The following is a 54,180-nucleotide window of genomic DNA, read 5'->3' on the forward strand; positions in this document are numbered from 1 at the left end:
GGGCCGTGCTGTGCACGAGCCCGAGCGGCCGGACGGGGATCAGTGCTCGACGGCCTTCTCGGCGCCGAACCCGGTCAGCGAGCGCACCTCCATCTCGGCGGCCAGGGCACGCGACTCCGCGGTCTTCGCGGTGACGGTGCCGAGCCATCCGAGGATGAAGCCCACCGGGATCGAGATGATGCCCGGGTTGCTCAACGGGAAGATCGCGATGTCGATCCCCGGGATCATCGAGGTCTCGCTGCCGGAGAAGACCGGCGAGATGACGATGAGGCCCACGGCCGCGATCAGACCGCCGTACATGCTCCACACCGCGCCGCGGGTGTTGAACTTCTTCCAGAACAGCGAGTACAGGATCGTGGGCAGGTTCGCGGATGCCGCGATGGCGAACGCCAGCGCCACGAGGAACGCGATGTTCTGCCCCTGCGCGCCGATGCCTCCGATGATCGCCAGGATGCCGATCACGATGACGGTGCGACGGGCGACCTTGACCTCGCCCGCGGCGTCGGAGGTGCCGGTGCCGTCCTTGCCGCGCTTGATGACGTTGGAGTAGATGTCATGCGCGAACGAGGCGGCTGCGGTGATGGTCAGGCCTGCGACCACCGCGAGGATCGTGGCGAACGCGACGGCCGAGATGAAGCCCATCAGCAGCGGACCGCCGAGTGCCTGTGCCAGCAGCGGAGCAGCGGAGTTGACGCCTCCCGGCGCGGCCTTGATGACCTCGGCGCCGACGAGCGCGCTGGCGCCGTAGCCCAGCACCAGGGTCAGAAGGTAGAACAGGCCGATCAGCCAGATGGCCCAGACGACGGACTTGCGGGCCTCCTTGGCGGTCGGGACCGTGTAGAAGCGCATCAGCACGTGCGGCAGACCCGCGGTGCCCAGGACGAGGGCCATGCCCAGCGACAGGAAGTCCAGCGGGTTGGCGCCGTACTTCAGCCCGGGGCCGAGGATCTTCGCGCCCTCGGGCGCGTTGGCCACGGCATCCTCGAGCAGGCCGTTGAAGCTGAAGCCGTGCAGCGCCAGCACCCACACGGTCATGGCGATCGCTCCGAGGATCAGCAGCACGGCCTTGACGATCTGCACCCAGGTGGTGCCCTTCATGCCGCCGATGAGCACGTAGATGATCATCAGCACGCCGACGATCGCGATGACCAGCGACTGCCCGACCTTGCTGTCGATGCCCAGGAGCAGCGAGACCAGCGCGCCGGCGCCGGACATCTGCGCCAGCAGGTAGAAGAAGCACACTGCGAGGGTGGAGATGGCGGCGGCCATGCGCACGGGGCGCTGCTTGAGGCGGAACGCCAGAACGTCGGCCATCGTGAACTTGCCGGTGTTGCGCATCAGCTCGGCCACCAGCAGCAGCGCCACCAGCCAGGCCACCAGGAATCCGATGGAGTAGAGGAATCCGTCGTAGCCGTTCACGGCGATGGCGCCGCAGATGCCGAGGAACGATGCCGCGGAGAGGTAGTCGCCCGAGATGGCGAAACCGTTCTGCGTACCGCTGAACGAGCGGCCGGCGGCGTAGTAGTCGGCGGCCGTCTTGTTGTTGCGGCTGGCGCGGATGACGATGAACAGCGTCACGGCGACGAAGGCTGCGAAGATGGCGATGTTCAGGACGGGGTCGTTCTTGACGGCCACCGCCGCCATATGCGTCGCATTCATGCACGCACCTCCGCCTTCTCGAGGTCTTCACGGATCTCGGCGGCCACCGGGTCGAGCTTTCGGTTGGCGAATGAGACGTATGCCATGGTGATGGCGAATGTGGTGACGAACTGCCCGAGTCCGAAGAGCAGGCCGACCGTGATGTCGCCCCACACCCTCTGGCTCATGAAATCCGTTGCGAATGCTGCGAGCAGCACATATGCGAAGTACCAGAGCAGGAAGAAGATCGCCAGCGGGAAGACGAACGAGCGCTGCATGCGCTTTAGTCCCTGGAATCTCTCCGATTCCTCGACTTCGATGTAGTCGATTCCTCCGCCGGATTCTTCATCGATCCGTTCTGTCATGAGGCCTCCTTGCCGCATGTAGGAAGCCGCGTGACGGCGTCACGCGGGTGGTATCCTCGACGCTACGAAACGGGCGGGCAGCGCCGTCACCCCCGAAAGTTGGTATCTGCTGAGAATGAGCGTCCAGGCCGGAACCGCAGAGGAACTCGTCGCCGACGGCGTGCGCGAGCTCGCCAGGCGCACGCGATTCCCGGTGGCGTTCGGCGGCCTCATCGAGGACGGCGAGGTGGCGGTGACCACCATCGTCGGCAATCGCACCCATCATCTGGACGGCCTGCAGGTGCGCCCGGAGCGGGGCCTGGGAGGGCGGGCGATGATCGAGCTGCGCCCGCGCATGACCAACAACTACCGCAACTCGCAGCAGATCACGCACGACTACGACCTGTTCGTGCTGGGCGAGGGACTGCGGACGCTGCTGGCGCTGCCCATCATCGTGGCGGGGCGTCCGAGAGGCGTGCTGTACGCCGGAGCCTGGGAGGAATCCCAGGTCGGAGGCGTGACCACGGCCCCGGCCATGAGCGTCGCGCAGCGCATGGCGACCGAGCTGCACATCCGCGACGAGGTCGAACGGCGGCTGCGCGAGGCCTCACCCGCGCCGGCGCTGGCCACCCCGCAGCGCGAGGATCTGCGCGAGAGCTTCGCCGAACTGCGCTCCATCGCCGCCGGTCTCGACGACGATGCCCTGCGCGCACGGATCATGGCCGTCGAGAAGCGTCTCCTGGGGTTCGTGGAGCCGGTTCCGGTGACCACCAGCTCGATTCCCGCCGTGCACCTGTCCCCCCGCGAGCTCGATGTGCTGGCCTGCGCGGCCGTGGGCTCCACGAACGGCGAGATCGCCTCCCAGCTGGGCCTGCGCGAGGGCACGGTGAAGGCATATCTGGGGGCGGCGATGTCGAAGCTGGATGCCTCCACACGGCATGCCGCAGTGGCACGCGCGCGTCGGGCGGGCCTTCTCCCCTGAGGCGCAGCCCAGAGCGAAACAGATTCATTTCACACGGTCGCGCGCGCTTTCTTGCATTTCTGGAATATTGCATTTACTGTTATCGGCATGGCCCGACGAATTGTGCATCAACTTGTTGACGATATCGATGGCGCACTGCTGGAGGTCGGCGAGGGCGAGACGGTTCATTTCTCCCTCAATGGCGCCGCATACGAGATCGATCTCACGAATTCCCACGCAGACGAACTTCGTGCGGCCCTGGCGCCGTACATAAATGCCGGTCGCCGCGCATCTGCGGGCAGTTCTCGTTCCGCCGCCGCTCCGCGGCGTCGGGCGGCCCGCAATTCCGAGGTCGGAGAGATTCGCGAATGGGCCAAGTCCCAGGGGCTGAAGGTATCCGAGCGCGGACGCATCGCGGCAGATGTCATGGAGGCATATCGCGCGGCGCACTGATATCCGCTTCCCTCTGCGGCCGGTGTCCTTCGGGAGGCCGGCCGCTCTGTGTGCCCTCGCTTCCCCGCCGGCCGGGCCCCTCTGTCGAGGGTGTGAGACGACGAAGGACGCCGCCCTCCGGGCGGCGTCCTTCGTCGTCGTGCCCTCGACAGGATTCGAACCTGCGACCTGCCCTTTAGGAGAGGGCCGCTCTATCCGACTGAGCTACGAAGGCGCTCCTCAAGTCTAACGGAGCCGGATCACCGCTACGCCGCCAGCGCGAGGTACGGCTCCCAGCGCGGGTCGCCGCGCTCGGCGCCGCGGACGGTCCAGGCTGTGCCGTGCGGCGGACGGGGTGTCATCCGCAGCTCCCAGCCCATCTCCTGCGGCGTGCGGTCGCTCTTGACGTTGTTGCACTTCAGGCAGCACGCGACCAGGTTCTCCCAGCTGTCCGCTCCCCCGCGCGAGCGGGGCAGAACGTGGTCGATGGTCGACGCACTGCGGCCGCAGTAGCCGCAGCGATGGTCGTCGCGGCGCAGCACTCCACGACGGGTGACCGGCACGCGACGGGACGCCGGCAGACGCACGTACCTGGTGAGGAGGATCACGACCGGGCGCTCATAGGCATTGCGACCCGACCAGACCGGGTCTCCCTCCACGTGCTCGATCACGCTGGCCTTGTCGTTCATCACGAGAACCATGGCTCTCTTGAACGACACCACCGTGATGGGTTCGTATCCTGCGTTCAGCACCAGTGTGCGCATCGTCGGCATCCTCTCGATTCGGCCGGGATGGCTTCCCGGCTCTCTCGACTCACACGACGCCGTGCGGACAGCAGCGATCGCAGGGATGACAAAAGGCGCCGTCTAACGACAGCGCCTTGCGTGCTCGGCGAGGCCGAGCAGTCCCTGCGGACGATGCTGAAGGACGAGACGGCCGAGCGCATCCATGGTTCGGATGCCCGGTATCTGTCCCATCAGCTTCTCCCGCCCGTACGACGACGGGTACAGGCTAGCCCATCCGTCTGGACGACGCGGGAGCACCGCCCGTCGAACGGGGAACGTGTCGGCCGATCAGCCCGCGTTGACCTTCAGCCAGGAGATCGGCTCGATGAGCGCGCCGTTGATGTGCACCTCGAAGTGCAGGTGGGAGCCGAACGAGTGTCCGGTGTTGCCGACCTTGCCGATGAACTGGCCGGGCTGCACCGTCTGGCCGACGCTGACGGCGCGGGTGCCGAGCGTCATGTGGCCGTACTTCGTGGAGACCCGCTGGCCGCCGATGACCGAGTCGATGATGATGCAGACGCCGTAGCCGCCCACGCTGTCCGCGGAGGTGCGCACGACGCCGCCTGCCGCGGCGAAGATCGGAGTTCCGGAGGGTGCGACCATGTCTGCGCCGTCGTGCCCGCTGCCCACGGTGCGGCTCACGTAGTAGGAGCCCTGCGGCAGCGGATAGCGGACCTCGCCCGATCCCGGGGAAGTGAGCTGCAGGTCGGCCGCGCTGAGCCGCGACACGGGCTTCGCCGAGGCGAGCTTCGCGGCCGCTGCGGCGCGCGCCTTGGCGGCCTCCTCGGCCTTCTTCGTCGCGATCTCGTCGGGCGTGGTGGCGGAGTATGTGCCGCGCTCCAGCGGTGCGGCGGTGGCCTCGGAAGCCACGACCAGCGACTGCGCATCATTGGCGGCCATCTGCTGCAGGGTCGTGGCCTCGGTCTTGTGGGTGCCGTTCGTCGCAGCGTAGGCCGGAAGGGCGACGGCGGCGACGAGTGCGCCGACTGCTGCGAAGATCGCGATCGTGCGCATGGGCTTCACGCTCGTGCGGCTGTTGCGGGGGGCGCGTCCTCGCGCCGGCTTCTTCGGGTCTTCAGCGTTGTCGATCGGGGTGATGTCTGCGGCCAAAAGGGAATCCTCCTGCGCCTCCGCGCTCAGTTCGGGCAAGCGCAGGCTCGTCGGCAATAGTCGTTTCTCGGGCACGTATGTCACACGGCACGTTGTGCGAACTTCTCGCGGAGAGGACGAGCCTAGGAGGCGATCCCCGCGATCATCACCGGCGGGCTTCTTCGCCGGCGACCCCAACGACGTTACCGGAAGATAACGATTCTGTCACCCTCCGAACCTGGCAATCCGCTAAGGCAACCCGAAAAAGCATGCTGATCAGGTATTGTCTTGGACGAGGAAGATGTGGGATGCCAGTTCCACCGGCAGCTCGAGGTCGTCGTCGCGCCCCTCCATGCTGATCAGGACGTACCCCTCGTTGTAGCGGTACTCCCCGCGAGCGCCGGGGACCACGCCCGCATCGCGCAGCTGCTCGAGCAGCTCCGGATCCACCTGCGCGGGCTCGGCGAGACGGCGCACAGTGCCCTCGATGGGCCCGCCCGCGGCATCCAGCTGCTTGACCAGGCCGATCACGCCCTCCTCGAAGGAGCGGGTGGGAACGTCGCCGAGCTGATCCAGACCCGGGATCGGGTTGCCGTAGGGCGACTCGGTGGGGTGGCCCAGCAGCTCGACGAGGCGGCGCTCCACCTGCTCGCTCATCACGTGCTCCCAGCGGCAGGCCTCCTCGTGCACGAACGCCCAGTCCAGCCCGATCACGTCGGAGAGCAGGCGCTCGGCCAGCCGGTGCTTGCGCATCACGTCGACGGCCTTGCGACGCCCGGCATCCGTCAGCTCCAGACGACGGTCCTCGGAGACGACGACCAGGCCGTCGCGCTCCATGCGGCCGACCGTCTGCGAGACGGTCGGGCCGGAGTGCCCGAGCCGCTCCGAGATCCGCGCGCGCAACGGAACGATGTGCTCCTCCTCCAGCTCGAGGATGGTGCGAAGGTACATCTCGGTGGTGTCGATCAGGTCGGTCATGCGGGCCCTCCGAATGGTCTTAGGCAAGCCTACCTTTCCGCCGCCTGGTCATCGCCCGTCACGCGGACAGGAGCGCCGCTCGCGGCGACCTAGAATCAACCCATGGCGATCGAGATCCCCCGCGAACTCCTACCCGTTGACGGACGCTTCGGCTGCGGTCCGTCCAGAGTGCGCCCCGCGCAGATCGAGGCGCTGGCCGCGGTCGGCGCGAGTCTGCTCGGCACCTCGCACCGCAAGACCCCGGTGAAGAACCTGGTGGCCAGCGTGCGCGAGCGCCTTTCCACCCTCTTCGACCTGCCCGAGGGCTACGAGATCATCCTCGGCAACGGCGGCTCGACGGCGTTCTGGGATGCCGCGGCCTTCGGCCTCATCGAGCACCGTGCGCAGAACCTCGTCTTCGGCGAGTTCGGCGGCAAGTTCGCCAAAGCAGCCGCAGCCCCGTGGCTGGAGGCGCCCGACGTGCGCACGTCCGAGCCCGGCACTGTCGCCTTCGCCGAGGTCGTCGAGGGAGTCGACGTGTACGCCTGGCCGCACAACGAGACCTCCACGGGCGCTGCGGCTCCCGTCCGGCGCGTCGCAGCCGATGGCGCGTTGACCGTCGTCGATGCGACCAGCGCCGCCGGCGGCATAGACGTCGACATCAGCCAGGTGGATGTCTACTACTTCGCCCCGCAGAAGAACCTCGGCTCGGACGGCGGCCTGTGGCTCGCGGCGGTCTCCCCCGCCGCCATCGAGCGCATCGAGCGCATCTCGGCGTCCGGACGGTACATCCCCGAGTTCCTCAGCCTTCACAACGCCCTGACCAACTCGCGCCTGAGCCAGACTCTGAACACCCCGGCGCTCACCACCCTGCATCTGCTGGACAGCCAGCTGGACTGGATCCTCGCGAACGGCGGATTGAAGTGGGCGGCCGCCCGCACAGCCGAATCGTCAGGCCTGCTCTACGACTGGGCGGAGAGCACATCCGTCACCACCCCGTTCGTCGAGGCCGCGTACCGCTCCCCCGTGGTCGCGACCATCGACTTCGACGGCGTGGACGCCGCGGAGATCGCCAAGGCCCTGCGCGCCAACGGCATCGTCGACACCGAGCCGTACCGCAAGCTCGGCCGCAACCAGCTGCGCATCGCGACGTTCGTCTCCATCGAGCCCGACGACGTGCGCCAGCTGATCCGCTCGATCGACTACGTGCTGGGCCACCTGGCCTGACTCGGGTCCCGGCGGAGTTCGAGACCTCTCAGCAGCGTCGAAGCCCCTCCTGGTCCACGTGGATCAGGAGGGGCTTCGGCAGTCAGGAGGGGTTCCGGCGAAAGAGATCACTCCTCTTCGGCTGCGTCCTCCGGAGCGTCGTCAGCGTCGTCAGCGTCGTCAGCGTCGTCATCGTCGTCGCCGTCATCGTCGTCATCGTCGTCGCCGTCAGCGTCGTCGCCGTCTGCTTCTTCGTCGGATGCGGCGGACTCGTCCAGCTCGTCGATGTCGACGCCGTCCAGGTCACCGGCGTGCAGCCGTGCGGTCACGTCGTGCTCGTCGACGTCGTCATCGTCGGAGTAGTCGTCCTCGGAGTCATCCTCGTCAGAGCCGTCGAGATCGGCATCCGAGTCGTCGGACTCGGCATCCGCATCCGCATCCGCATCGTCCGGCTCCGCGCCCGCGGCTGCGGCCGCGGCGGCCAGCTCGGCCTGGTGCGCGCGGTACTCGGCGAGACGCTCGGTCCACGGCACCCAGTCGGGTGCGAGCAGCGCGCTGTCACCGGGCATGAGCTCGGTCTCGAGCACTGTCGGCTCGGCGTCGTCCAGCTGTGCGACCGACACCGTCCAGTACCAGCCCGGGTACCCGGGGAGCCGGTTCTCGAACCGCAGCGACAGCGCGCCGGACGGCTCGACCGTGTAGCCCGCGGCGGGTCCGACCGTGGAGGCGGGGGTGATCTCGTGCAGGGCGGCCAGCGCGATCTCGCGCGTGGCGGCGGCCAGCTCGTCAGGCGTCGAGGTCATCAGCGACCTTGCGCAGCACCGCGGGAAGCGTGCGGCTGGTGGGGCGGCCCTTGCGCAGGGCGGAGCTGGCGTCGTCGAGCATCTTCATGAGGTCCTCGATGATCACGGCCATCTCGTCCGCGTTGGCGCGCGGCGCCTTGGCGCGTGCCGGCGGCGCGTCCAGCACGCGCACCGAGAGCGCCTGCGGGCCGCGGCGGCCGTCGGCAAGGCCGAACTCCACGCGGGTGTTCTTCTTCACGGAGACACCTGCGGGAAGGGCAGAGGCGTGCAGGAAGACATCCTGGCCGTCATCGGATGCGATGAAGCCGAACCCCTTCTCGTCGTCGTAGAACCTGACCTTGCCGGTGGGCATGGGAGAACCTCGCTGAGTCTGTGTGGTGGAACGTCGCGCGGCGACGCGACTCCTCCAGCCTACCCGCCGGGCACCCGACGATGCCCCGTGCGCGCCCAGGAGATACGCTGAGGGGGATGAGCAAGCAAGACGACGCCGCGGAGGCGCCCACGAGTCTGATCGACCGCATCCTGGCCTACACGGCGCTCGTGCTGGCGGCCGCGTCGATCATCTGCTTCTTCGCCATCATCATCGGCACCGCGACGGGCATGAAGCAGTCCTCGTTCGGCACCGGGGTGTGGCCTTTCGTCGCGGCGCTGCCGCTGTACGGGCTTCCGCTCGCCTTCGTGATGATCATCGCCCTGCTGATCACCACCTTCGTCCGCAGGGGACGCGCGAGCAAGCGATCCTGAGCGGTCCTGAACATGAGCACCCACGCACGCCCGCTGGCCGATCGGCTGGCCGCAGCGAGCGATGAGCAGTTCGGCGAACTGCTGCGCATCCGCAACGTGCACGCGGATGTCGACTGGGATGATTTCTTCGACGCCGCCGAGGCGCTGCTGGAACCGGCCTCCATCGAGCGCGGTCTGGCTGCGCTCACCCGTGCCGACGCGCGGCTGTTGGCCGACGCCGTACGACCGGATGCCGGGATCGACGCAGCCACGGCCGACGTGCTCGCCTCCCTCGGATTCCTGGACGCCCAGGGCCGCGTGCCCGCACCGGTGATCACCGCGGTCGCCGCCCGCTCCCCTGTCGCCGGCACGGCGCAGGCAGCCGAGACCCCGGCATCCGATTCCGCCGAGGCGGGCGCGGCCGAGCGCGCCTGGGCGACGGTCGGCGCCCTCGCCGATCTGCTGCTGGCCGCCCGGACCGCGCCGCTGGCGCTGGTCGCCACCGGCGCGCTGAGTGTGACCGAGAAGCGCAGGCTGATGCTCGACGACGACGCCGACCGCCTGCGCGAGATCGCGGAGCTGTCCGGTCTCGCCCGCCCTGTCGATCGGGAGTGGCGGCTGACGCCCACGGCGGAGACCTGGCTGGCCGCTTCGTTCGCCGAGCGCTGGGCGCGGCTGGCTACGGCCTTCCGAGAAGCTCTGCCGGCAGGCATCCGGTCCGGCGCCGGCTGGGAGCCGATCGAGAGCTGGCCCGATGCGCATCCGTGGGATCCCGCCTGGCCCGCGCACGCGGACCGCCTGACGCAGCTCGCCGTGCTGCTGGGAGTGCGCACGAAGGACCGCACCGAGCCCGCCTGGGCGCAGGCGCTGCGCACCGGAGGCGAGGCCGACGCCTCCACCCTGCAGGCGCTGCTGCCGACCGAGGTGGATCGGCTGTTCCTGCAGAACGACCTCTCCGCGATCGCCCCGGGTCCGCTGCGCCCCGCGCTGGACAATCGCCTGCGCGGCATGACCGAGCATTCCTCCGCCGCGCAGGTGTCGTCCTACCGCTTCACCGCGGATTCCGTCGCCGGCGCCCTTGTGGACGGCGAGACCGAGCAGAGCATGATGACCTTTCTGCGCGAGATCTCGCTGTCCGGAGTGCCGCAGCCGCTGGAGTACCTCATCGCACAGACGGCCGCCCGCCACGGCCTCGTGCGGGTGGGTCCGGATTCGACCGGCGGCACGCAGGTGCGCAGCGCCGACGAGCACCTGCTGGAGGCCATCGCCGTCGACCGCAACCTGCGTCCGCTGGGGCTGGTGTCCGAAGGCGACCGGCTGCACTCCCGCGTGAGCGCGGAGACCGTCGCCTGGGCGCTGTCGGATGCCCGCTACCCGGCGACTCTCGTCGACCGAGACGACGTGGCCATCGCCGTGCAGCGGCGCCGCCTCGCACCGCCCGCGGCTGCTCCCGGAGTCGAGTACGCGAGCCTGATCGCGCGGCTGCGCTCGCACCGCGGACCGGACGCGGATGCCGCTTGGCTGGGCCGCGAGCTGGAGGCCGCCGTCCGGGCCCGCGCGCTCGTGCAGGTGCAGGTCGCCATGCCCGACGGCACCAGCCGCGAGCTGACACTGGAAGCGTCGGGCATCGGCGGCGGCCGGCTCCGCGGCCGGGATCGTGCGGCCGATGTGGAGCGCACGCTGCCGGTGCGCAGCATCCGCTCCGTGCAGGTGCTGGAGGCCTGAGCGCTGCGGCCTCGGTAGACTGGTCTGCTATGTCTGATGGCCCACTGATCGTCCAGAGCGACCGCACCGTGCTGCTGGAGGTCGCGCATGCCGATGCGGATGCCGCCCGCCATGAACTGGCGATCTTCGCCGAGCTGGAGCGCGCCCCTGAGCACATGCACACCTACCGCATCACGCGGCTGGGTCTGTGGAACGCCCGCGCAGCCGGCCACACGGCCGACGAGATGCTGGCGACGCTCGACCGGTGGTCGCGCTTCCCCGTGCCGCCGTCCGTGGCGCTGGACCTGCGCGAGACCGTGGATCGCTACGGTCGTCTGATCATCGAGCGCGATGACGAGGGCGCGCTGATCCTGCACGCAACGGACCTCGCCGTGCTCACCCAGGTCGCCGCGAACAAGCGCATCCAGCCGCTGCTGATCGACCATCCCGCTCCCGAGACATACGTCGTGGACGCGTGGGCGCGCGGCCAGATCAAGCAGGAGCTGCTGAAGATCGGCTGGCCGGCCGAGGACCTCGCCGGCTACACGCCGGGCACGCCGCACGAGATCGAGCTGGACGAGGACGGCTGGGAGATGCGGCCGTACCAGCACGAGGCCGTGGACGCCTTCGCGAAGGAGGGCTCCGGCGTGGTGGTGCTGCCGTGCGGTGCCGGGAAGACGATCGTCGGCGCGGGTGCGATGGCAGCGAACGGGACCACCACGCTGATCCTCGTGACCAACACGGTCTCTGCCCGGCAGTGGCGCGATGAGCTGCTCAAGCGCACCTCGCTGACCCCCGAGGAGATCGGCGAGTACTCCGGCCAGGCCAAGGAGATCAAGCCGGTCACCATCGCCACCTACCAGATCCTCACCGCCAAGAGGTCGGGCCAGTACGCGCACCTGGCGCTGCTGGACGCCCTGGACTGGGGCCTGATCGTCTACGACGAGGTGCACCTGCTGCCGGCACCCGTGTTCAAGCTCACCGCCGATCTGCAGGCCCGCCGCAGGATCGGCCTGACCGCCACGCTCGTGCGCGAGGACGGCCGCGAGGGCGACGTGTTCAGCCTGATCGGGCCCAAGCGGTTCGACGCGCCCTGGAAGCAGATCGAGGCCCAGGGCTTCATCTCCCCGGCCGCCTGCTACGAGGTGCGCGTGGATCTGCCGCCGAGCACACGTCTCGAGTACGCCGCAGCCACCGACGACGAGCGATACCGGCTGGCGGCATCCGCTCCGGCCAAGATCACCGCGGTGCGGGAGCTGATCGCGATGCATCCCGACGAACGGATCCTCGTGATCGGTCAGTACCTGGATCAGCTCGACGAGCTGTCGGAGGCGCTGAACGCTCCGCAGATCACCGGGGCGACGCCCGTGGACGAGCGCGAGCTGCTGTACCAGCAGTTCCGCGACGGCGTGATCTCGCTGCTGGTGGTCTCGAAGGTCGCGAACTTCTCGGTGGATCTGCCGGAGGCATCCGTCGCCATCCAGGTGTCGGGATCCTTCGGTTCCCGGCAGGAGGAGGCGCAGCGGCTGGGGCGCCTGCTGCGGCCCAAGCAGTCCGGCCACACCGCCAGCTTCTACACGCTCATCGCCCGTGACACGGTCGACCAGGACTACGCGCAGAATCGGCAGCGGTTCCTCGCCGAGCAGGGGTACAGCTACACCATCATGGATGCCGTGGATCTGGCCGCCTGACCCCTACCGGGCGCCTGAGCCCGTCGAAGCGTCGTCGCCGGGCTTCACCCCGCACCGCCAGCAGGGCGCGGCGCGGTCGTCGAGCAGAGCGCCGCACTCCGGGCACACCTGTGACAGCCAGCACGCGCTGTCGCCGCCCTCGTACTCGTCCATGCTCCGGATGCTACCCCTGCGGCAACGGCACGGGGGTCGGCCGCAGCACGGTGCGAGTGCGCACCAGGCCGGTGCGCCGCTGCATCCACTCGATGATCCCGGCGTACACGACCATGGTGATCGCCGTCGTGACCACATCGATGGGCAGGCCCGTCGTGGCGTTCGCATCAGCCAGTCCGAAGGCCCCCAGCAGGAAGGCGGAGACGTTGTTCACCGCGTGCAGCGCGATGGCGGACTCCAGCCCGCCGGTGCGCCACACCAGCCACGCCGCGGCCACGGCGAACACCGCGACGCTCAGCAGCCCCCACACGTCGTACAGGTGCCCGAACACGAACAGCGGGATCGGCAGCAGGATCGGGAACAGCGGATGCTTCAGCCAGGTGCCGATGGCCTGCATGAGGAATCCGCGGAAGACGTACTCCTCCGCAGCCGACTGCAGCGGCACCAGCAGCACGATCAGCAGCACCATCAGTCCCAGCCCGGGCTGGGTGACATCGGCCTCGACGCTCTCACCGGTGGCCGCGGCGAGCGCCAACGAGATGGCGGTCTGCACGGCGTAGACGGCAAGCGCCGCCAGCAGACTGCGTCCGAGCCACGCCCAGCGGATCCGTCCTGCCACTGAGAGCAGCAGGCCGACGCCCCGGCCGCCCAGCATCCTGGACGCCGCCAGCAGTGCCGGGATCATCACGATCAGCGGCACGATCAGCAGCAGGAACCCGGTGGGGTCCGCCACCTCGAACGACGGGACGTCGCCCTGCGCGAGCGCGTCGAAGGTCGCGCCGAACTCCGGGATGCTGAGGGCGATGATGACCAGCGGCACCCCGATGACCACGATCATGGCCACGTACAGCGTCGCGGCGACCAGAGCCACCAGCAGCGGCCGCCACCAGCGCTGCGGGCGGGAGCGCGCGCGATCGAGCCGGTGGAACTCCAGCTCCACCGGGGCAGGGACCAGCAGCGTCAGACGGGGCGCGGGCACCGGCCCTGGGGGTGCGGGCGGGGCCGGCGGCGGGTACGCGGCGGGGAGGAAGCCTGTGGACACCCTCCGATCCTCCCCGATCCGCGCCATCGGCGCATCCTCCGGCCCTCCCGCACAGGCTCCGGTCCCGCGGCCTGTCTTGCTACGCGCCCGTCGTCGTCGCGATGATGCACACGACGAGGCACGGGAAGAAGACGAGTGCCGAGAACAGCATGTGGAAGGTCGTGCGCCTGCCGAGACGGCCGGAGAGCGCCACCCCGATCGCGGGACCGTAGTCTCCCAGCCCTCGCCGGGACTCGCCGATGACGGCCCGGGCCCTGCGCACCATCGCCGCATCGCCGAACCCGATGAACAGCAGGAGCACTGCGAATCCGGTCCACGCCCATATCGTCGTCCCGGTGACGATGAACGCCGTCCACGGCACGGCGAACGCGATCATCGCCGTCACGTGCGTGAGCACGAGGCCCGCATCTCGACCGCGCGCGTGACGCGCCCAGGAGACGAGCAGCGACAGCCCGACGCAGGCCTGGACGACCCAGGCCGCCAGCACGATGTATCCCATACGCGGAGACTACTACGTTCATAGTCACGTGTCACTATGAACGTAGTGATATCTTCGGAGCATGGCCACGACTCGCGAACGCGCGCTCGAGGCAGCCGTGCGACTGGTCGGAGAGCAGGGGGTGCGCGCTCTCACGCACGGCCGCGTCGACGCCGCAGCAGCGCTGCCGAAGGGCTCCACCTCGAACTGGTTCCGCACCCGCGACGCGCTCATCGCCGGCGTCCTCGTGTGGATCGCGGAGCAGGAGCGCGCCGGCCTCATCGCCGCGATGGAGCCCGTACGGACAGGGGACGAGCTCATCGATGTGATGACCGGCATCATCGAGGAGGTCACCGGGCGGCAGGCCGCTCGGACGCGGGCCCGGTACGCCCTGTTCCTCGAGACCGCGAACGCCCCGGGCGCCGGGAGCTCGATGCGCTCCCAGCGCTCGATGTTCGAGACGTGGATCCGCGAACGACTCGCGCTGCTCGGCTCCCCCGACCCCGATACTGCATCCCGCACGCTGCTGGCCACGAGCGCGGGCATCATCGTGAACCGGCTCACCGTCTCGCCCGGTGCGCCGATCCGGCCCGCCGTCGAACTCGTCGTGAGAGCATCCCTGGCCCGGCACTGACTCCGACCGCGCGCCTCCGCAGAGCTGGGGCATCGGGCGCGGAACCGCACCCAATCAGCGCGTACAAGGACGAAGTCACCATAATGGGGGCATGACTGATGCGCGCATCCTGGTCGTCGACGACGAACCGAACATCCGCGACCTGCTCTCCCGGGGTCTCAGCTTCGCCGGGTTCAAGGTGAAGACCGTCGCCAATGGCGCGGCGACCATCTCGGCCGTCCTCGAGGAGGAGCCGGACCTGATCATCCTCGACGTCATGCTGCCCGACATGAACGGCTTCAGCGTGACCAAGCGACTGCGAGGGGCGGGGTTCACCGCCCCGATCCTGTTCCTCACCGCCAAGGACGACACGCAGGACAAGATCGAGGGTCTGAACGCCGGCGGCGACGACTACGTCACCAAGCCGTTCGCGCTCGACGAGATCGTGGCGCGCTCACAGGCGATCCTGCGCCGCACCATGCAGAACGACGACGAGGAGGCGCTGATCCGCGCCGGCGAGCTGTCCATGGATCAGGACACTCACGACGTGTTCGTCGGCAAGGTGCCGATCGAGCTCAGCCCGACGGAGTTCAAGCTCCTGAAGTACCTCATGCTCAACCCCAATCGCGTGCTGTCCAAGGCGCAGATCCTGGACCATGTCTGGGAGTACGACTTCAACGGCGACGCGGGCATCGTGGAGAGCTACATCTCGTACCTGCGCCGCAAGATCGACCCGCACACCGAGGAGTCGCTCATCCAGACCAAGCGCGGCTTCGGCTACATGCTCAAGGTCGGCAAGTCCGCCTGAGCGCGGGGACGGGCATGGCACGCGGCTCAGACGCCGTCACCACGTGGTGGCGGCGGATAAGCCTGCGCGCCAAGGTCACGGGTGTCACGGTCGCGGTGCTCGCGCTGGGCCTGGTGGTGGCGGGGATCGGAACCGTCCCGATCCTGCGCAACGCGATGATCAACAACATCGACTCGCAGTTGCCGTCGCTGGCCACGACAGGACAGGCGGAGCGGTTCTTCGACATCACCGTCGAGGGTGGAAAGCTGGTCTTCCAGCCGAAGGCGGATGCTCCGCGCGCGACGGACTTCGTGGTGGCCTTCTACACGACCACCGGCGATCCCATCGAGCAGGCCGGAGGTCACGGCGATGATCGCCGCCCGACCTTCCCCGCGAAGATCGACCTGCAAACCGCGCTGGCGAAGGCCGACCAGACGATTCCGCTGCAGACATCCGATGGCGAGACGTATCACGCGGCCGTCTCACCCCGCCCGCTGGAGACCATCCCCGGTGTGACGTACGTGCAGATGGTGGCCCTGCCTCTGGAGGAGGCCGACAACATCGTCGGCACGTACTTCGCGGTCTACACGGCGGTGGCGCTGGTGACGATCCTGCTGGCGGCGCTGCTGATCCGCGGCCTGGTGACCCTGACGTTCCGCAGGCTGGGACACGTGGAGTCCACGGCCATGGCCATCGCGGCCGGAGATTTCAGCCAGCGACTGACCGATCTGGAGCCCACCACCGAGGTCGGACGGCTCAACGCCGCCATCAACACCATGCTCGAACGGGTGGACCGCTCGCTCGCGCAGCGCGACCGCACTGTGCAGAACATGCGCCGCTTCATCGGCGACGCCAGCCACGAGCTGCGCACCCCGTTGGTGAGCGTGCGCGGCTATGCCGAGCTGTACCGGATGGGCGCCATCAGCGGCGACGAGGACACCGCCAGGGCCATGGAGCGCATCGAGAAGGAAGCCATCCGGATGGGGGTGCTGGTCGAGGATCTCCTGGCTCTGGCCCGCCTGGACGAGGATCGCGAGAAGCAGCTCGAGATCATCCCGATCGACCTGCGCCCGGTCGCTCGCGACGCGGCGCTGGACCTGCGGGTCACATCCGCCGGCCGCACGATCACGGTGATCGACACCACCGCCGAGGATGCAGAGCCCCCGCGTCCCCGTCCTGCGGCGCCGCCGGCGCCCGCGCCGGCCCCGCCCACGGCATCCACCCCCACCCCGCGCCGCACGGCGGCAGCGCTGGGGCGTCTGCGACGCCGGGGGAAGACCGCGCCCGCCGTGCCGTCCATCGACTTCAGCGAGGCGACGGATGCCCCGGTGCGCACGCCCCCGATCGTGCTGGGTGAGGAGAACAAGGTGCGTCAGGTGGTGACGAACCTGCTGGGCAACGCCCGCCGCTACTCCCCCGACGACGGGCCCATCGAGCTCGTCGTCGGCGCCGACCGGCGCCTCGGCGTGGGCACCATCGCCATCGTCGACCACGGCGAGGGCATCCCGCCGCAGATCCGAGAGCACATCTTCGAGCGCTTCTGGCGCGCCGACACCTCCCGTGCGCGTGAGACCGGCGGGGCGGGCCTGGGCCTGGCCATCGTCGCCTCCATCCTCGAGTCGCTGCACGGCTCGGTGCGCGTCGAGGAGACCCCGGGCGGCGGCGCGACGTTCATCGTCTCGCTCCCGCTGGCACCCGCCCAGGCGACACCTGCGCATCTGCTGGAGGAGACCCAGCCGCTGGACCGTCTGGAGCTCTGAGCACACTCGTGTGCACATTCCGGAAACGCCGGGAACTTGTGCACAGACGCCGGGTTTCCCGCCTCACGGCGCTGGCGTGCGCTCCTAGAGTCGAAAGCCCGTCGAGAGGAGATATCCCATGTCCGTCTTCACCGTTGACACCGATGCCGTCCAGTCCGCGAACGGCGCGGCCCGCGCCACCATGGAGCGTCTGCAGAGCGAGTCCAGTGCGCTGATGGCGCAGCTGACGCAGCTGCAGTCGTCGTGGACCGGTTCCGCATCGCTGGCGTTCCAGCAGTGCAGCGAGCAGTGGCGCGGCGCCCAGCTGCACGTCGAGCAGGTGCTGGCATCCATCAGCACGGCGCTCGGCTCCGCCGCCAGCCAGTACGCGGATGCGGATCAGTACTCCGCGAGTCTGTTCCACTGACCGGATACGCGGAACGCCCCTTGCCGAAGCAAGGGGCGTTCCGTCTGAATGCGCTCAGACTCCGGATCCGTCAGATCAGAAGTCCATGCCACCGGTCGGGTCGGCGGGAGCGGCGGAGGCCTTCTCCGGCTTGTCGGCCACGACGGCCTCCGTAGTCAGGAACAGGCCGGCGATCGACGCAGCGTTCTGCAGCGCCGAGCGGGTGACCTTGGCCGGGTCGATGATTCCCTGCGCGAACATGTCACCGTACTCACCGGTGGCGGCGTTCAGGCCCTGGCCCGAGGGGAGCTCGGAGACCTTGTGCGCGACCACGCCCGGCTCGAGGCCGGCGTTGAGGGCGATCTGCTTCAGCGGAGCCTCGATGGCCACCTTGACGATGGAGACGCCAGTCGCCTCGTCGCCGTCCACGTCGAGGGAGTCCAGTACCTTCGCCGACTGGATGAGGGCGACGCCACCACCGGGGACGATGCCCTCCTCGACGGCCGCCTTCGCGTTGCGGACGGCGTCCTCGATGCGGTGCTTGCGCTCCTTGAGCTCGACCTCGGTGGCAGCACCCGCCTTGATGACGGCCACGCCGCCGGCCAGCTTGGCGAGACGCTCCTGCAGCTTCTCGCGGTCGTAGTCGCTGTCGGTCTTCTCGATCTCGCGACGAATCTGGGTGACGCGACCCTCGATCGTGGCAGCCTCACCGGCGCCCTCGACGATGGTGGTCTCGTCCTTGGTGACGATGACCTTGCGTGCACGGCCGAGCAGGTCGAGGGTGGTGTTCTCGAGCTTGAGTCCGACCTCCTCGGTGATGACCTGGCCGCCGGTCAGGATCGCGATGTCCTGCAGCTGGGCCTTGCGACGGTCGCCGAAGCCCGGAGCCTTCACGGCGACGGACTTGAAGATGCCGCGGATCTTGTTCAGCACGAGCGTCGCGAGAGCCTCGCCCTCGACGTCCTCGGCGATGATGACGAGCTCCTTGCCGTCCTGGATCACCTTGTCGACGACCGGCAGCAGGTCCTTGATGTTGCCGATCTTCTGGTTGGCGATGAGGATGTACGGGTCCTCGAAGACGGCCTCCTGGCGCTCCGGGTCCGTGACGAAGTACGGGTTCAGGTAGCCCTTGTCGAAGCGCATGCCCTCGGTGAGCTCGAGCTCGGTGCCGAAGGTCTGCGACTCCTCGACGGTGACGACACCCTCCTTGCCGACCTTGTCGATGGCCTCGGCGATGAGCTCGCCGATGGCCGGGTCAGCGGCGGAGATGGAAGCCGTGGCCGCGATCTCCTCCTTGGACTCGATCTCCTTGGCGCTGGCGAGCAGGTCGGCGGTGATGGCCGCGACGGCCTTCTCGATGCCCTTCTTCAGGCTGATGGGGTCGGCGCCGGCTGCGACGTTGCGCAGGCCCTCGCGGACCAGTGCCTGGGCCAGGACGGTCGCGGTGGTGGTTCCGTCACCGGCGACGTCATCGGTCTTCTTGGCGACCTCCTTGACGAGCTCCGCACCGATCTTCTCGTACGGGTCGTCGAGCTCGATCTCCTTGGCGATGGAGACGCCGTCGTTGGTGATCGTGGGCGCGCCCCACTTCTTCTCCAGCACGACGTTGCGACCGCGCGGGCCGAGGGTCACCTTGACCGCGTCGGCCAGGATGTTCAGGCCGCGCTCGAGGCCGCGACGGGCCTCCTCATCGAAAGCGATGATCTTTGCCATGAGTCTTTCGTCCCTCCCGGACGTATGCGATGTGGTTAGCACTCAGAGTGTTCGAGTGCTAACACTCAGTCTGGCACTCGACCCATGAGAGTGCAAGCCGTGCGGGAGGGGCGTTCGCCCAGCGCGGATCAGCCCGCCGGCGTCTTCTCGCCGGCGCTCGGCGCGGGACTGCTCGTGCCCACGAGGTTCTTGCCCACGACCACCGTCAGCTGCGGCCTGTCATTGCTGTTGGAGGAGGCGTAGTGGTCGCTCTGCTCGATCTCCGCACTGCCGAGGACCTCGGCCACGCCCAGGGCGGCGGCCTCGTCCTCCTTCTTCACGTAGAAGACCGTGGTCCGATCGAACGACCCGGTGGAGGTGTCACTGCCGAACACGTCGGTGCCGGCCCAGCCCTGGTCGATGAGCTTCTGGCGCACCTGTTCGACGACGCCGGTCTGCGGCGTGGCGTTCAGGATGAGCACCTGGTACGAGGTGTCGATCTTCGCAAGGACGCCGGGCGTCTGCGTCGCGACCGGTTCGCTCGCGCCGCCGCCCAGATCGATGCGCCCCATCAGCACCAGCGAGATGAAGATGCCGACGGCGATGAGCACCAGCGCGGCCGCCGCGGACCACAGCAGCGCGACGAGTCCGTTGATGCCCGGCTGCTCGGCGCGGTGCGCTCCTACACGTCCGGTGGTGCGCGGAATCTCGTCGAATCGGTCGCGTGGGGGGTGTGGCACCCCTCGATGCTAGCGGCCCGATCCGGGGAATGCGCTGGGCCGACGCGCTCAGCCGACGAATCCCCGCAGCCGCGCGGAGCGCTGGCGACCCCTGGCGTCGCGCAGCCGGCGAAGCCTGCGCACGAGGAGCGGGTCGAACGCCAGCGCCTCCTCCGTCTCGATCAGACGGGCCAGCAGCTGGTAGTACCGCGCGGGGCTCATGCCCAGCTGGGCGCGGATGGTCTCCTCCTTCATTCCGCTGTGCCGCGGCCACGCCGCCTCCAGCGTCAGGATCGCGCGGTCGCGATCGGAGAGCTCACCCAGCATGGGATCAGGCTACGCGGCATCCCAGCCGTCGCCCGCATGCCACTCCCACCAGCGCCCCAGCGGATCGGCCTCGGCCAGCTGCATGCCGTCCAGACCCACCCCGAAGCCGTCAGCGTCCGCCGCCGACCATCCCTCGTGCAGACGGACGGGGTCGATGGTCGCCCACCGCGCGCCATCCTCAGCGCGAATGCCGGCGATGAGCTCCTCGCGTGCCGCGCGCGGCAGGTAGACCAGCATCCCCGGCGTGGTGATGACGAGCGTCGCGTCGCGGGGTGCGGATGCCGCGAGCTCTGCCAGACGCGCCCTCGCGTCGCCGGTCAGGAGCAGCGGCGGGTCGGCTCGGGCGATGTCGACGGCGGCGGCGATGCGCGTGGCGCGCTCGGTCTCCCCCGGCCAGATCTGCGCCCGGATCCATGCCCGATCCGCGGCACAGCGCACGTCGACAGGCGCGAGGTCGATGCCCGCACGCCAGACGATCTCGGGCATCCGAACCGTCGGCAGCGACCCGCGCACGACGCTGGCGAGCACGACTCCGGAAGCGCCGGATGCCGGATCCAGGCGGGTGCGCTCCGTGCCAGAGGCATCCGTGAAGCGGTACGAGAACCGATCCGGATACAGGCACAGTCCTGCAGCGGCGCCCAGCTCCAGCAGCGCGATGGGCCCGTCGATCAGGCTCAGCACGGGCAGCAGCGCCGCCATGCGCAACGGCTCGTTGGCCTGCACCGTGCGCCGGGAGCACTCCGCCACGACCTCGTCGGCGAGCGCCATCACGAATGCCCGCCACTGCTCGTAGTCGCCGACCTCGGCGCCCAGCAGCCGGGTCACGGCGAAGACCAGCGGCGGCTGCCGGTGCTGCAGCGGGATGCGGGCCAGCAGCGCCTGCATCCCGGCATCCGCGGCGACTCCCGCAGCCCACCGGGCGTACACGTCGCTGCGACCCGGGGCCTCGTGCCGCGCGAACCGCGCGAAGCGCTCACACACGGCATCCGTCATGCCTCTATTCTCACCGACCCCGGACACATCTGAACAGGGGAGAATGGATGCATGGCTTACAGCGTGAACAAGACCGAGGCCGAGTGGCGCGAACAGCTCGGCGACGACCAGTACGCCGTGCTGCGCACGGCGGCGACCGAGCGCCCCTGGACCGGCGAGCTGCTCGACGAGAAGCGTGACGGGTTCTACCATTGCGGCGGGTGCGGCGCGGAGCTGTTCCGCAGCGGCACGAAGTTCGAATCCGGCTGCGGCTGGCCGAGCTTCTACGAGTCGGTGCGCCCCGAGGCCGTGAAGCTCATCGAGGACCACACCCTCGGCATGGAGCGCACGGAGGTCAGGTGCGCCGCATGCGGCTCGCACCTGGGCCATGTCTTCCCCGACGGCTTCGGCACCCCCACCGGCGACCGCTACTGCATGAACTCACTGGCACTGACCTTCACTCCCGACGAGTCGTGAGCGCACTCGAGGCGATCCTGCGGCGCACCTCCTGGTCGAAGGTCACCAAGGACGCCCCGACACGCGAACAGCTCCTGCCGCTCATCGAGGCGGCCGGGCGCGTCGCCGACCACTCCTCGCTGCGGCCCTGGCGGCTGATCGAGCTGCGCGGCGAGGACAGACTCGCCCTGGGCGCGGCCATCGCCGAGGCAGGCGGCGACTCCGAGCCATCGCCGAAACCGTTGCGTGCTGAACTGCTGATCGCCGTGGTGGTCTCGTATCGGGCCAGCGAGAAGGTGCCGCGCTGGGAGCAGGAGGCGTCGGCCGCCGGCGTGGCGCACATGCTGAGCCTGCTGCTGGACGAGGCGGGCTGGGGCGTCATGTGGCGCACCGGAGGATACACGCGAAGCGAACCCGTCGCGCGCGTTCACGGGCTCGGCGAGGACGAGCGGCTGCTGGGCTGGCTGTACGTCGGCGGCAAGCCGGAGGGCCGCGATCCGGGGCGGCGGAAGACCGTGGATGCCGATGCCGTGCTGAGTCGGATGCCGGGGGCTGGGGTCCAGGACTGACGGATGCGTCGGGGCTGACGGATGTCGGTGGTCACGGCTAGCCTGCAATCATGTGCGCGAGCTACGGACTCGACCCCCGCTTCACGGATGCCGAACTGCTGGCAGAGGCCGATGAGGCCGTGCTGGACGGCCTGCGCTCCTGGGCGGAGAAGAACGCGGGCGAGACACTGCGCCCGACCGGGCGGAACCTGCGCAACCTGAATCCGGTGATCGTCCATGACGAGGATTCCCCCGCGCTGGAGAGCGCCTGGTGGGGCTATCTGGTCGACGGCGCCCCGGCGCGGTTCCCGTCGATCAACACGCGCTCCGAGCGCCTGCAGGACCGGCCGGGCGGGCTGCGGTCGCGGGCGATCGTGCCCACCACCGGCTGGTACGAGCTGCAGAAGCCCGACCGCATCTGGCACGAGTTCGGACTCGGGGCCGGGGTGGCCTTCGGAATGGCCGCCGTCACGCAGCGCGGTCAGACGCCCGACGGCGAGTGGACCACGTGCTACTCGATCGTCATGCGACCCGCACCCGCGCACCTGGCTGCCCTGCACGATCGCGTACCGGTGCTCATTCCCACCGCCTTCGCGCAGGAGTGGCTGAGCGCAAGGCCGTCGCGCGAGCTCGTCGACGAGGCACTGCTCGAAGCGGCATCCCTCGACGAGCGCCTGCGCGCCGAGCCCCGCCCGGACGACCGCGGCGACGGGATGCTGTTCTGAGCGAACCGGTTCCGCCGTCGACCCGGTCGCGACGAGGTCAGGACCGCCGAGTGCTCTCGGCGAACTCCCGCGCGGTGACGTCACTCGGGAGCGCGATCGTCACATGATCGTCGGTCACCGGCTCCATCACCTTCACGGCGGACATCAGCTTGTCGCCGACCCTGATCGCCAGGCGCGCCTCGTCGCCGGCCTTGCTCGCTGCGGTCGACGACGCCGCGAGCACCGCAGCGCCGTTCGGTGTCAGCTCAAGCTCGACGGCGTTTCCCGCCTGGTCGCCGGCCGCCGAGACGGACTTCAGGTCGACCTTCTCGAAGTCGCCGTCGGTCACGAGAACGTGCTCGCCGTTGATCTCTGCGCAATCCGGCGAAGAGCCGGCTGCGCATGTCTGCGTCACGGCCACCTCGATGGCGCCGCCCGGCGCCGTCGAATCGCCCGCTCCGCCCTGAGCACACCCGCTGAGCGCGAATGCCACGAGCACGACAGCCGCTCCCCCAGTACGTCGATTCCTCATGCTGCGCCCTCCCCGGTTCAGACTTCCCCCGTCCACAGCCTATGGGGGAGGCGCCGGCACGTCGAGAGATCGCGCCGAAGGCACAGCGACGGGATGCTGTTCTGAGTGGCGCTGCGTGCAGCGCCTCACACTGAGCCGACTGCGGGACTCGAACCCGCGACCGCCTGTTTACAAGACAGGTGCTCTACCAGCTGAGCTAAGTCGGCGAACCGTCACAAGCATAGCGACGGACGCGGCCCGCGCCGCACGCGTCAGGATGCGGGCGTCTCGCTGGGCACGGGCGTGGCCGGCGGCGTCGGCGTGGGCGTCGGGTTGACCGCACCGTAGTACTGGTCGCTGGCCGTGGTCAGCACGAACTGCGAGAACTCCGCCGGGTCGTTCAGCGCGCCCACATAGGCCTCGCCGCCCACGACGATGAGCGCCTCATTGTTGAGCTTGAGGTTCTTCGAACCGGGCAGCGGCCCCTCGAGCGCGCGCTCGGTGGCATCCTTCGCCCATCCGACGAAGTCCTGACCCTCGATGCAGGAGCGCACCTTCTTGACGTTCTGCACGCCGACGGCGACCGCGAGGTCGGCCAGCTGCGCATCGGTGCGTCCGTCGCTGTCTACCTTGGGCTGGTCGGTGAGCAGCTCGTGGTTGTAGTCGAAGAACTGGTCGGGCGAGTACGTCACCACGCACGCCGCAGCGGATGCCGCGCGCAGGGAGTACTTCGTGCCGTTGGAGCTGGCGGTCAGCAGCGCGATCGGATGGTACGTGACCGTGACCGCACCCTCCTTGATCCAGCTGGCCAGCTGCCTGGCATTGGCCTTCTCGAACTCGGATGCTCCGGCCGACAGGTAGTCCACGTAGATGTGGATATCCGTCGGCGCGACCGCCTTCTCGGTGGTCTTCGGCGTGGGCGTCGCGGCGGCCGAGGTCGGCGACGGCGACGGCGAGGCGGCGGGAACCGACCCGGACGTGCCCGAGGCCAGCGCGACGTCGTTGACGGTCACCCCGTCACCGGTCATCCCGCTGGGGCTCAGCTCGGGCTTGGACATCGACGAGCCCACGGCGAACGCGACGGCCGTACCGACCGCCCCGACGGCCACCGCGGCGACGAGACCGATGATGACACGTCGCATCAGACGCGCACGGGACAGCTGCGCATGAACCTGCTGGGCCTTCTCCCGCACCGCATCACGCGAGTTGCGAGCGGCAGGGACGTTCGGCGTTTCGTCGCTCGACATCGTTCCTCTTGAAAGATCGTGCGGGACGGGTGATCCCGTGGCCGCTACGGGCGCGGCACCAGGTTCGATGTTACGGAGGCAGTCTGGGAAATACCCAGAAGCGCTGAGCCGTGCCATACTGATCTCGACCCGATGACGGGTCACGGTGGACGTTCGCCCACCGCTTCCATCACAACGGATCGTCCGGCACGTACCTGCCGGTGAAGGAGAAACAATGGCAACCGTTACGTTCGACGAGGCCACCCGCATCTACCCGGGCGGCACCCGCCCCGCGGTCGACAAGCTGAACATCGACATCGCCGACGGCGAGTTCCTCGTTCTCGTCGGCCCCTCCGGCTGCGGAAAGTCCACGTCGTTGCGCATGCTGGCCGGCCTCGAAGAGGTCAACGCCGGCCGCATCCTGATCGGCGACCGCGACGTCACCGACGTGCCGCCGAAGGACCGCGACATCGCAATGGTGTTCCAGAACTACGCGCTGTACCCCCACATGACCGTCGCCGAGAACATGGGCTTCGCCCTGAAGATCGCCGGCGTCGGCAAGGAGGAGCGCGCGGCCCGCGTTCTCGAGGCCGCCAAGCTCCTCGACCTCGAGGAGTACCTCAACCGCAAGCCGAAGGCCCTCTCGGGTGGTCAGCGTCAGCGCGTCGCCATGGGCCGCGCCATCGTCCGCCAGCCGCAGGTGTTCCTCATGGACGAGCCGCTGTCGAACCTCGACGCCAAGCTGCGCGTGCAGACCCGCACCCAGATCGCGTCGCTGCAGCGTCGCCTGGGCGTCACCACCGTGTACGTCACGCACGACCAGACCGAGGCTCTGACCATGGGCGACCGCATCGCGGTGCTCAAGGACGGCATCCTCCAGCAGGTCGGCACGCCGCGCGACCTGTACGAGACGCCCAGCAACGTGTTCGTCGCCGGCTTCATCGGCTCCCCCGCCATGAACCTCTTCGAGCTCTCGCTGGCCGAGGGCGGCGTGCAGTTCGGCACCAAGGTCGTCCCGACCGAGGCATCGGCCGTCGCCAAGGCCAAGGGCAGCACTGTCACCGTCGGCATCCGCCCCGAGGACGTCATCGTCAACCCCGAGGACGGCCAGGGCCTGCAGGTCACCGTCGACCTCGTCGAGGAACTCGGCGCCGACGGCTACCTGTACGGCCACAGTGAGATCAATGGCAAGCGCACCGACCTCGTCGCACGCGTCGACGGTCGTCGCCACCCCAACGCCGGCGAGAAGATCACCCTCGCGCCGGTCGCCGGTCACGTGCACCTGTTCGACATCGAGTCGGGCGAGCGCCTCAACGAGAAGCCGATCGTCTCGGCATCCTGATCATCAGGCACTGCGGCGCGGGCCGATCCTCACGGGTCGCCCCGCGCCGCAGTGTTTCCGGCGCGGCGCCCGATGCGGCATCCGCTCCCGATGGCACAGCGGAGGAAGCATGAAGAAGCAGTCACTGCGGATCAGCGCCAGCGAGATCGACCCGGGCCTGCTGTCGCTGCCGTGGCGGATGCCGCTGGGGAAGTGGCCCTCGGAGCGCATCGTCTCGCTCCCCAAGGGCCTCTCACGCCACCTGGTGCGCTTCGCTGATCTGTCCGGCCGCGTCGTGGCCGTGAAGGAGACCACCGAGGAGATGGCCCAGCGCGAGTACGAGATGCTGGGCAGCCTCGCGAAGCTCGATGTGCCGTGCGTGAACCGCGTAGCCGTGATCGCCGGGCGCGTCGACAGCGACGGCAAGCCGCTGCCGGCGGCGCTGGTGACCTCTCATCTGCGCTTCTCGATGCCGTACCGTGCGCTGTTCACCCAGGTACTGCGTCCTGACACCGCCGGGCGCCTGGTCGACGCCCTGGCGCTGCTGATGGTGCGACTGCACAACGTGGGGTTCTACTGGGGGGACGTGTCGCTGTCGAACACGCTGTTCCGCCGCGACGCCGGCGCCTTCGCAGCGTACCTGGTGGATGCCGAGACCGGCGAACTGCACGAGGAGGGCCTGACCACGGGCCAGCGCGAGTACGACCTGGAACTGGCCCGTACCAACATCGCCGGCGAGATCATGGACCTCGCCGCAGGCGGACGCCTGGAGCACGGCGTGGATGCGCTGGAGATCGCCGACGGCATCGTCTCGTCGTACCGCTCGCTGTGGAACGCGCTCACCGACGAGGAGTCGTTCGACGTCGATGAGGCATGGCGCATCACCGAGCGGGTGCAGAAGCTCAACGACCTCGGCTTCGACATCGATGAGATGTCGATGGTGACGACCGAGGACGGCACCTCCGTGCGCATCCAGCCGAAAGTGGTGGATGCCGGGCACCATCAGCGCCGGCTGATCCGGCTGACCGGGCTGGACGTCGAGGAGAACCAGGCCCGCCGCCTGCTGAACGACCTGGACGAGTTCCGCGCCCGTTCCAAGAAGGATCTGGGCGACGAGGAGATCTACGCGCACGAGTGGCTCACGCGCGTGTTCGAGCCCGTGGTGCGCGCCATCCCCTACGACCTGCGCGCCAAGCTGGAGCCCGCCGAGGTGTACCACCAGGTGCTGGAGCACCGGTGGTACCTCTCGCAGGCGCAGGGCCGCTCCGTGCCGCTGGCGGAGGTGCTGACCAGCTACATCAACGACGTGCTGCGGCACCGCCGCGACGAGGCGACCATCATGGGCCCGCCCACCGAGACGATGAGTCTGCCCGTGATCACCGGAGCGGTGGGCGTGTCCGATGACACCGCCGCGATCGACTGGCGCGACCTGGTCTGAGAGGGTTCCGACGGAGGCGGTCGGCCGCTGACGGCCGACAGCCTCCGATACGCGAGACGGATGGTCAGCGCGCGACGGCCGCGCGATGACGCGTCCACAGCAGTGCCGCGCCGGACAGGAGCGCGAGGACGCCCAGGCCCGCGAGTCCGAGAGGAAGGTCCCCGCCCGTATGGGCCAGGGTTCCGACGGCGTCCGCAGCGATCCTCACGTTGCTCGTGTCGTCGTGATCGTTCGTTCCGCTGCCCGCGCTCGCCGGTTGCTGGTCCACCACCACGGTCTGCGCAGCATCGGCGATATCCGTGTGCTCCGCCACAGGTGAGCCCGTTGCCGCGGCACCCGAGTACAGATGCTCGAACGCCACCAGCGTCTGGCCGGCGTGTCCGGCGGGGACGGTGAAGGTCACGATCACCGTGCCCTCCGACGACGCCGGAGTGAAGGTGGTCGAGCCCGTGATCCCGGTCGGCGTCGCATCCGCCTTGCGCATCAGCTCGCCGGAGACGGTGTACTGCTGTCCGGCCGTGAGGCCGGTGTACGCGACCGTGTCGACGAGCGTGCCTCCGCTCCACGCCAGGACGTGATCCTGATCCGCACTGTCCACCAGGGTCGTGGCGAGGGTCGGCGTCGTCGCGACAGGCGCGGCCTGCCAGGTGCCGTCGGTGGACGCCGAAGTCGTGGCGGTCGCTGCGGCCACGAGGATCATCGACTGCGCATGCGAGTCCACGGTGGCCGTCTCTCCGTCCACCAGCGGGGTGGAGATCACGAGGCCGGTCCCCGAGGCGCCCGCCACGGTCGCCATGATGGTGGCTGCACCCGCGGTCGTCTGGTCGCGCAGATCCAGGTACAGCTGCTGGCCATCCACGACCGCGTCGACGTCGACGGGTGCACCGGTCGCGTCGGTGATCGCATTCGCCGAGGTGGTCGTGACACGCGCGGTCGCCTGATTCGTGGATACGGTGAACGGACCGTAGAGCGTGCCCGCGGTCCCCGCACTCGTCGGCGCGGCGACCGAGACGGCGATCGATGCGGCTGCCGGCGGTGGTGTTGCGGCGGTGTCGGCGTTGGCGCCCGCGAGCAGATACCAGTACGTGCTCTCCGAGTTCGGACTCACCCATTCGGCCCAGTCGGCGTCGTAGCCCACGTCGGTGTACCGCCAGATCGCGTACTGCGTGGCCTGCGTGGCTTCCTCCACCGTGAGGCTCGGTACGCCGGCGTCATCGGCGAGCTCGGTCAGGCCGATGGCCGGGTAGGAGTGGGAGATCACCCAGGCGACCTTCGCCTGCACGACGGGATCTGCATAGAGGTTGCTGCCGAGGAAGCTCGACGGATCCCCGAGGATGGCGCTCGCGTTCGGCCTGGCATCGACCTGATGCTCGATGCAGTAGGCGCCGAAGTCCGCGATCCCCGGGTTCTGCGGATCCGAGGGAGCCTGAAGATACACGTCGTGATAACCGGCGCCGGCGTATCCCGCGTTCGCGCCGACCCAGACCGCCGCTCCCGGCTGCGCTTCAGCGGCAGCGGCGGCTGCGGCGGGCACGACCGTCGCCACGACCACTGCCAGCACTGCTGCGGCACGCTTCCAGCGTGTTGCGATCGATGAACTTCCCATGCGCACATCCCCTCCTGACCGGTCGGCCATCCGTGTGGCGGCACGACGACTCCCGATGAGGGCGCTCGCATGACCTGGAACGCCCCCCTAGGTGAAGAGACGCGGGTACCCTCGATCCATTACGCGCTCTGATGATACTCGCCCCAGGGGCGCAGAACTCAGTACCCGACGGCGAAGCGGTCGCGGCGGTGCTGGGGCGCCTCGATCTCATCGATGACGGCGATCGCGAAGTCCGCCCCCGAGATCGTGGAGCTGCCGTCGGCTGCGCGCACGAGCACGTCGCCGCCGTCGCGGTAGGAGCCGGTGCGCTCGCCCTCGGCCCACGGACCGAAGACCTCGGCAGGGTGGATGAAGAACCAGTCCAGATCATCCGTGCCCTGGAGCAGCTCGAGCGAGTCGATGCCGACCTGCGCCTCGTGCTTGTACTCCTCGGGGAAGCCCGTATCGAACAGTCGGGGACCACCCGGTGCGACCAGGCTTCCTCCAGCACCGCCGACCACGCCGAGTCGCGTCGTCGTGCCCGACAGCTTCTCGATCAGGCCGCGGAGCGCGTCGAGCACCTTGTCGGTCATGTCGCCGCGCGGCGAGAGAGACGACACCACGGCATCCGCCCGGTCGAACACGTCGCCGAGCGAGTCCAGGTCGAGAACGGATCCCTGCACGTACTGCACGCCGTCGACGAGAGCGTCGGGGGCGTTCCGCGAGATCACGACGACCTCGTTGCCGCGTGCCGCCGCCTCACGGGCGATGTGCGCGCCGGCGTAGCCGGTTCCTCCGATGACGACGATGCGAGCCATGTGCGTTCCTTCCGGTTCTGCGGGTGAGTCCGTCAGGAACAAGGCTGGACCGCTGGGACTTATTCCCGCTGGCTGCGAACCGTGGACACCTGGTACAGCGCGACGGATGCCGCAATCCCGGCGTTCAGCGATTCGGTGGCCGCCGAGATCGGGATCGACACGATCTGGTCGCAGGTCTCCGCGACCAGGCGCGAGAGGCCCTTGCCCTCGGACCCGATCACGATCACCACGGGACGATCGGCGAGCTGCAGCTCCGGCAGCATGACATCCCCGTGGCCGTCCATACCCAGCACGAACACGCCCTGCTTCTTGAACTCCTTCAGCAGCGAGGTCAGGTTGGAGGCCAGCGCGACGGGCAGACGCGCGGCGGCGCCGGCGCTGGTCTTCCACGCCGCGGAGTTGACGCTCGCGGAGCGGCGCTGCGGCAGGATGATGCCGTGCCCGCCGAACGCGGCCGTGGAGCGGATGATGGCGCCGAGATTGCGCGGGTCGGTGATGCCGTCCAGCGCCACGAACAGCGGAGTCTCGCCGCGGTCGATCACCTTCTCCAGCAGATCCTGCGGGTGCGCGTACTCGTACGGCGGCACCTTCAGCGCGACGCCCTGGTGAACGCCGTCGAAACCGGCCATGCGGTCCAGCTCCTGGCGGGTGACCTCCATCATGGGTATCTCGCGGTGCCGCACGATGGCCAGCATCTCCTTGACGCGGTCGTCCATCTCCACGCGCTGGGCGATGTAGAACGCCGTCGCCGGGATCTTGGTGCGCAGTGCCTCGAGCACGGAATTGCGCCCGGTGACGGTCTCGGTGTCGTCGGAGGACTTCGAGCCGCGCGCGGACCTGTTCATGTTCGACTGCGACCGCGAACCACCGGGCCGGCCCTTGCCGCCGGCTGCGGCATAGCGATCCTGGGCGGCCTTGCGCTTGCCGGCGACGTGCCAGCTGCGGTCCTCCGCCTTCGGCGTGGGGCCACGACCCTCGAGCGCCTTGCGGCCGAGGCCGCCGGTGCCCTTCGAGGCGCCCTTCTTCTTGCTGTTGCCCGCTCCGGGGCGGCCAGGCTTAGCCATCGATACTCCAATGCGTTCCGTCCGGAGTGTCCTCCAGAGTGATTCCCGCTGCGGCGATCGCATCGCGGATGCGATCTGCCCCGGCCCAGTCCTTGTCAGCGCGCGCCTGCGAGCGCTGGTCGATCATCGTCTGCACGAGCGCGTCCAGAGCGGATGCTGCCGCATCGGCGTCCCCGCCCACGCCTGCCCCCGGGATCTCGTCGATGCCGAGCACGGCCGTCATGGCAGTCACCTCGGCGAGCGCCTGGCGCGCGCCGTGCGCATCACCGCGGTCCAGCGCGGCGTTGCCCGCACGCACGGTCTCATGCAGCACGGCCAGTGCCTGCGGCACGCCCAGATCGTCGTCCATCGCGGCGGCGAAGGCCTCCGGCACGGCACCCGCACCGAGGTCGTCGCCCGAGCGCTGCGCGCGCTCCACGAACCCGCGAATGCGGCCGAGCGCCGCCTCCGCCTCCGCCAGCGTCGACTCGCCGAGGTCCAGACTCGAGCGGTAGTGCGCGGCGGCCAGCGCGTAGCGCGCCACCAGCGGATCCACGCCCTCGAGGAAGTCGGATGCCAGGGTGAAGTTGCCCAGCGACTTGGACATCTTCTGCCCGCCGACGGTCACGAGACCGTTGTGCACCCAGTACCGTGCGAAGCCGTCTCCGGCGGCGGTGGACTGGGCGAGCTCATTCTCGTGGTGCGGGAAGCGCAGGTCGAGGCCGCCGCCGTGGATGTCGAACTCCGCGCCGAGATAGCGCTTGGACATGGCCGAGCACTCGAGATGCCAGCCGGGGCGCCCGGCGCCCCAGGGCGACGGCCACACCGCATCCGCAGGCTCGTCGGCCTTGGCGCCCTTCCACAGGGCGAAGTCCTGCGGGTTGCGCTTGCCGCGCGGATCCGCGTCGGCAGCCGGCTCCATGGCATCGACGCCCTGATGCGTGAGCGACCCGTAATCGGGCCAGGAGCGCACGTCGAAGTACACATCGCCCGAGCCGTCGGGTGCCGCGTAGGCGTGTCCGCGCTCGACGAGCTCGGCGATCAGCGCGTGCATCTGCGGGATGAACCCGGTCGCGCGCGGCTCGTAGGTGGGGGGAAGGATGCCGACGGCGGCATACGCCGCGGTGAACTCCTTCTCCATCCGGTACGCCAACGCCCACCACGGCTCGGCGTCGGTGGCGTTCGCGAGGATCTTGTCGTCGATGTCGGTGACGTTGCGCACGAAGGTCACGCGCCCGAAGCGGTGCGCCAGCCAGCGGCGCAGGATGTCGAAGCTCAGCGCAGCGCGGACGTGCCCGATGTGCGGGCCGGACTGCACGGTGGGTCCGCAGACGTACATCGTCACGTTCGAGGAATCGAGCGGAACGAAGTCGCGCAGCAGCTGTGCGCGGGTGTCATACAGGCGGATCGTCACTGCACAAGACTACCGGGGCGACGTCCGGCGTGCCTGGCAGTTGCGCGCTCAGCCCTGCGGCAGCAGCAGCGCGACGGCGGTGACCGCGATGCCCTCGCCGCGGCCGGGGAATCCCAGTCCGTCGGTGGTGGTCGCCGAGACCGAGACGGATGCCCCGCCCAGGGCCTGCGAGAGGGCCAGCTCGGCCTCGACGCGACGGGCGGAGAAGCGCGGGCGGTTGCCCTGGAACTGCACGGACACATTGCCGATCGTGAAGCCGGCATCCGCCAGCATCCGCGCGGTTCGACCCAGGAACACAGGGGCGTGCGCGTCGGCGTACTCGGGGTGCGCGGTGCCGAAGTGCGCTCCGATGTCGCCGAGGCCCGCCGCGCCCAGCAGGGCGTCGACGATCGCGTGCGCGACGGCGTCTCCGTCGGAGTGCCCCGACAGCGGCTGCTCGCCGGGCCACTCCAGGCCCGCCAGCCACAGATTCCCCTCGCCGCCGAAAGCGTGCACGTCGGTGCCGATTCCGATCCTCGGCACCCCGGGCGCAGGCGCCAGCAGCGTGCGCGCGCGCTGCAGATCCGCGGGGGTGGTGATCTTGAACGCGCGCTCTGAGCCGGGAATGCTGCGCACCTCTCCCCCGGCCGCGGCGAACAGCGCAGCGTCGTCAGTGTGCTCGTCCGCCGCCGCGAGCGCCCGCGCGTACGCCGCGTCCAATGCCTGACGAGGGAATCCCTGAGGCGTCTGGGCCGCCGCCAGCACGGAGCGGTCCACCGCCGCGACGACGGCATCGCCGTCCACGCGCTTGAGCGTGTCCACGACCGGCAGCACGGGGAGGATTCCCGCATCCGTCACCGCATCCGCGACAGCGTCGATCTGGGCCGGAGGGGTGAGAGCGCGGGCGGCATCGTGCACGAGCACGGTGCGGATGCCGGCATCCAGCGCCGCAAGTCCCGCCGCGACCGACAGCTGCCTGGTCGCACCGCCGGTGACCACGCGCGCGGAAGGAGCGCGGTCCCCGGCGGCATCCACGACCTCGGCCAGCACGTTCTGCTCGTGCCCGGCCGGGGCGACCACGATCACCTGCATGGGCGCTGCGGCGAACACGCCGTCCAGCGCGTGCCGCAGCACCGACCGGCCGTCCAGATCGACGAGCGCCTTGGGGATGCCGGCACCGAGCCTCGTGCCGGATCCGGCGGCGACGACGATGATCGCTGTGGTGGATGCTGTCACGTTCTCACGGTACCGTGCAGCCCCGAGGGCCCGCAGACGCGAATGAGGGCGGATGCCGCAGCATCCGCCCTCATTCGAAATCCGGCCTGGAACGCGGTGCGCTCAGGAGGCGAGCACCTCGTCGAGCAGCTCGCCGGCCTTGTCCTCGTCGATCTTCTCAGCGAGCGCGAGCTCGGAGACGAGGATCTGGCGGGCCTTCGCCAGCATCCGCTTCTCACCGGCCGACAGTCCGCGATCCTGATCGCGGCGCCACAGGTCGCGGACGACCTCGCTGACCTTGATGACGTCCCCCGACGCCAGCTTCTCGAGGTTCGCCTTGTAGCGGCGCGACCAGTTGGTCGGCTCCTCGGTGAAGGGGGCGCGCAGCACCTCGAAGACGTGGTCGAGCCCTTCCTGGCCGATGACGTCGCGAACGCCGACCAGGTCGACATTCTCAGCGGGCACCTCGATGATGAGGTCTCCCTGCGTGACGTTCAGCTTCAGATACTTCTTCGTCTCCCCCTTGATCACGCGGTCCTTGACCTCGATGATCGTCGCAGCCCCGTGGTGCGGATAGACGACGGTTTCGCCAACCTCAAAAAGCATAAAAACGTGTCCTTTCGGCAATCTCCAGAATACCACAGGAGTTATGCACTAAGGTTCGCGCCGACGCGCCCCCGCTGCGGTCTCCGTCCCGTGAGAGCACCCCGAACCCACTACACTTGAGCAGGACACCCGTCGCATATCAGGAGGATCCGTGAACTCGCGCTCTGCTGCGTCCATCGCTCCGCGTCTCATCGCCGCCGTCGCGCTCGGCGCAGCCGTCATGCTCGGCACTGCGGGCTGCACGTTCATGACCCCGCAGGACACCGCGCACATCTCCGCGGTCAGCGACGGCGTGAACGTCCCTTCGACGGGCGGCCCCGTGGTCGTGCGCAACGCGCTGGTCGTCGCCACCGACGACGGCTCGGACGGCAACCTCGTCGCAGCCCTCATCAACGAGAGCGACAAGGGGGCGTCCGTCTCCATCGACGTCAAGGGCCACCAGTTCACCGTGCGCGTCCCGGCCGGCGAGCGCGTCAGCCTCGGCGCCGACGAGGAGCCGCTGCTCATCGAGGGCCTGGACGTCAAGCCCGGCGCCACGGTCGAGGTGCTGTTCCAGTCCGGCGGCGACGACGCCGAACCCGTGAAGATCCCCGTGCTCGACGGCACCGAGCCGTTCTACAAGGACCTGGTGCCCTCGCCGAAGCCGACTCTCGAGCCCACCAGCACGCCGACTCCCACTGCGACGCCCGCGTCCTGAGAGGACTCCAGACTCCACGGCAAGAGGCCGGCCCGCAGGGACCGGCCTCTTCCGCATTCCGGGGCGAAGCCCCTCAGGCCTCGAAGCGGTACCCCAGCCCGCGCACCGTCACCAGCATCACGGGGTGGCCGGGGTCCTTCTCGATGCGGGAGCGGATGCGCTTGATGTGCACGTCCAGCGTCTTGGTGTCGCCGAAGTAGTCGCTCCCCCACACCCGGTCGATGAGCTGACCGCGGGTGAGCACGCGGCCGGCGTTGCGCATGAGCACCTCGAGCAGTTCGAACTCCTTCAACGGGATGCTGATCTCGCCGCCGTCGACCGACACGGCGTGCCGGTCGATGTCCAGCCGCACCCGTCCGCTGCTCAGCACGCGCTCATCCAACTCGGCCTCCGCCTGCGCCGCACGGCGCAGCACGGCGCGCATGCGCGCCAACAGCTCACGCGATGAGTAGGGCTTGGTGATGTAATCGTCGGCGCCCAGCTCCAGCCCCACGACGATGTCCACCTCGGAGTCCTTCGCTGTGAGCATGATGATGGGGACGGAGGAGGTCTGCCGCACCTGGCGGCACACCTCGGTGCCCGGCATGCCGGGCAGCATCAGATCGAGCAGGATGATGTCGGCGCCGCGCTCGCGGAACGCCGCGAGCGCCCCCGGCCCGTCCTCGCCGATCTCCACCTCGTACCCCTCTCGGCGCAGCAGATACGCCAGCGGGTCGGCCAGGTCGGGCTCATCCTCGACGAGCAGGATGCGGGTCATGCGGTGTCTCCGTTCCCGGCGGCGTCACGGCGCGCGCCATCCCTGCGGGTGCGCGCGCCGGCCGCCTTCTTCCCGTGCTTCTTCTTGCGCCTCTTGGAGGCCTTGCCACCGGCATCCGGCGCGTCGATCCGGGGCAGGCGCATGGTGAACGTCGATCCTTTGCCGGGACGCGACCACAGCAGCACCTCGCCGCCGTGGCGCTGGGTGGCGTGCTTGACGATCGAGAGGCCGAGTCCGGTGCCGCCGGTGCCGCGCGAGCGCGCCTCGTCGGCACGGTAGAACCGCTCGAAGATGCGGTCGCGATCGGTCTTGGAGATGCCGATGCCCTGGTCGGCGACGGCGATCTCGACGACGTCGCCGTCGAGCTTCACGCCCACGCCCACGCGCGATCCGCGCGGCGAGTAGGCGATCGCGTTGGCCAGCAGGTTGCCCACCGCCTCGACGAGCACCTGGGACTCGCCACGCACCCATGCTCCGCGGTCGCCGCCCCGGGTGAGTTCGACACCGGCGGAGTCGGCCTGCACGGCATGCGCCTCGACGGATGCGCGGACGACCTCGTCGATGGAGACCGGCTCCGCCTGGGCCATGCCCTCGGCGGCCTGCAGCCGGGACAGGCTCATGATGCGGCTCGTGAGCTCGGCCAGCCGCTCGGCCTCGGCCGTGATGCGGCCGGCGAACCTGCGCACCTGGTCGGGGTCGTCGGCGGCGGACTCGATGGCCTCGGCCAGCAGGCTCACCGACGCGACCGGCGTCTTCAGCTCGTGACTGGTGTTGGAGACGAAGTCCGTGCGCATCTGGTCGAGGCGCTCACGCTCGGTGACGTCGCGGATGATGAGCAGAGTCAGCCGCGGGCCGACGACGCTGGCTCGCGCGGAGACCATGCGGGGGTCCAGCGTGGCGCGGGAGGTGATGCGCAGCGCCTCGGTCGAGCTGACGCCGCGATCCCGCACGCCGCGCACCAGTCTGCGCAGCTCGGGGTTCTCGAGCACCGTGCCGACGCTGATGTCGAAGCGCGCGGCGGCGCGGGTCGCCGCGACCACCAGACCGGATGCCGACAGCACCGCCGCGGCGTCGTCCATGCCCTCCAGCACCTGGGTCATGCCCGCGGGGATCGCGGCGGAGGTCTCCTGCACGGACTGCGCGCGCACGCGGTACGCCCAGGTCACCAGCATCACCACGCCCGCGCCGATGACGACGCCGATGGCGAGCGCGAACAGCGCGAGCTGGGGTGCGGGCATGCCTCCAGCGTAGGGGCACACCGGGCGCGCATCCGCCGTTCAGTGCGGCTTCATACCCCGGTGAGGGGAGTATTCGCGATCGAGACACCATTCGTTAACCTTCGACGGCGATGATCGAGCCCGGCTCGCGTCCGCGCGTGCCCGTGCGGCATCCATGCCCGCCCCTGACGAAAGGTTGCGCCGACATGCGCGAAGTCTTCCACCAGTCCCTCGAGGAGCTGCAGTCCCGCCTGGCGCAGATCGCGGACCTCGTCTCGGATGCGATCGAGAAGGCCACCACGGCGTTCGCGTCCAGCGACGTCGCGCTGGCCGAGGAGGTCATCGCGAACGACGCCCTGATCGACGAGCTCGCGGTGGCGCTGGACGAGCAGGCCATCGAGATCCTCGCCCGCCAGCAGCCCGTGGCCCGCGACCTGCGCATCGTCATCACGGCGCTGCGCGTGAGCGCGTCGCTGGAGCGCATGGGCGACATGGCCGAGCACATCGCCCAGCTGGCCCGTCTGCGCTTCCCCGAGCGCGCGATCCCCAAGGGCCTGAAGGGCACGTTCCGCCGCATGGGCGAACTGGACGTCGAGATCGCCCGCACCCTCGCGCAGCTGCTGCTCACGCAGGACCTGCGCTTCGCCGACGCCATCCGCAACGCCGACGACGACGTGGACGAGCTGCACGCCAACGTGTTCGAGAAGGTGCTCAGCGACAATTGGAAGGGCGAGGCCACCGCGACCGTCGACGCCACGCTGGCCAGCCGCTATCACGAGCGCTTCGCCGATCACGCCGTCGCCGTCGCGAAGAAGGTCGTCTATCTCGCCACCGGCGACTGGGCCGTGGACGAGGACGACATCGCGCAAGCCGCCCTGGCCGCCGATACCCAGTCTCCGGAGGCCTGACCCTCCCTCGCAGAGACCCCTGCCTCTCGCCGAGGCCCCTACTCATCACCGAGACCCCTGCTTGCAGCTGCCCGCAGGTAGGGGTCTCGGCGCGAAGTGGGGGTGTCGGCGCGTCTACTTCTTGCCCTGCGCGGCGACCGCGGCGGCGCCGGCCGCGGCGGCCTCGGGGTCGAGGTAGCGGCCGGGGCCGGTGGGCGCGTTGTTCTCGTCGAGCTGGTACACCAGCGGGATGCCGGTGGGGATGTTCAGGCTCGCGATGTCCTCGTCGCTGATGCCCTCGAGGTGCTTGACCAGGCCGCGCAGCGAATTGCCGTGCGCAGTGACCAGCACCGTCTTCCCCGCCTCGAGGTCGGGGACGATCGCGGACTCCCAGTACGGCAGCAGGCGGTCGATCACGAGCTTGAGCGACTCGGTGCGCGGGATCTCGCCGTCGATGCCCGCGTAGCGCGGATCGTTCACCTGGCTGAACTCGCTGGCGTCGTCCAGCAGGGGCGGCGGCACGTCGAACGAGCGACGCCACAGCATGAACTGCTCCTGGCCGAACTCCTCCAGCGTCTGCGCCTTGTCCTTGCCCTGCAGCGCGCCGTAGTGCCGCTCGTTCAGGCGCCAGGAGCGGGTCACCGGGATCCACAGCCGATCGGCCGCATCCAGCGCGATGTTCGCCGTCTGGATCGCGCGGCTGAGCACCGAGGTGTGCAGCACGTCGGGCAGGATGCCGGACTCGGCCAGCAGCTCGCCGCCGCGGCGCGCCTCGGCCTTGCCCTGCTCGGTCAGGCGGACATCGACCCAGCCCGTGAAGAGGTTGAGGTGGTTCCATTCGCTCTGGCCGTGGCGGAGCAGGATCAGGGTTCGAGTCATGATTCTCAGCCTAGCTTTTCCGATTCCGTGGGTCGGGCTCCGTGACTCTGGACGGGGCGGGCTGCGCGACCTTCCCTTCGCTCGCAGAGCGGGTGCCCCTCCCGCTTCGCGGGTCCCTCCCCGATGCTCGCTCCGGGAAGGTCACTTCGCCCTCAGCTCCGTGTGCTGGTTCGACTATCCGGGGGATGACTCGGCACTCTGGTGGGGGTGTGGGGAAGAATGGGGGTATGGGAGCAGCGGGACCGGTCGGACAGCCCACGCGGGGGACGACCGGGACGAACCGGCTGCGGAGGAACGACCGGTGGATCGCAGCATCCGAGGCGTTCCGGACGGCATCCGATCCGCTCGTGATCGACCTGGGGTTCGGCGCCAGCGGAGTCACCGCGTTCGAGCTCGCGCAGCGGCTGCGGCGGAAGAGAGCGGATGCCGAGGTGATCGGCCTCGAGCTGGATCCCGCGCGCGTGGCCACGGCGCAGACGCAGCTCGAGGAGGTGCGCGCCGGTCGCACGCCCTTCGCGGCCGACCTGTCGGTGTCGTTCGCCCGCGGCGGGTTCGAGGTGCCGCTCCCGGGCGCACGCCGGCCGGCGATCATCCGCGCCATGAACGTGCTGCGGCAGTACGACGAGTCCGATGTCGCCGACGCGTGGATGCGCGTGGCCTCGCGCCTCGCGCCGGGCGGACTGCTGATCGAGGGCACCTGCAACGAGATCGGTCGCGTGGCCAGCTGGGTCGACGTGCCGCCCGGCGGCGTGCCCGTGCGATTCACCATCGCCCTGCGGCTGGCCGACCTCGAGCATCCGAGTGTCGTCGCCGAACGCCTGCCCAAGGCTCTCATCCACCGCAACGTCCCCGGCGAGCGCGTCCACGACCTTCTCGTCGCGCTGGATCGCGAGTGGGACCACGCAGCCCCGCTCTCCACGTTCGGTCCGGTGCAGCGCTGGCTGGCCACGGTCGCAGCCCTCAAGGCGCAGGGCATCCCCGTGCAGGGCTCCAAGTCCCGCTGGCGCCTGGGCGAGCTGACAGTCCCCTGGACGACAGTCGCCCCCGCATCCTGAACGCACGCGTAGCGAGTCGCTGGTGAACGCAGGACTGCGCGGTGGTCCAGCGGGCGACGCGTTGCACGTCGGCGGTCCGTCACCGGCCGACCCTTCGACAGGCTCAGGGGGCCGGGCCGGGAGCCCCGGTCATGGAGGCCAGGACTCAGAACGCGCGCTCAGTTCGAGTGGCGGGGGTCCTCGGCGGTGGGGCGTCGGGACAGGCGCGTCAGGCGGGGGACGTCGGCGGTGGCACCGGCATCCGCCGGGACGATCACCTGCTGAGCGGCCGAGATGTCTCCGCCCTCGGTGCGCACGATCAGGTCGCCGACAGGCGCACGGCGTGACAGGATCGCCAGCGCGATCGGGCCGTCCTCGTAGTGCATGGCCACCGAGGTCACGTGACCGACCTCGGCATCGCCCGCGAACACGAGGTCGCCTGCGACAGGCAGGATGACATCGCTGCCGTCCAGCGACAGCGCGGCCAGGCGGCGCGGCGGATGCCCGAGATTGTGCACCTTCGCGACCGTCTCCTGCCCGCGGTAGCAACCCTTGTTCAGGTGCACTGCGGTGCGGATCCAGTCGGATTCGTGCGGGATGCTGCGCTCGTCCACCTCGTGCGACCAGCGCGGACGCCAGGCCGCCACGCGCAGCGCCTCGGCGGCGAGCGCACCGGCGAACGGCCCGGTGAGTCGAGAGGCGTCGTCGAGCACCGCGATGCTCCAGGCGTAGTCCGCGGCGGGATGTCCGTCGGAGAGCGAGTACTGGTGTCCGCCGGGCTGGATCTCGCGCCACGGGTCGCGCCAGATGAGCGGCACATCGTGCGGAGCGGATGCCGTGATGCGGCCCTCGGCATCGCCCCCGGCGAAGAATCCGACCAGACGGGCGTCCTCGTGCACGGTGACGGCGACGCGGGAGCGGAAGACCATGCGCTTCAGCCAGGCCACCAGCGGCTCGGCATCACCCGCATCCGCGAACAGCCATGCGGATGCGCCGTCCTCGAGCACCCCTGCGGCGTGCTCGACGTGCCCCTGCGGGTCGAGGATCAGCAGTTCGGTGCTCTCGCCCGCGCGCAACCGCGTGAGCGCCTGCGAGGTGAACGAGTTCAGCCAGGTCAGCCGGTCCTCGCCGGCGACCTCGATGAGCACGCGGTCGCCCAGCGGCGCGAGTGCCGCGCCCGAGACCAGGGCACGCTGCTCGACGAGCGGGTTGCCGAAGTGCATGAAGAGGTCGCCGTCGCGGATGCCCCCTGCAAGCGAGCCGAACGCGGACATCTCAGACCCTCGCCAGACGCGCGGAGGCGTGCGACTTCAGCTTCTCGCCGAGCGCGGTGATGTCCCAGGCCCACAGCAGATGCCCGTCCACCAGTCCGTACATGCGGCTGGCGGCACTGTACTGCCGGTGCGCAGCACCGGCAGGGCGCACCACGGCATCCGTCGCGATGTCGATGCGCGGGCCGGCGATGCGCCCCAGGTACAGCTCGAGCGTGCCGTCGGAGTGAGCGACCGACACCTCGATCGGGAAGCCGTCGTCGGTGCGCAGCGCCTCGACGTCGTCCACCGTGCGCACCGGGCCTGCGGCCACCGGCGGCAGCAGAGCAGGGCCGGGGTCGGCATCGGTGCGCAGGCGCGCAAGGCGCCAGAAGCCGGTCTCCGCCAGCAGCTGCACCGGCTCGTCCGCACCCCCCTCGCCGAGGAAGGATGCCGTGGCGGCATAGTTCAGGAACGGCCCGCCGTCATGGCTGAAGCTGACGCGGTGCGAGAACTCGCCCTGGAAGCGCTGCTCACCCGCAGAGTACTCGATGACACCGGTGCCCTCCCAGACCCCCAGCAACCACGACAGCGGCGCGAGGTCGGCGGGAAGATCGGTCGGGAGGTCGATCACGACAGAGGTCTGATCAGCGCTGGCCGCGGAACAGGTTGACGAGCACGACGCCGGCGACGAAGGCGATCGCAAGGCTCGCCAGTCCCAGCAGACCGAGGAAGAAGAATTCGAGCGCGACGGGATCCATGCCCTCCACTCTAGTCGGTCGCGGCACCGGATGCTCGCGCCGCACAGGCCGGCGACTGAGGCCGGCGACCGCTCTCAGACGACCGCGGCCAGGGCCGACAGGCCGAACACGCCCGAGACGATCCCCATCACGATCAGCGCGCCCACGACGCTCCCCGCCACCCGGACGATGAAGCCCTGCGCCCGGCCGTACGCCAGCTGCACGCCGAACGCCAGCAGCACCACGAGCCCGAACGCGATCACGAGCCAGGTCATGCGCTCGCCCTCGGGCAGCACGATCCCCACCGCGACGGACACGGCCAGCGACACGATCCACACGGCGATCACGCCGTGGAACGCGTTGCGCGGTGCGAGGGCCGGTTCCGACATGCCCCCATCGTACTGATCCTGCCCGGCGACTCGAAGTGAGACGTCCGGGAGCCGCGAAGTAAGCTCGACCCGTGGCCCAGCTGCTCGCGCTCAGCTCCGCACCCGACGCGGAGGCGATGCTGCCCGCGCTCGGACTGCTCGCGCACGGCGTCCGCCGGCATCCGTCCGACCCCGGCCACCTGATGGCCCTGCCCGACGCCGACGTCATCCTCGTCGATGCGAGAGCGGACCTGGTCGCCGCCCGTGCGGCCTGCCGGCTGCTCCACACCGCGGCCGTCGAGGCACCGGTGCTGCTGGTGGTCACCGAGGGCGGCCTCAGCGCGGTGTCCGCCGACTGGGGCTTCGACGACGTGATCCTCGCGGGTGCCGGCCCCGCCGAGATCGACGCGCGGCTGCGCCTGGTGCTGGCTCGAGCAGCGGATGCCGAGCCCACCCGCGTGCAGGCTTCCGGGATCACCATCGACGAGCAGTCCTACTCCGCCAAGCTGCACGGACGCCCGCTGGACCTGACCTACAAGGAGTTCCAGCTGCTGCACTTCCTGGCCACCCACCCGTCCCGGGTGTTCACCCGCGAGCAGCTGCTGAGCGATGTCTGGGGGTACGACTACTTCGGGGGCACCCGAACGGTCGACGTGCACGTGCGGCGGCTGCGCGCCAAGCTCGGCGACGCGGAGCAGATCATCGGCACCGTGCGCAACGTGGGCTACCGGTTCAATCTTCACGACGAGGACCACCGGCAGGACGACTGAGTCCACCCGTCCGCAACCCGCGGGTGCAAAGATGTACCCCATGATGGACACCGATCTTGCCGACGCCGGGCTCGGGGATGCCGAGGACGATGACTTCGATGCGCACGAGGTGCCGGATGCCGAACTGCCCGACCACCGCTATCACGACCGCGAGCTGAGCTGGCTGGCGTTCAACCAGCGCGTGCTGGAGCTGGCCGAGGATCCATCGCTGCCGGAGCTGGAACGGGCGAACTTCCTGGCCATCTTCGCCAGCAACCTCGACGAGTTCTTCATGGTGCGCGTCGCGGGCCTCAAGCGCCGCATCCTCACCGGCCTCGCCGTCCCCACCAATGTCGGCCGGGCGCCGGCCGACGTGCTCTCCGACATCTCCGCCGAGGCGCACGCACTGCAGCTGCGCCACGCCGACGTGTGGACGAACCAGGTCAAGCCCGCGCTGGCGGATGCCGGGATCGAGATCACCGAATGGGGGGATCTGACGGATGCCGAGCGGGATGCCCTCGGCGAGTACTTCCAGGCGCAGGTGTTCCCGGTGCTCATGCCGCTGGCCGTGGACCCGGCGCATCCGTTCCCGTACATCTCGGGCCTGTCGCTGAACCTCGCCATCCGCATCCGCAACGCCCGCACCGGGCGGCAGGACTTCGCGCGCCTGAAGGTACCGCCGATGCTTCCGCGCTTCGTGGAGGTGCCGGGCCGGGGCGAGATCCTGCGCTTCATCCGGCTCGAGGAGCTCATCGCCAACCACCTCGACGACCTGTTCCCCGGCATGGAGGTGCTCGACCACCACGCCTTCCGCCTCACCCGCAACGAGGACGTGGAGATCGAGGAGGATGAGTCCGAGAACCTCATCCAGGCGCTGGAGGCCGAGCTGCTGCGCCGCCGGTTCGGCCCGCCGATCCGGCTGGAGATCACCGACGACATGGACGACGTGACGCTCGAGCTGCTTATCAAGGAGCTCGACATCACCGACCAGGAGGTCTACCGGCTCCCCGGTCCCCTCGACCTGCGCGGGCTGTTCGGCCTGGCCCGCGTCGACCGGCCCGACCTGCGCTACCCGCCGCATCTGCCCACCACCGCGGTGGCATTCCAGCCCGGCGACAGCAATGAGCGCGCTGACGTGTTCACCTCGATCCGCCGCGCCGACGTGCTGGTGCACCACCCCTACGAGTCGTTCGCCACCAGCGTGCAGGCGTTCCTGGATCAGGCCGCTCGCGACCCGCAGGTGCTGGCCATCAAGCTCACCCTCTACCGCACCTCGGGCGACAGCCCCATCGTGCAGGCGCTCATCGACGCCGCCGAGGCGGGCAAGCAGGTGCTGGCGCTGGTGGAGGTGAAGGCGCGGTTCGACGAGGCCAACAACATCGTGTGGGCGCGCAAGCTCGAGAAGGCCGGCGTGCACGTGGTGTACGGCCTGGTCGGGCTGAAGACGCACTGCAAGCTGGCGCTGGTCATCCGCGAGGAGGACGGCGTGCTGCGCAGCTACTCGCACGTGGGAACAGGCAACTACAACCCCAAGACCAGCCGCATCTACGAGGACTTCGGGCTGTTCACCGCCGACCCCCAGGTGGGCAGGGACCTCACCCGCCTGTTCAACGAACTCAGCGGCTACGCCATCGAGAAGAAGTTCAAGCGGCTGCTGGTGGCTCCCCGATACTTGCGCAAGGGCCTGCTCCGGCTCATCGAGCAGGAGCGCCGCAACGCTGTGGAGGGCAAGCCCGCCCGGGTGCGCATCAAGGTCAACTCGATGGTCGACGAGCAGATCATCGACGCGCTGTACCGCGCGAGCATGGCGGGTGTGAAGGTGGAGGTGTGGGTGCGCGGCATCTGCAGCCTGCGCGGCGACCTGCCCGGCGTCAGCGACAACATCACGGTGCGCAGCATCCTGGGCCGATACCTGGAGCACTCCCGCATCTTCGCGTTCGACAATGACGGCGACCCGATCGTGTACATCGGCAGCGCTGACATGATGCACCGCAACCTGGATCGGCGCGTCGAGGCGCTGGTGCGGCTCTCGTCGCCGGACCACATCCAGGAGCTGCACGCACTGTTCGACCTGGCGATGGACCCCGGGACGAACTCGTGGCACCTCACCGGGGACGGCGTGTGGGCGCGGAATGCGGATGCCGGCGGTGAGCCGCTCGTCGACCTGCAGGATCGCACGATGACAGCCGTCCAGGGCCGCCGACGCAAGCGCACGGTTCGATGACCGACACCGCGGTCTTCGCGGCCGGCGCCGTGGTGTGGCGCATCGTCGAGGACAAGCTGCGCATCCTGCTGATCCACCGCACCAAGTACCGCGACGTCACCCTGCCCAAGGGCAAGGTCGACCCCGGCGAGATGCTCGCTCAGACCGCGGTGCGCGAGGTGCACGAGGAGACCGGCATCAAGGTGCACCTGGGCGTGCCGGTGGGCGTGAGCAGGTACTGGATGCGCCCCAAGAGGCAGAAGGTCGTGCACTACTGGGCCGCGGAGGCGACGGATGCCGCCATCCGGGCCTCCAGCTTCGTGCCCAACAGCGAGATCTCCGGCGTCGAATGGGTGAGCCTGAAGAAGGCCCGCTCGCACCTGAGCTACCCCGTCGACGTCGAGATCATCGACAACTTCGCCCGCCTGGTCGAGGACGGCGTGCTGCGCACCTTCCCGCTGATCGCGCTGCGGCACGGCAAGGCCGTCGCCCGCTCGGACTGGGAGGGCTCGGATGCCACCCGTCCACTCACCGATCGCGGCCAGCGCCAGGCATCCGCCATCGTCGCGCCGCTGCGCGCGTTCGGAGTGAAGCGCATCGTCTCCAGCGACGCGGTGCGCTGCCTGCAGACCGTGGCTCCGCTGGGCCGCAAGCTCGGGCATCCGGTCAAGGTCACCGCGAAGATCAGCCAGGACGCCTGGGAGGAGGGCACCGGCGACATTCGCGCGGTCGTGGGTCGACGCGTGCGCGCGCGCAAGCCGGCCGTGCTGTGCAGCCACGGCCCTGTGCTGCCGGGCATCCTCTCCGAGCTGGCGCTGGCCACGGGCACCATGCACGGCTCCTACGTCGACAGTGCCAGCAGCCTGGAGGTCGCCGCCTTCTCGGTGGTGCACCTGTCGGCCACCAATCCGGGCTCCGGGATCATCTCGATCGAGACTCACACGCCCAAGGTCTGACGCGTCGACGGGCTCAGCGCCCCGGACAGGTGGGTCCCTGAGCCCGTCGCTTGTACTGAGCGAGCGCCAGCGAGTCGAAGTGAAGGGCGGAGACCTGTTCACCTTCCGTTCACCTGAGAGCGAGAGTCCCGTTAGCCGGGGCTCCTAACGTCACTGTGTGCCCTGCACCGGGCAAGACACCGTCCCTCGACCGAACGGATCCACAGTGAAGATCTCCCGCATCGCTCGCATCGGCGCCATCGGCGTCGTCGCCGCCATCGCTCTCGCGGGCTGCGCCGCGAACGAGACCAGCTCTCCCGCGGGCTCGGACAAGCCGCCCGCCGGCCCCGAGCTGAGCGGCAACCTCATCGGCGGAGGCGCCACCTCTCAGGAGGTCGCCATCGCCGCCTGGACCAAGGCGTTCCAGGGCGTCAACTCGGGCGTGACCGTCGACTACGACCCGCAGGGCTCCGGCGCCGGCCGCGAGTCCTTCGCCGCCGGCGGATTCGCCTTCGCCGGCTCGGACCGTGCGTTCAAGACCGACGAGCTCAGCTCGATGACCTTCAAGACCTGCGCCGCCGACTCCCCCATCATCGAGATCCCCGCCTACATCTCGCCGATCGCCATCATCTTCAACCTCGACGGCGTCGACAAGCTGAACCTGGATGCCGACACCCTGGCGGGCATCTTCGCCGGCACCATCACGAACTGGAACGACGCGAAGATCGCCGCCACCAACGAGGGCGTCAAGCTCCCCGACCTGGCGATCAACCCGGTGCACCGCGCCGACAAGTCCGGAACCACCGGCAACTTCACCGACTACCTCTCCGCCGCCGCCTCGTCCGTGTGGACGCACGGCTCCGTGGAGGAGTGGCCGACCCAGTCCGGTGAGGCCGCGCAGGGCACCTCCGGCGTCGTCCAGGCCGTCGAGGGCGGCAAGGGCACCATCGGCTACGCCGACGCCTCGCGCGCCGGGAAGCTCGGCACCGTATCGGTGAAGGTCGGCGACACCTTCGTGCCGTACTCCCCCGGGGCCGCCGCTGCCATCGTGGAGCACTCTCCGCTGGAGACGCGGGACGGCAAGGGCGACCTGGCCGTCGAGCTCGACCGCACCAGCACGAAGGACGGCGTGTACCCGGTCGTCCTGGTCAGCTACCTGATCGGCTGCGAGACCTACGCCGACCCGGCCCAGGCGGCGCTCGTGAAGGGCTTCTTCAACGAGGCCATCAGCCCTGAGGGCCAGAAGGCCGCCGCCGAGGCCGCCGGCAGCGCGCCGATCTCGGACAGCATCCGCACCAAGGCTCAGGCCGCCATCGACCTGATCGTCACGAAGTGACCTCGCGGCGGGTCGACGGTGCGCTCGCGCCGTCGACCCGCCGTCCGCTCGTCGCACACCACCGCACGGCACCCACCACCCAGAAGAGCGAGGACACCGCCAGATGACCACCACCGCCGCCGCACCGGCCGCTGCGAAGCAGCGACCGGGCGATCGCTGGTTCTCCGGGGCCGCGCTCTCCGCGGGCACGATGATCCTGGTGACGCTCGCCGCCGTCGCCGTCTTCCTCGTCGTCCAGTCCATCCCCGGCATCACGGCGACGGGCCAGGACGCCTCGATCCTCGAGACCGGCTTCTGGGCGTACGTCGGACCGCTGGCCTTCGGCACCGTGTGGGCCGCAGCCATCGCGCTGCTGATCGCGATCCCGCTGTCCATCGCCGTGGCTCTGTTCATCTCGCATTACGCACCGCGCAGGCTCGCCCAGGGCCTCGGCTACATCGTCGACCTGCTGGCCGCCGTCCCCTCGGTGGTGTTCGGCATCTGGGGCATCGCCGTGCTGGCGCCCGCGGCCCTGCCGATCTACACCTGGATGACCCAGCACCTGAACTGGATCCCGCTGTTCGACGGGAACCCCTCCGGCCGCAACATCCTCACCGCCGCGATCGTGCTGGCGGTGATGGTGCTGCCGATCATCACCGCCATCTGCCGCGAGGTCTTCCTGCAGACGCCGCCGCTGCACGAGGAGGCCGCCCTCGCCCTCGGCGCCACGCGCTGGGAGATGATCCGCATGGCCGTCCTGCCGTTCGCCCGCGGCGGCATCGTCTCCGCCGCCATGCTGGGCCTGGGGCGCGCGCTCGGCGAGACCATGGCCGTGGCCATGGTGCTCTCGGCATCCGGCGGCGTGACCTGGCGCCTGCTGACCGCGCAGAACCCCAACACGATCCCGGCGAACATCGCGCAGACCTTCCCCGAGGCGTACGGGCTGAACATCAACGTGCTCATCGCCACCGGTCTCATCCTCTTCGTCGTCACATTCGCCGTGAACGCGCTCGCCCGCTGGATCGTCAGCCGGCGCAGGGAATTCTCGGGAGCCAACTGACATGACCATCATCGAGAACGCCCCTGCTCCCGCACAGCTCGCACCCATCGCCCTCAACATCACCAGCGGCCGCCTGCCCCGCTGGTTCCCGTGGGCGCTGCTGGGCGCATCCGTCGCCGCATCGGCCGCCGTGTTCGGCGTGATCGCCGCCGGCGGCGGAGGATTCAACATCGCGGGCGCCCTCATCGTCGGCATCCTGCTGTTCCTCGTGCTGATCGGCACGATCTCCACGGTCGTCGAGGGGCGCCGCAAGGCCACCGACCGCGTCGTGACGGCCCTGGTGTCGATCGCCTTCGGCATCGCCATGATCCCGCTGATCTCGGTGGCTTGGACCGCGCTGCAGAACGGCGTCGCAGGCCTGAACGCCGAGTTCTTCTCCAGTTCGATGCGCAACGTGGTCGGCGAGGGCGGCGGTGCGCTGCACGCCATCATGGGCACGGTGCTGATCACGCTGGCGGCGGCTGTCATCAGCATCCCGATCGGCCTGCTGACCTCGATCTACCTCGTCGAGTACGGCCGGGGGAAGCTGGCGCAGGGCATCACCTTCCTGGTGGACGTGATGACCGGCATCCCATCCATCGTCGCCGGCCTGTTCATCTACGCGCTGTTCGCGCTGCTGGTCGGCCCGGGCGTGCGGATGGGGCTGATGGGCGCGCTGTCGCTGGCCGTGCTGATGATCCCCGTGGTCGTGCGCTCCAGCGAGGAGATGCTGCGACTGGTGCCCAATGAGCTGCGCGAGGCCTCGTACGCGCTGGGCGTGCCGAAGTGGCTGACCATCCTGAAAGTGGTGCTCCCGACCTCGATGGCGGGTATCGTGACCGGCGTGACGCTGGCCATCGCGCGCGTGATCGGCGAGACCGCACCGCTGCTGGTCACCGCCGGGTTCACGGCATCCATGAACTACAGCCTGACCGACGGGCGGATGATGTCGCTGCCCGTGTTCGTGTACACGCAGTACATGAACCAGGGCATCCCCGCCGAGGCGTACGTCAACCGCGCCTGGGCGGCCGCGCTCGTCCTCATCCTGATCGTCATGGTCCTCAACCTCCTCGCGCGATTCGTCGCCTCCCGCTTCTCTCCGGCCAAGAGCCGCTGAGCGTCACCCGAAGGAACATCGTGTCCAAGAGCATCGAAGTCAACGACCTCAACGTCTACTACGGCGACTTCCTCGCCGTCGAGGGCGTCTCCCTCGACATCCAGCCCCGCAGCGTGACGGCCTTCATCGGCCCGTCGGGATGCGGAAAGTCCACCTTCCTGCGCACGCTGAACCGCATGCACGAGGTCATCCCCGGTGCACGCGTGGAGGGCGAGGTGCTGCTGGACGGCAACGACCTGTACGCCCCGGGCGTGGATCCGGTGCTGGTGCGCCGGCAGGTGGGCATGGTGTTCCAGCGCCCGAACCCGTTCCCGACGATGTCCATCAAGGAGAACGTGCTGGCGGGAGTGAAGCTCAACAACAAGCGCATGTCGCGCTCTGACGAGGATGCCCTGGTCGAGCGCTCGCTGATCGGCGCGAACCTGTGGAACGAGGTCAGGGACCGCCTCGACAAGCCCGGCTCGGGTCTGTCCGGCGGCCAGCAGCAGCGTCTGTGCATCGCCCGCGCGATCGCCGTCTCCCCCGACGTCATCCTGATGGACGAGCCGTGCTCGGCGCTGGACCCGATCTCGACGTTCGCGATCGAGGAGCTCATCCAGGAGCTGAAGAACGACTACACGGTCGTCATCGTCACGCACAACATGCAGCAGGCGTCGCGCGTCTCGGACAGGACGGCGTTCTTCAACATCGCCGGCACCGGAAAGCCCGGCAAGCTCATCGAGTTCGACGACACCACGACCATCTTCACCAGCCCGTCCGTGCAGGCCACCGAGGATTACGTCTCCGGCCGCTTTGGGTGATGCTGGGCCCGGTGCCCGGATGCCACCGCCCTCCATGCCGCCAAGCACGGCGGTACCGTAGCGTGCACCGAGGCCGGACGGATGCGGGGACTCTGGACGCGGCGTCGGCGAGGGGGACTTCGTGATCGGCGACCGGCTGATCATCGAGGCCGACGGCATGCAGAACCACGACGACCGCGCGGCGGATCCGGACGGACCATCGCTGCGTCACACGGATCTGCAGCGGGATGCCCGCGCCGCGGCCCTCGGGCACGAGACGCTGCGCTTCGACCACGCGATCATCATCCACCACTGGGGTGTCGTCGAGGCGGCGGTCCTCGCCCGGGTCGCGACAGGCCCGCGTCTGGCGTGAGGGCACCCCGCCCGGCATCCGGCATCCGGCCCCGCCCGTTTGACGTCACTGACGCCCACAGACCCGGCCGGCGCGCCCCTGCGCGACACGCCAGACGGGGATCGCTCCCATCAGTGATTCGTCACGCCCGGACAGCAAGAGGCCCCGAGACGACCGGCCGAGTCGTCCGGGGCCCTCTTGCGCGAAACGGGTCAGAGGCCCGCGGGAGCCTTGTCCGTGATCTGGTCGGCTGAGGGGGCGGTGACGTCGGCCGCCGAGCCCCACTGGCTGAAGTCCATGGTCATCGCCGTGCCGGACATGTTCATGACCATGCGGCGGGGAAGGTCGTCCGGACCCGCGTACAGCTCGTAGGTCACGCTGTCGCCGAGCTGCTTGAGCGCCTCGGCGGGGACCTCGGTGGCGGAGGACGCCAGCATCTTCTTCGTGTCGAGGGTCAGCGTGTACTTCGTGGTCTTGACACCGTCGATGGTCTCGGCGCCCTCGTCGGCCTTGAAGTCCTTCAGCGCAGCTTTGAACACCTCGAGCTGCTTGCCGAGGTCGGCCTGCGAGAGCGACTGATCCAGCTGCGCGAAGATCGGGTTGCCGCCATCCTTGGGCGCCTTGAAGAACTTGTTCTCGGTCAGCTGGCCGAGGTTCATGTACACCTCGCCGTCGACGACGCGGATCTCCATGCCTCCTGGCATGCTCATCGACATCCGCATCTTGGCCGCGTCCTTGTTCAGGACCATGTCGCCGCTGGTCTCGAGCTTCTGACCGGACACCTCGGTGGACTGCGTGAAGTGCGCCGAACCCGCCTTGTACTGGGCGTCGTTCATGCGCTGGGTGAAGTCGTCCGCGGTCATGACACTCGACGCCTTGGGCGCCTTCTCGGTCTGACTCTGAGTCGTCTTCGTCGTGGTGCTGCCGTTGTCCCCCGTGCTGCAGGCGGTCATGCCGAAGCCTGCGACAAGAGCGATGGTCGTGGTCGCGAGTGCGCGTTTCCAGAGAGTGCTCATAGGAGAATCCTAAGCGGCGCGCAGGAGCGACCTGTGCCGCGGACATGGGCAGAACTGCCCATCCTCGCGGTCACCGCGGTGAGAGCAGGAAGGCGTTCAGCTCGTCGGTGAGAGCGGGATCGGATGCCAGCTGTGCGCCGTCCACGGCGGTGATCGCCACGGCCAGGCGCACGCTGGAGACCAGCCAGGCGGCATCCGCCGTCACCAGATCGGATGCCGTGAGCGTCGCGTATCCGGTGCGCAACCCGTGCGTCTCCAGGTGCTCGAAGACGCTGAGCTGGGTCGTGCCGTGCAGAATGCCGCCGGACGGCGCGGGCGTGACGAACTCGTCGCGGCGGCGGATGATGAGGGATGCCGTGGGCGCCTCCAGCACGAAGCCATCGCGGGTGACGAACACGGCGTCGTCGGCCCCGCGTCGGTGCGCCTCGCGCAGAGCCGCCATGTTGACCGCGTATGACAGGGTCTTCGCGCCCAGCAGCAGCCAGGGCGCCCGCTCGGCGGCGCCCAGGTCGTAGCCGCGATCGAGAGTGACCACGCGCACGCCGCTGCGCCGCACGGCGCTGTGATCGGGTGCCGGCGACGCCATGGCCCAGGCCGTCGGCGCCGGACCGTGCTCCACGCCGCGGCTGAGGATGAGCTTGACCACACCCTCGCCCTCGGGGATGCGCGCTGCGGCGACGGACACGGCCTGCCTCCACTGCACAAGATTCGGCGTGGGGAGGTCGCACAGCCGGGCCGAGTGCGCGAGGCGCTGCACGTGCGCCTCGACCTCGTTGGGGTGACCGTCGATGACCCCGATCGATTCGAACACCCCGTCTCCGCGCTGCGAACTGAACTCGCCGACGCTGAGCGCGGGGGCCTGGACGTCCACCTCGGTGAAGGTTCCGGAGTAGTCCTCGCGAGGGTCGGAGACATCGGCGGGCACGATCATCAGGGCGAAGCGCTGGGCCATGTCCACAGCTTAGAACGGAAGGGAATACTGCCGCCCGAGCCTTGTTACACTTGATCGGCCGGGCCGCATAACCCCGGGCTCCAACTTCTGCCGCTTCGAGCGGCCTCCCGCCGAGAGGCGTTCTTGCGGCCCGGTCTTTCTCTGTCCGGATGCTGTCGCCGAGATCGGACTCAGTTCAGTGTGCCGCGCCGCCAGGATGCTGCGGATGCCGACAGGTCGTCGGCGTAGCCGTCCAGGCGCAGCGCGCGCCGGGTGAGCTCGCCGGCGCGGTCGGGCTCGGTGGGCTCGTAGTCGTCGGCCACGTGAGTGGCTCCGGAGGCCTGCACCCGGCAGTAGGCGGCCGCACGGTCGAGCGCGATCGAGAAGTCGCCGTGGAACACCCCGCGCAGGATGGTGTCGACCAGCGCCGACAGCTCCTCGGGTGTCGCGGGTGTCGGGGCGCCCGCGATCACGGCATCCGCCGACTGCAGCTCGACCCGGCCGCGATCGTACAGCAGCGCCGTCATCGCAGAATCACTGCGGAGGGAGATCTGCAGCAGGTACAGTCGCCACAGCGCCCCGGGCAGCGAGTGCGCCGGCGCCTGCGACCAGAGCTCAGCGATCTCGTCGATGCCGTGTTCGGCGGTGAACGCGACCAGCCGCTCGGTCACCCCGCCGGATTCGTCACGGCGGGCGCGCTCCAGCAGAGCGGATGCCGTGGCGTGCGCCACCCGCGAGCGCTCGGCAGGATCCGCGGCCCCGACGAGGTTGTCGAAGGCTGCGGTGGGCCGCCGGACGGGGCGTCTGAACTGCTCTGGCACTCGATCCAGAGTACGCGAGGCCGGCTGGTACCCGGCCCGGGATGCGCAGAATAGACTGGAGTCACGGGCCTCTAGCTCAGTCGGCAGAGCATCGGACTTTTAATCCGCGGGTCGTGGGTTCGAGCCCCACGGGGCCCACCGTTCACGCGGGCGACATCTGCGCGTGCCGCGACCGGCGCACCCTGCGGGCGAGCACCAGCTGCACGACCCACTCGACGACCAGCCACAGCCAGCCGCCGACCCACAGCAGTGCGAGCGGCATGAACACCGCCATCGTCGCCGACTCCCCCGCCGCCGTGGAACTCGTGCCCATCAACTCGGTGAACGCCGACCCGTACTGGCCGTCATCTCCGCCGTCGACGAGGAAGAACGCCGAGGCCACGACGGCGGAGGACGTCAGCCAGGCGGCGATGATCGGACGCCGGCCCGCTGAGCCCGTCCGCAGCACGCCGCGCTCCCGCAGCAGGCCGTTCGCCGCGACGACGATCTGGGTCGCGTAGCCGATCAGGAAGACCGGGCTGTAGTAGATCATGACCACCAGCATCCAGCCGGGATACGCGATGGTCTTCACCGCCAGCGCGACCAGCGGGAGGAGGATGAGGGCGAGACCCGCGAGAATCGCGGTCGCGCGCGGGATGCTCATGGTCATGCGCCGATCATGCCAGAGTCCGTGCTGTCGGACACTGCCCACCTCCGGTGTGGGAGGATGCCAGCGGCTCGACACTGCGGAGGAATCATGACGACCCTGGACGACGCGCTCGGCGCCATCGACGGCTGGCCGGTGGACAACGCCGCCGCGGCGGTCGTCTCCGCCGACGGCACGGTGCTGGCATCTCACGGCGACACCGCCCGCCCGTACCGGCTGGCGTCGGTCACCAAGCCGATCACGGCGTACGCGACCCTGGTGGCCGTCGAGGAGGGCGTCTTCGACCTGGACACCCCGGCGGGGCCCGAGGGCTCGACCGTGCG

General features: G+C 69.4%; 59 protein-coding genes and 3 tRNA genes (1 of these 62 only partly in view). 28 read left to right on the forward strand and 34 right to left on the reverse strand.

Annotated features, from left to right (window positions below; all coding sequences use genetic code 11):
• Window positions 1-39: 39 nt before the first annotated feature.
• On the reverse strand, window positions 40-1,659 hold the full coding sequence (locus WA967_RS11240; RefSeq protein WP_424422482.1) for a solute symporter family protein: 1,620 nt from the start codon (window positions 1,657-1,659) through the stop codon (window positions 40-42).
• Complete coding sequence (locus tag WA967_RS11245; protein ID WP_424422484.1) at window positions 1,656-2,003, reverse strand: DUF485 domain-containing protein; 348 nt, start codon at window positions 2,001-2,003, stop codon at window positions 1,656-1,658. Before WA967_RS11245 ends, WA967_RS11240 begins: the two co-directional genes overlap by 4 nt.
• A gap of 115 nt (window positions 2,004-2,118) precedes the next feature.
• Between WA967_RS11245 and WA967_RS11250 the strand changes: the two genes are divergently transcribed.
• Together WA967_RS11250 and WA967_RS11255 are read left to right on the forward strand one after the other, a co-directional pair.
• Complete coding sequence (locus WA967_RS11250) at window positions 2,119-2,964, forward strand: LuxR C-terminal-related transcriptional regulator (RefSeq protein WP_424422486.1); 846 nt, start codon at window positions 2,119-2,121, stop codon at window positions 2,962-2,964.
• 87 nt (window positions 2,965-3,051) lie between these two features.
• The gene (locus WA967_RS11255) at window positions 3,052-3,396 is read left to right on the forward strand and encodes a histone-like nucleoid-structuring protein Lsr2 (RefSeq protein WP_424422488.1); all 345 of its coding nucleotides are present in this window, start codon (window positions 3,052-3,054) and stop codon (window positions 3,394-3,396) included.
• A gap of 140 nt (window positions 3,397-3,536) precedes the next feature.
• Here the strand turns inward: WA967_RS11255 and WA967_RS11260 are convergent.
• The 4 genes from WA967_RS11260 to WA967_RS11275 all read right to left on the reverse strand — a co-directional run bounded on the left by WA967_RS11260 (window position 3,537) and on the right by WA967_RS11275 (window position 6,227).
• Window positions 3,537-3,610 (reverse strand) — tRNA-Arg (locus tag WA967_RS11260).
• Between the two features lie 31 nt (window positions 3,611-3,641).
• Window positions 3,642-4,139 carry an HNH endonuclease gene (locus WA967_RS11265; RefSeq protein WP_424422490.1) on the reverse strand — a complete coding sequence of 166 codons (498 nt, stop codon included), beginning with the start codon at window positions 4,137-4,139 and terminating at the stop codon, window positions 3,642-3,644.
• A gap of 309 nt (window positions 4,140-4,448) precedes the next feature.
• Complete coding sequence (locus WA967_RS11270; protein WP_424422493.1) at window positions 4,449-5,270, reverse strand: M23 family metallopeptidase; 822 nt, start codon at window positions 5,268-5,270, stop codon at window positions 4,449-4,451.
• A 255-nt stretch (window positions 5,271-5,525) separates the two neighbouring features.
• Window positions 5,526-6,227, reverse strand: a complete 702-nt coding sequence (locus tag WA967_RS11275; RefSeq protein ID WP_424422495.1) for a metal-dependent transcriptional regulator — start codon at window positions 6,225-6,227, stop codon at window positions 5,526-5,528.
• Between the two features lie 102 nt (window positions 6,228-6,329).
• On the opposite strand from WA967_RS11275, the gene serC reads away from it, so the two are divergent.
• Window positions 6,330-7,433, forward strand: coding sequence for a phosphoserine transaminase (serC, locus tag WA967_RS11280; protein ID WP_424422498.1), 1,104 nt, complete (start codon window positions 6,330-6,332; stop codon window positions 7,431-7,433).
• A 107-nt stretch (window positions 7,434-7,540) separates the two neighbouring features.
• Here the strand turns inward: serC and WA967_RS11285 are convergent, their stop codons facing one another.
• Window positions 7,541-8,215 (reverse strand): DUF3027 domain-containing protein, encoded by a 675-nt coding sequence (locus WA967_RS11285; protein WP_424422500.1) that lies wholly within the window; start codon window positions 8,213-8,215, stop codon window positions 7,541-7,543.
• The gene (locus tag WA967_RS11290; protein WP_417555558.1) at window positions 8,199-8,567 is read right to left on the reverse strand and encodes a cold-shock protein; all 369 of its coding nucleotides are present in this window, start codon (window positions 8,565-8,567) and stop codon (window positions 8,199-8,201) included. Before WA967_RS11290 ends, WA967_RS11285 begins: the two co-directional genes overlap by 17 nt.
• A gap of 116 nt (window positions 8,568-8,683) precedes the next feature.
• Between WA967_RS11290 and WA967_RS11295 the strand changes: the two genes are divergently transcribed.
• The 3 genes from WA967_RS11295 to WA967_RS11305 are packed head-to-tail and all read left to right on the forward strand — an operon-like array spanning window position 8,684 to window position 12,333.
• Entirely contained in the window at window positions 8,684-8,959 is a 276-nt protein-coding gene (locus WA967_RS11295) for a multidrug ABC transporter ATPase (RefSeq protein ID WP_424422502.1), read from the forward strand.
• Between the two features lie 12 nt (window positions 8,960-8,971).
• Window positions 8,972-10,663, forward strand: coding sequence for a helicase-associated domain-containing protein (locus WA967_RS11300; protein ID WP_424422505.1), 1,692 nt, complete (start codon window positions 8,972-8,974; stop codon window positions 10,661-10,663).
• Window positions 10,664-10,692: 29 nt separating this feature from the next.
• Entirely contained in the window at window positions 10,693-12,333 is a 1,641-nt protein-coding gene (locus WA967_RS11305) for a DNA repair helicase XPB (protein WP_424422508.1), read from the forward strand.
• Between the two features lie 3 nt (window positions 12,334-12,336).
• Here WA967_RS11305 and WA967_RS11310 read toward each other — a convergent pair whose 3' ends face one another.
• The 3 genes from WA967_RS11310 to WA967_RS11320 all read right to left on the reverse strand — a co-directional run bounded on the left by WA967_RS11310 (window position 12,337) and on the right by WA967_RS11320 (window position 14,027).
• Entirely contained in the window at window positions 12,337-12,486 is a 150-nt protein-coding gene (locus tag WA967_RS11310) for a hypothetical protein (RefSeq protein ID WP_424422511.1), read from the reverse strand.
• Between the two features lie 10 nt (window positions 12,487-12,496).
• Complete coding sequence (locus tag WA967_RS11315; protein WP_424422513.1) at window positions 12,497-13,528, reverse strand: lysostaphin resistance A-like protein; 1,032 nt, start codon at window positions 13,526-13,528, stop codon at window positions 12,497-12,499.
• Between the two features lie 79 nt (window positions 13,529-13,607).
• Window positions 13,608-14,027: a hypothetical protein gene (locus tag WA967_RS11320; protein ID WP_424422515.1), complete on the reverse strand. Its 420-nt coding sequence runs from the start codon at window positions 14,025-14,027 to the stop codon at window positions 13,608-13,610.
• Between the two features lie 61 nt (window positions 14,028-14,088).
• Here WA967_RS11320 and WA967_RS11325 point away from each other — a divergent pair, with 61 nt between their 5' ends.
• From WA967_RS11325 to WA967_RS11340, 4 genes are all read left to right on the forward strand, one after another.
• Entirely contained in the window at window positions 14,089-14,640 is a 552-nt protein-coding gene (locus WA967_RS11325; RefSeq protein ID WP_424422517.1) for a TetR/AcrR family transcriptional regulator, read from the forward strand.
• Window positions 14,641-14,731: 91 nt separating this feature from the next.
• The gene (locus WA967_RS11330; RefSeq protein WP_424422520.1) at window positions 14,732-15,427 is read left to right on the forward strand and encodes a response regulator transcription factor; all 696 of its coding nucleotides are present in this window, start codon (window positions 14,732-14,734) and stop codon (window positions 15,425-15,427) included.
• Window positions 15,428-15,441: 14 nt separating this feature from the next.
• Window positions 15,442-17,166 carry a sensor histidine kinase gene (locus tag WA967_RS11335; protein ID WP_424422523.1) on the forward strand — a complete coding sequence of 575 codons (1,725 nt, stop codon included), beginning with the start codon at window positions 15,442-15,444 and terminating at the stop codon, window positions 17,164-17,166.
• A 118-nt stretch (window positions 17,167-17,284) separates the two neighbouring features.
• Window positions 17,285-17,572: a WXG100 family type VII secretion target gene (locus WA967_RS11340; RefSeq protein ID WP_298865552.1), complete on the forward strand. Its 288-nt coding sequence runs from the start codon at window positions 17,285-17,287 to the stop codon at window positions 17,570-17,572.
• A 75-nt stretch (window positions 17,573-17,647) separates the two neighbouring features.
• Here the strand turns inward: WA967_RS11340 and groL are convergent, their stop codons facing one another.
• From groL to WA967_RS11360, 4 genes are all read right to left on the reverse strand, one after another.
• Window positions 17,648-19,264 (reverse strand): chaperonin GroEL, encoded by a 1,617-nt coding sequence (groL, locus tag WA967_RS11345; RefSeq protein WP_424422526.1) that lies wholly within the window; start codon window positions 19,262-19,264, stop codon window positions 17,648-17,650.
• 128 nt (window positions 19,265-19,392) lie between these two features.
• Complete coding sequence (locus WA967_RS11350; protein ID WP_424422529.1) at window positions 19,393-19,983, reverse strand: LytR C-terminal domain-containing protein; 591 nt, start codon at window positions 19,981-19,983, stop codon at window positions 19,393-19,395.
• Window positions 19,984-20,031: 48 nt separating this feature from the next.
• Window positions 20,032-20,289 (reverse strand): DUF3263 domain-containing protein, encoded by a 258-nt coding sequence (locus tag WA967_RS11355; RefSeq protein ID WP_424422532.1) that lies wholly within the window; start codon window positions 20,287-20,289, stop codon window positions 20,032-20,034.
• 9 nt (window positions 20,290-20,298) lie between these two features.
• The gene (locus WA967_RS11360; protein ID WP_424422535.1) at window positions 20,299-21,282 is read right to left on the reverse strand and encodes a DUF2332 family protein; all 984 of its coding nucleotides are present in this window, start codon (window positions 21,280-21,282) and stop codon (window positions 20,299-20,301) included.
• Between the two features lie 51 nt (window positions 21,283-21,333).
• On the opposite strand from WA967_RS11360, the gene msrB reads away from it, so the two are divergent.
• Genes msrB through WA967_RS11375 form a run of 3 tightly spaced genes read left to right on the forward strand, consistent with a single transcriptional unit; the run spans window position 21,334 to window position 22,990 of the window.
• Window positions 21,334-21,738, forward strand: coding sequence for a peptide-methionine (R)-S-oxide reductase MsrB (gene msrB, locus WA967_RS11365; RefSeq protein ID WP_417555567.1), 405 nt, complete (start codon window positions 21,334-21,336; stop codon window positions 21,736-21,738).
• On the forward strand, window positions 21,735-22,286 hold the full coding sequence (locus WA967_RS11370) for a nitroreductase family protein (RefSeq protein WP_424422537.1): 552 nt from the start codon (window positions 21,735-21,737) through the stop codon (window positions 22,284-22,286). The genes msrB and WA967_RS11370 overlap by 4 nt, the downstream gene beginning before the upstream one ends.
• A gap of 50 nt (window positions 22,287-22,336) precedes the next feature.
• Window positions 22,337-22,990: an SOS response-associated peptidase family protein gene (locus WA967_RS11375; RefSeq protein ID WP_424422540.1), complete on the forward strand. Its 654-nt coding sequence runs from the start codon at window positions 22,337-22,339 to the stop codon at window positions 22,988-22,990.
• A 37-nt stretch (window positions 22,991-23,027) separates the two neighbouring features.
• Here the strand turns inward: WA967_RS11375 and WA967_RS11380 are convergent, their stop codons facing one another.
• From WA967_RS11380 to WA967_RS11390, 3 genes are all read right to left on the reverse strand, one after another.
• Window positions 23,028-23,501 carry a hypothetical protein gene (locus tag WA967_RS11380; RefSeq protein WP_424422543.1) on the reverse strand — a complete coding sequence of 158 codons (474 nt, stop codon included), beginning with the start codon at window positions 23,499-23,501 and terminating at the stop codon, window positions 23,028-23,030.
• Between the two features lie 133 nt (window positions 23,502-23,634).
• Window positions 23,635-23,707 (reverse strand) — tRNA-Thr (locus WA967_RS11385).
• 45 nt (window positions 23,708-23,752) lie between these two features.
• The gene (locus WA967_RS11390; RefSeq protein WP_424422546.1) at window positions 23,753-24,727 is read right to left on the reverse strand and encodes a DsbA family protein; all 975 of its coding nucleotides are present in this window, start codon (window positions 24,725-24,727) and stop codon (window positions 23,753-23,755) included.
• 214 nt (window positions 24,728-24,941) lie between these two features.
• On the opposite strand from WA967_RS11390, the gene WA967_RS11395 reads away from it, so the two are divergent.
• Window positions 24,942-26,048 carry an ABC transporter ATP-binding protein gene (locus tag WA967_RS11395; protein ID WP_424422548.1) on the forward strand — a complete coding sequence of 369 codons (1,107 nt, stop codon included), beginning with the start codon at window positions 24,942-24,944 and terminating at the stop codon, window positions 26,046-26,048.
• A 109-nt stretch (window positions 26,049-26,157) separates the two neighbouring features.
• Complete coding sequence (locus tag WA967_RS11400) at window positions 26,158-27,465, forward strand: DUF4032 domain-containing protein (RefSeq protein WP_424422551.1); 1,308 nt, start codon at window positions 26,158-26,160, stop codon at window positions 27,463-27,465.
• Window positions 27,466-27,529: 64 nt separating this feature from the next.
• On the opposite strand, the gene WA967_RS11405 is transcribed toward WA967_RS11400, so the two are convergent.
• From WA967_RS11405 to WA967_RS11430, 6 genes are all read right to left on the reverse strand, one after another.
• Window positions 27,530-29,071: a VaFE repeat-containing surface-anchored protein gene (locus WA967_RS11405; RefSeq protein ID WP_424422553.1), complete on the reverse strand. Its 1,542-nt coding sequence runs from the start codon at window positions 29,069-29,071 to the stop codon at window positions 27,530-27,532.
• Window positions 29,072-29,229: 158 nt separating this feature from the next.
• Window positions 29,230-29,868 (reverse strand): NAD(P)-dependent oxidoreductase, encoded by a 639-nt coding sequence (locus tag WA967_RS11410; RefSeq protein WP_424422555.1) that lies wholly within the window; start codon window positions 29,866-29,868, stop codon window positions 29,230-29,232.
• A gap of 59 nt (window positions 29,869-29,927) precedes the next feature.
• Window positions 29,928-30,932 carry a 23S rRNA (guanosine(2251)-2'-O)-methyltransferase RlmB gene (gene rlmB / locus WA967_RS11415; RefSeq protein WP_424422558.1) on the reverse strand — a complete coding sequence of 335 codons (1,005 nt, stop codon included), beginning with the start codon at window positions 30,930-30,932 and terminating at the stop codon, window positions 29,928-29,930.
• The gene (gene cysS / locus WA967_RS11420) at window positions 30,925-32,325 is read right to left on the reverse strand and encodes a cysteine--tRNA ligase (protein ID WP_424422560.1); all 1,401 of its coding nucleotides are present in this window, start codon (window positions 32,323-32,325) and stop codon (window positions 30,925-30,927) included. The genes rlmB and cysS overlap by 8 nt, the downstream gene beginning before the upstream one ends.
• A 48-nt stretch (window positions 32,326-32,373) precedes the next feature.
• Entirely contained in the window at window positions 32,374-33,540 is a 1,167-nt protein-coding gene (gene ispD / locus WA967_RS11425) for a 2-C-methyl-D-erythritol 4-phosphate cytidylyltransferase (protein ID WP_424422563.1), read from the reverse strand.
• Window positions 33,541-33,642: 102 nt separating this feature from the next.
• Window positions 33,643-34,125 carry a CarD family transcriptional regulator gene (locus WA967_RS11430; RefSeq protein ID WP_337332618.1) on the reverse strand — a complete coding sequence of 161 codons (483 nt, stop codon included), beginning with the start codon at window positions 34,123-34,125 and terminating at the stop codon, window positions 33,643-33,645.
• 151 nt (window positions 34,126-34,276) lie between these two features.
• Here WA967_RS11430 and WA967_RS11435 point away from each other — a divergent pair, with 151 nt between their 5' ends.
• Window positions 34,277-34,822 carry a DNA modification methylase gene (locus WA967_RS11435; protein ID WP_424422565.1) on the forward strand — a complete coding sequence of 182 codons (546 nt, stop codon included), beginning with the start codon at window positions 34,277-34,279 and terminating at the stop codon, window positions 34,820-34,822.
• A gap of 73 nt (window positions 34,823-34,895) precedes the next feature.
• Here the strand turns inward: WA967_RS11435 and WA967_RS11440 are convergent, their stop codons facing one another.
• Complete coding sequence (locus WA967_RS11440) at window positions 34,896-35,579, reverse strand: response regulator (RefSeq protein WP_424422567.1); 684 nt, start codon at window positions 35,577-35,579, stop codon at window positions 34,896-34,898.
• Window positions 35,576-36,817 carry a sensor histidine kinase gene (locus tag WA967_RS11445; protein ID WP_424422570.1) on the reverse strand — a complete coding sequence of 414 codons (1,242 nt, stop codon included), beginning with the start codon at window positions 36,815-36,817 and terminating at the stop codon, window positions 35,576-35,578. Before WA967_RS11445 ends, WA967_RS11440 begins: the two co-directional genes overlap by 4 nt.
• Window positions 36,818-37,002: 185 nt before the next feature.
• On the opposite strand from WA967_RS11445, the gene phoU reads away from it, so the two are divergent.
• Window positions 37,003-37,704, forward strand: a complete 702-nt coding sequence (gene phoU, locus WA967_RS11450) for a phosphate signaling complex protein PhoU (protein ID WP_424422572.1) — start codon at window positions 37,003-37,005, stop codon at window positions 37,702-37,704.
• A 114-nt stretch (window positions 37,705-37,818) separates the two neighbouring features.
• On the opposite strand, the gene WA967_RS11455 is transcribed toward phoU, so the two are convergent.
• Window positions 37,819-38,562, reverse strand: coding sequence for a phosphoglyceromutase (locus WA967_RS11455; protein WP_424422574.1), 744 nt, complete (start codon window positions 38,560-38,562; stop codon window positions 37,819-37,821).
• Between the two features lie 227 nt (window positions 38,563-38,789).
• Between WA967_RS11455 and WA967_RS11460 the strand changes: the two genes are divergently transcribed.
• Window positions 38,790-39,617, forward strand: a complete 828-nt coding sequence (locus WA967_RS11460) for a class I SAM-dependent methyltransferase (RefSeq protein WP_424422577.1) — start codon at window positions 38,790-38,792, stop codon at window positions 39,615-39,617.
• A 158-nt stretch (window positions 39,618-39,775) separates the two neighbouring features.
• Here the strand turns inward: WA967_RS11460 and WA967_RS11465 are convergent, their stop codons facing one another.
• The 3 genes from WA967_RS11465 to WA967_RS11475 all read right to left on the reverse strand — a co-directional run bounded on the left by WA967_RS11465 (window position 39,776) and on the right by WA967_RS11475 (window position 41,975).
• Window positions 39,776-40,870, reverse strand: coding sequence for a YgfZ/GcvT domain-containing protein (locus WA967_RS11465; RefSeq protein ID WP_424422580.1), 1,095 nt, complete (start codon window positions 40,868-40,870; stop codon window positions 39,776-39,778).
• Between the two features lies 1 nt (window position 40,871).
• The gene (locus WA967_RS11470) at window positions 40,872-41,480 is read right to left on the reverse strand and encodes an FABP family protein (RefSeq protein ID WP_424422582.1); all 609 of its coding nucleotides are present in this window, start codon (window positions 41,478-41,480) and stop codon (window positions 40,872-40,874) included.
• Window positions 41,481-41,681: 201 nt separating this feature from the next.
• Entirely contained in the window at window positions 41,682-41,975 is a 294-nt protein-coding gene (locus tag WA967_RS11475) for a hypothetical protein (protein WP_424422585.1), read from the reverse strand.
• Window positions 41,976-42,046: 71 nt separating this feature from the next.
• Here WA967_RS11475 and WA967_RS11480 point away from each other — a divergent pair, with 71 nt between their 5' ends.
• The 8 genes from WA967_RS11480 to WA967_RS11515 all read left to right on the forward strand — a co-directional run bounded on the left by WA967_RS11480 (window position 42,047) and on the right by WA967_RS11515 (window position 50,464).
• The gene (locus WA967_RS11480; protein WP_424422588.1) at window positions 42,047-42,724 is read left to right on the forward strand and encodes a winged helix-turn-helix transcriptional regulator; all 678 of its coding nucleotides are present in this window, start codon (window positions 42,047-42,049) and stop codon (window positions 42,722-42,724) included.
• A gap of 40 nt (window positions 42,725-42,764) precedes the next feature.
• Window positions 42,765-44,927 (forward strand): RNA degradosome polyphosphate kinase, encoded by a 2,163-nt coding sequence (locus WA967_RS11485; protein WP_424422591.1) that lies wholly within the window; start codon window positions 42,765-42,767, stop codon window positions 44,925-44,927.
• Complete coding sequence (locus tag WA967_RS11490) at window positions 44,924-45,862, forward strand: NUDIX hydrolase (protein ID WP_424422594.1); 939 nt, start codon at window positions 44,924-44,926, stop codon at window positions 45,860-45,862. Before WA967_RS11485 ends, WA967_RS11490 begins: the two co-directional genes overlap by 4 nt.
• A gap of 205 nt (window positions 45,863-46,067) precedes the next feature.
• Window positions 46,068-47,177: a phosphate ABC transporter substrate-binding protein PstS gene (locus tag WA967_RS11495; protein WP_424422597.1), complete on the forward strand. Its 1,110-nt coding sequence runs from the start codon at window positions 46,068-46,070 to the stop codon at window positions 47,175-47,177.
• Window positions 47,178-47,280: 103 nt separating this feature from the next.
• Window positions 47,281-48,216, forward strand: a complete 936-nt coding sequence (pstC, locus tag WA967_RS11500) for a phosphate ABC transporter permease subunit PstC (protein WP_424422600.1) — start codon at window positions 47,281-47,283, stop codon at window positions 48,214-48,216.
• A gap of 1 nt (window position 48,217) precedes the next feature.
• On the forward strand, window positions 48,218-49,312 hold the full coding sequence (gene pstA, locus WA967_RS11505) for a phosphate ABC transporter permease PstA (RefSeq protein ID WP_424422602.1): 1,095 nt from the start codon (window positions 48,218-48,220) through the stop codon (window positions 49,310-49,312).
• Window positions 49,313-49,332: 20 nt separating this feature from the next.
• Window positions 49,333-50,112: a phosphate ABC transporter ATP-binding protein PstB gene (gene pstB, locus WA967_RS11510; protein ID WP_424422604.1), complete on the forward strand. Its 780-nt coding sequence runs from the start codon at window positions 49,333-49,335 to the stop codon at window positions 50,110-50,112.
• A 121-nt stretch (window positions 50,113-50,233) separates the two neighbouring features.
• A complete protein-coding gene (locus WA967_RS11515; RefSeq protein WP_424422607.1) occupies window positions 50,234-50,464 on the forward strand; it encodes a hypothetical protein in 231 nt (76 codons plus the stop codon).
• Between the two features lie 191 nt (window positions 50,465-50,655).
• On the opposite strand, the gene WA967_RS11520 is transcribed toward WA967_RS11515, so the two are convergent.
• The 3 genes from WA967_RS11520 to WA967_RS11530 form a co-directional block, all read right to left on the reverse strand.
• Window positions 50,656-51,459, reverse strand: coding sequence for a hypothetical protein (locus tag WA967_RS11520; RefSeq protein ID WP_424422609.1), 804 nt, complete (start codon window positions 51,457-51,459; stop codon window positions 50,656-50,658).
• A gap of 70 nt (window positions 51,460-51,529) precedes the next feature.
• Window positions 51,530-52,411, reverse strand: coding sequence for an aminodeoxychorismate lyase (locus WA967_RS11525; RefSeq protein ID WP_424422611.1), 882 nt, complete (start codon window positions 52,409-52,411; stop codon window positions 51,530-51,532).
• Window positions 52,412-52,581: 170 nt separating this feature from the next.
• Window positions 52,582-53,211: a DNA-directed RNA polymerase subunit beta gene (locus tag WA967_RS11530; protein ID WP_424422613.1), complete on the reverse strand. Its 630-nt coding sequence runs from the start codon at window positions 53,209-53,211 to the stop codon at window positions 52,582-52,584.
• 65 nt (window positions 53,212-53,276) lie between these two features.
• Here WA967_RS11530 and WA967_RS11535 point away from each other — a divergent pair.
• A tRNA-Lys gene (locus WA967_RS11535) sits at window positions 53,277-53,349 on the forward strand.
• 4 nt (window positions 53,350-53,353) lie between these two features.
• Here the strand turns inward: WA967_RS11535 and WA967_RS11540 are convergent.
• Entirely contained in the window at window positions 53,354-53,860 is a 507-nt protein-coding gene (locus tag WA967_RS11540) for a hypothetical protein (RefSeq protein ID WP_424422616.1), read from the reverse strand.
• A gap of 87 nt (window positions 53,861-53,947) precedes the next feature.
• On the opposite strand from WA967_RS11540, the gene WA967_RS11545 reads away from it, so the two are divergent.
• Window positions 53,948-54,180: the 5' end (the start) of a serine hydrolase domain-containing protein gene (locus WA967_RS11545; RefSeq protein ID WP_424422619.1), read on the forward strand. The gene runs 595 nt beyond the window's last position; 233 of the gene's 828 nt are visible here — the first part of the coding sequence; its start codon is at window positions 53,948-53,950; its stop codon lies beyond the right edge, outside the window.

Origin of the sequence: Microbacterium sp. (genome assembly GCF_049650565.1) — a bacterium.
Classification (GTDB): Bacteria; Actinomycetota; Actinomycetes; order Actinomycetales; family Microbacteriaceae; genus Microbacterium.

Coding starts and splice junctions, on each gene's coding strand:
- WA967_RS11430 (WP_337332618.1), bottom strand. CDS start 34,125: ATGCTTTTTGAGGTTGGCGAAACCGTCGTCTATCCGCACCACGGGGCT.
- WA967_RS11310 (WP_424422511.1), bottom strand. CDS start 12,486: ATGGACGAGTACGAGGGCGGCGACAGCGCGTGCTGGCTGTCACAGGTG.
- WA967_RS11330 (WP_424422520.1), top strand. CDS start 14,732: ATGACTGATGCGCGCATCCTGGTCGTCGACGACGAACCGAACATCCGC.
- WA967_RS11290 (WP_417555558.1), bottom strand. CDS start 8,567: ATGCCCACCGGCAAGGTCAGGTTCTACGACGACGAGAAGGGGTTCGGC.
- WA967_RS11460 (WP_424422577.1), top strand. CDS start 38,790: ATGGGAGCAGCGGGACCGGTCGGACAGCCCACGCGGGGGACGACCGGG.
- WA967_RS11340 (WP_298865552.1), top strand. CDS start 17,285: ATGTCCGTCTTCACCGTTGACACCGATGCCGTCCAGTCCGCGAACGGC.
- WA967_RS11380 (WP_424422543.1), bottom strand. CDS start 23,501: ATGAGGAATCGACGTACTGGGGGAGCGGCTGTCGTGCTCGTGGCATTC.
- WA967_RS11400 (WP_424422551.1), top strand. CDS start 26,158: ATGAAGAAGCAGTCACTGCGGATCAGCGCCAGCGAGATCGACCCGGGC.
- WA967_RS11300 (WP_424422505.1), top strand. CDS start 8,972: ATGAGCACCCACGCACGCCCGCTGGCCGATCGGCTGGCCGCAGCGAGC.
- WA967_RS11295 (WP_424422502.1), top strand. CDS start 8,684: ATGAGCAAGCAAGACGACGCCGCGGAGGCGCCCACGAGTCTGATCGAC.
- WA967_RS11465 (WP_424422580.1), bottom strand. CDS start 40,870: ATGTCCGCGTTCGGCTCGCTTGCAGGGGGCATCCGCGACGGCGACCTC.
- groL (WP_424422526.1), bottom strand. CDS start 19,264: ATGGCAAAGATCATCGCTTTCGATGAGGAGGCCCGTCGCGGCCTCGAG.
- WA967_RS11320 (WP_424422515.1), bottom strand. CDS start 14,027: ATGGGATACATCGTGCTGGCGGCCTGGGTCGTCCAGGCCTGCGTCGGG.
- serC (WP_424422498.1), top strand. CDS start 6,330: ATGGCGATCGAGATCCCCCGCGAACTCCTACCCGTTGACGGACGCTTC.
- WA967_RS11525 (WP_424422611.1), bottom strand. CDS start 52,411: ATGGCCCAGCGCTTCGCCCTGATGATCGTGCCCGCCGATGTCTCCGAC.
- WA967_RS11275 (WP_424422495.1), bottom strand. CDS start 6,227: ATGACCGACCTGATCGACACCACCGAGATGTACCTTCGCACCATCCTC.
- WA967_RS11240 (WP_424422482.1), bottom strand. CDS start 1,659: ATGAATGCGACGCATATGGCGGCGGTGGCCGTCAAGAACGACCCCGTC.
- WA967_RS11355 (WP_424422532.1), bottom strand. CDS start 20,289: ATGCTGGGTGAGCTCTCCGATCGCGACCGCGCGATCCTGACGCTGGAG.
- WA967_RS11405 (WP_424422553.1), bottom strand. CDS start 29,071: ATGGGAAGTTCATCGATCGCAACACGCTGGAAGCGTGCCGCAGCAGTG.
- WA967_RS11485 (WP_424422591.1), top strand. CDS start 42,765: ATGATGGACACCGATCTTGCCGACGCCGGGCTCGGGGATGCCGAGGAC.
- WA967_RS11540 (WP_424422616.1), bottom strand. CDS start 53,860: ATGACCATGAGCATCCCGCGCGCGACCGCGATTCTCGCGGGTCTCGCC.
- WA967_RS11265 (WP_424422490.1), bottom strand. CDS start 4,139: ATGCGCACACTGGTGCTGAACGCAGGATACGAACCCATCACGGTGGTG.
- WA967_RS11245 (WP_424422484.1), bottom strand. CDS start 2,003: ATGACAGAACGGATCGATGAAGAATCCGGCGGAGGAATCGACTACATC.
- WA967_RS11335 (WP_424422523.1), top strand. CDS start 15,442: ATGGCACGCGGCTCAGACGCCGTCACCACGTGGTGGCGGCGGATAAGC.
- pstA (WP_424422602.1), top strand. CDS start 48,218: ATGACCATCATCGAGAACGCCCCTGCTCCCGCACAGCTCGCACCCATC.
- msrB (WP_417555567.1), top strand. CDS start 21,334: ATGGCTTACAGCGTGAACAAGACCGAGGCCGAGTGGCGCGAACAGCTC.
- phoU (WP_424422572.1), top strand. CDS start 37,003: ATGCGCGAAGTCTTCCACCAGTCCCTCGAGGAGCTGCAGTCCCGCCTG.
- WA967_RS11255 (WP_424422488.1), top strand. CDS start 3,052: ATGGCCCGACGAATTGTGCATCAACTTGTTGACGATATCGATGGCGCA.
- WA967_RS11395 (WP_424422548.1), top strand. CDS start 24,942: ATGGCAACCGTTACGTTCGACGAGGCCACCCGCATCTACCCGGGCGGC.
- WA967_RS11305 (WP_424422508.1), top strand. CDS start 10,693: ATGTCTGATGGCCCACTGATCGTCCAGAGCGACCGCACCGTGCTGCTG.
- pstC (WP_424422600.1), top strand. CDS start 47,281: ATGACCACCACCGCCGCCGCACCGGCCGCTGCGAAGCAGCGACCGGGC.
- WA967_RS11375 (WP_424422540.1), top strand. CDS start 22,337: ATGTGCGCGAGCTACGGACTCGACCCCCGCTTCACGGATGCCGAACTG.
- WA967_RS11410 (WP_424422555.1), bottom strand. CDS start 29,868: ATGGCTCGCATCGTCGTCATCGGAGGAACCGGCTACGCCGGCGCGCAC.
- WA967_RS11285 (WP_424422500.1), bottom strand. CDS start 8,215: ATGACCTCGACGCCTGACGAGCTGGCCGCCGCCACGCGCGAGATCGCG.
- WA967_RS11445 (WP_424422570.1), bottom strand. CDS start 36,817: ATGCCCGCACCCCAGCTCGCGCTGTTCGCGCTCGCCATCGGCGTCGTC.
- WA967_RS11325 (WP_424422517.1), top strand. CDS start 14,089: ATGGCCACGACTCGCGAACGCGCGCTCGAGGCAGCCGTGCGACTGGTC.
- WA967_RS11520 (WP_424422609.1), bottom strand. CDS start 51,459: ATGAGCACTCTCTGGAAACGCGCACTCGCGACCACGACCATCGCTCTT.
- WA967_RS11250 (WP_424422486.1), top strand. CDS start 2,119: ATGAGCGTCCAGGCCGGAACCGCAGAGGAACTCGTCGCCGACGGCGTG.
- WA967_RS11360 (WP_424422535.1), bottom strand. CDS start 21,282: ATGACGGATGCCGTGTGTGAGCGCTTCGCGCGGTTCGCGCGGCACGAG.
- WA967_RS11475 (WP_424422585.1), bottom strand. CDS start 41,975: ATGTCGGAACCGGCCCTCGCACCGCGCAACGCGTTCCACGGCGTGATC.
- rlmB (WP_424422558.1), bottom strand. CDS start 30,932: ATGGCTAAGCCTGGCCGCCCCGGAGCGGGCAACAGCAAGAAGAAGGGC.
- WA967_RS11390 (WP_424422546.1), bottom strand. CDS start 24,727: ATGTCGAGCGACGAAACGCCGAACGTCCCTGCCGCTCGCAACTCGCGT.
- WA967_RS11440 (WP_424422567.1), bottom strand. CDS start 35,579: ATGACCCGCATCCTGCTCGTCGAGGATGAGCCCGACCTGGCCGACCCG.
- WA967_RS11455 (WP_424422574.1), bottom strand. CDS start 38,562: ATGACTCGAACCCTGATCCTGCTCCGCCACGGCCAGAGCGAATGGAAC.
- WA967_RS11490 (WP_424422594.1), top strand. CDS start 44,924: ATGACCGACACCGCGGTCTTCGCGGCCGGCGCCGTGGTGTGGCGCATC.